The organism is Alkanindiges illinoisensis DSM 15370, assembly GCF_000619845.1.
In the GTDB taxonomy this organism is placed as follows: domain Bacteria; phylum Pseudomonadota; class Gammaproteobacteria; order Pseudomonadales; family Moraxellaceae; genus Alkanindiges; species Alkanindiges illinoisensis.
On record NZ_JHUX01000004.1, the window covers coordinates 57,672 to 115,342 of the forward strand.

The window sequence follows — 57,671 nt, forward strand, 5'->3', positions numbered from 1 at the left end:
TTACGACCCAGAATCGCCACCTTTTCACCCGCTTTGATATTCAGGTTTTTAATTGACAAAATTGGTTTGCTGTCATCATCTGTGTATTTAAAACTAACGTTGCTCAACTGGTAATTGCCCAGCAGCACAGCGCGATGAATCAGGCTGGCACGGTCTGGCTGGTCTACCGGACGCTTGATCAGTTCATCCAGACTCTGGCGCGCCACCTTGGCCTGTTGCCAGCGCGACATCACGCCGGAAATCTGCGCCAGCGGTGCCACCATACGCGATGACAGCAGCGAGCAGCCCACCAGCGCACCGGTTGTCATGTCGCCATCAATCACCAGAAAGCAGCCTGTTAGTACCACCAGCGCATACATGATGGTTTGCAGTTCCTGCGTCCAGGTCAGCAACAGGCCGCTAATAAAACGCTGGCGTTTGCTAATGTCAGCAGACACTTCATTCAGGTGATTCCACTGGTTTTGAAAACGCGGTTCCGCACGCAATAGCTTGATATCTTCAATGCCCTGTACCGCTTCCACCAGCATGGCATTACGGATTGATGATTCACGCATGCCCTCATTGGACAAACGGGCTAGCGGCTTTTGAATCAGTAGGCCGGGAATCAAAATCAGCGGAATTGCCAGCAAAATAATCAACACCAGTGGCCCGCCAATAATCCAGAAAATCACCAGGAACAAAAAGAAAAATGGCAGGTCAGCCAGCGCGCCAATAGTGGTGGACGTCACCAGTTCACGTACACTTTCAAGCTCGCGGATTTGCGAAATAAACGTTCCGGTTGACTTGGAACGCTCACTGTTACGAATGCGCAAGGCATGGCCAAACACGCGGTCAGACACACGCAAATCGGCCCGTTTGCCAATAATGTCCGACACATGAATGCGTGCCAAGCGCAAGCTAAATTCAAAAATTACGGCAATCAGCACGCCGCCTGCCAGCACCCACAAGGTTGGAATGGACTGCGCCGGTACAACCCGGTCATACACCTGCATGGAAAAAATAATGGCTGACAGCGCCAGCACATTGGCCACCAGCGAGGCCAGCATGATGTCGCCGTAGCGCTTCCAGTCCTTGAGGATAATGCCCCAGAACCAGTTTTTCTCATACGGCTTGATGTACTCATCCACGCGCGCATCAGCCACTGAGGTTTCCGGGCGCAGGATCAGTATACGGCGGGCCTGTGTCCTGATGTCACTGGTAGGCAGTGTCGTTGCCAAGCCATGATCGCCACTAAACTGCACACTGACATTGCCCTGACTGTCCACTTTTTCCAGAATACCCACCTGCCCGGTGCTAAATTCCACCACCACAGGCAAACGCCAAGCATCCAGAATGGCGTCATTAAACTGGTCAAAGCGCAGTTCAAGGCCAATTTGCCGCGCCATACTGTGCAGCAAGGCATCCAGTGACGTGGTTTTTTCCCAGTCCAGATTAATGCGGATATTTTCTTCCGAGCTTTCAATCCGGTAATGCCGTGCAATACCCAGCATAGCGGTTAGCCACGGGGCATAGCTGGGCTGCTGGTTTGCTTCGGCTTGGCTATTTGTTGCCGGGCTGGCAGCAGTTTGACTGTTCATGGGCTGACTCATGGTTGAATGTCCATGCCTTGTATGGTGGTATTGTTTAAGCCATAAACTGCTCTGGAACGTCCGGTAATGGCAATATAATTCACCACATTGTTCCAGATATCGTAGCGGGTATTTTCCCGGTCAGTGGCGGCCAGATGAATTTCCTGCTCGGAGTTCAGCAAATCCAGCGCGGTGCGTGTGCCCAGCTTGTATTGTTCCTGATACAGCTCACGGGTTTGAATAATGGCCTGCTCGCGGTCAGCCAGTACATTTAACCGTTGCTGTGCGCCCAGAATCTGCTCACGAAAACTGCGTGCCTGATCGGTCACATCCAGATAAGTGGCCTGAATTCTGGCCCGCGCTGCCTGTTCGGCATAACTGGCGGCCCGCTCTGATGCAGACAATGCGCCGCCTTGCGACAGGTTACTGTTCAAGGCAAACATTACTGAACTGTAAGTGCCGTCATCATCGGCATTACTGGGGTTGCGCCCATTGATGGCACGGCTGACTGAACCTTCTACAGCCAGTGTGGGATAACGCCGGGCATGGGCATTTTGCCGCTGGGCCTGTGCTTCGCGTCGTGCGGCTTCTGTAGCAATAATATCCGGCAAGGAATTAATCGGTGGATTGTCATAAAGCTGCGCCTGCTGCACCAAGACGCCTGGAATATCAGCAACCTGTTGTGGCAAGGCACCACCTACCAGTGTCCTTAATTTCTCACGCCACTGGTTAAGCGCAGTTTCCGTTTGTAGCAGCGTGGCCTGTGCGCCTTCATAACGTGCCTGTGCCTGCACCGGATCAGCCTGACTGCTAATACCTGCGCGTGCCCGCAGCCGGGTAATCTCCAGAATACGGGCAACCCCGCTCACCTGCTGTTCGGCAATTTTTTTGAGTTCCTGATAGCGCCGCACATTTACCACGGCTTCTGCGGTTTGCAGTGCAATATTATCAATTTGCTTGAGCACCACGGCTTTTTGCTGGTCTACACTGGCCTGTGCAGCATCCACATTACTGCGCACCTTGCCAAAGTCATACAACGTTTGCGTGGCATTCAGGCTTAAAAGCTGGCGGCCTGCCTCCGATGTTCCAATCCGGCCTGTGGTAACACCAGCCTGTACCTGTGGCCAGTAACCGCCCTTGGCGACATCAACTTGACTATATTCACTGGATAGTTGCGCCAGTGTCTGGGCAATGGCCGGATGCCGGTTGACTGCAATCTGAATGGCCCGGATTAAATCCAGATAGCTACTGTCTGCATTACTGCTACTTACAATGGCTGCATCAGGATTAGCCTGTATTTCAATAGTGGGCAATGTACCGGGGGTGGCTGCACTGCCGTTGTCAAACATAGGGGCACCATACGACTCCGGCTGTGATAGTGTCAGCTCGGACACACTAATGCGGTTGTCAGGCGGCGTATTTTGAAAAGCCGCCTGCAAATTACTCACCTTCTGAGTTAGCCGCTGCTTGACCGACAGTTTTTTAGTGGGTACTTCCTGCGCAAAGCCTTGGGCAGGTGCCAGCATCAACTGTGCCAGTACAATCGCTGCACCAAGACGGCTTAAAGCAGCGCCTGGCCTACCAGAATTGAGTAATGCTGTATGGCGTAAATCATTTTGCATTGAATGGTTAACACTTATTGGTATGTCATCAAAAATCATTGTCATTCATCTGGCCGCTTATTATACAGCCTGTCCATGAACCCAAGCATAATCCCTGTTTTTGCATTTGTCCTGTGTCACACCAGTTGATGGGATTTAACCCTCACCTGGCCTTGCGCATACTAAAGCCAAGTTCAAGTTCCAATCAATACCCAAACGTACCTGAATAACACATGGGTGTATTAATTGGGCCAGTCGCTGCAGGCAATAGCACATCATTAGGAGATTATACTGTAGCGGATGATGACCCTCGTGCAAAATTAGCTTGGCATCCTATAGATTAATCCGTAAAACTTTTGCTTTTTATCTTGGCAAAGGTTGTTATTTTGCTCAATTTTCACTAAAATTCGCGCTCCATTTTGTTTGGACTGTTTTAAGGTTCAAACCAACGATAATAGGTAGTGGTCAATGAAAACTCTCAGCGCCAAGCCTGCTGAAGTGCAACACGACTGGTATGTTGTTGACGCATCAGGCAAAACTCTCGGTCGTCTCGCGACTGAAATCGCTCGTCGCCTACGTGGCAAGCACAAGACATCTTTTACCCCTCACGTTGATACTGGCGACTATATTGTTGTCATCAACGCTGAGCGTGTACAAGTGACTGGTACTAAGTCCCAGAACAAAATGTACTATCGTCATAGCGAATTCCCAGGTGGTTTGAAAGAAACCAACTTTGAAAAGCTGATCAACCACAAGCCAGAAGAAGTGCTGCAACGTGCCGTTAAAGGCATGCTGCCAAAAGGTCCTCTGGGCTATGCCATGATCAAGAAAATGAAAGTATACGCTGGCAGTGAGCATCCACATACTGCTCAACAGCCACAGGTTTTGGACATCTAAGGAAGAAACGACATGGCAACTAATTATGGTACTGGTCGCCGTAAGACCGCAACCGCTCGTGTGTTCCTGTCCTCAGGTTCAGGTAAAATCACTATCAACAACCGTGATCTAGACACCTATTTTGGTCGCGAAACTGCCCGTATGGTGGTTCGTCAGCCATTAGAGCTGATCGACGCTGTTGGCAAATACGATATTTTCGTCACTGTTAAAGGTGGTGGTATCGGTGGTCAGGCTGGTGCAATTCGTCACGGTATTACCCGTGCGCTGATTGCAACTGACGAAACCCTGAAATCTGCACTGCGTCAGGCTGGTTTTGTTACCCGTGATGCGCGTGAAGTTGAGCGTAAAAAGCTCGGTCTGCGCAAAGCGCGCAAGCGTCCACAATTCTCCAAACGTTAATACGTTTGCCCTTTTGGGCGAGTTGTGCAAAAACCCCGGGAAACCGGGGTTTTTTATTGCCTGCTTTTTAATCCCGTTTTTCCAGCTTCATTAAATATCTTTAATGTTTAGCTTAGTGATCGCCAGGGCTTTGTTGTACATTAACCACCAAATTTACGCTACAAATCTGTCTTGTGATTCACTAAGGTTCAAGCTACAACCAAACCTTTGATTGCCCCACTTTACGCTGTTAATAATTTCAAGACGACTTGCCATGAACACATCCTCAAGCCTTGTTGCTGATTTTCAACCGCTGCCTGCTCCGCTGGTACAGCCGGTCTGGTGGCTGAGCAAACGCTGGTTTAAGCCACGTTTTTATGGGCTGGAGCATCTTGATCCCAAACGGCCAGCATTATATGTGGGCAATCACACCATTTATGGTTTTGATTCCCCGGCCTTTGTGCTAGGGATTTACCAGCATAAAAAAATCTGGCTGCGTGGTCTGGCTGATCATTTTCATTTTTATTTTCCGCTGTGGCGGGATGCACTGCAACAGTTTGGCGCCTTTGATGGCACACGGCAGGCAGTGGACAGGCTGATGCAGGCCCAGCAGCATATCCTAATTTATCCGGGTGGTTCGCGTGAAGTGCTCAAGCACAAGGGTGAGGCCTATCAGCTATTCTGGAAGCAGCGTCTGGGCTTTATTGAACTGGCCATCCAGCATGGCTATGACATTATTCCATTTGCTGCACTGGGTGGCGAGGAAACGCTGGACATTGTCTATGATGGCAATGACTTTAAACAATCATGGCTGGGCAAACTGGCACAAAAAAGTGGTTTTTCTGCAAGATTCTTGCGTCATGGCGAGTTTTTCTTTCCCATTGTTACCGGTTACAAACACATTCCCTTTTTACCCAAGCCCAAGGCACTGGCTTACCAGTTTATGCCACGCCTGACCACCCGGCATAAAGACATCAATGCCTCTGATGAAGAAAAAATGGCGCTGCGTGATTACATCCAACAGCAAATTGAAATTGGCCTGCAAATGCTGCGTCAACAGGATGATCCCAAGCCGACTGATGCCCAAGATTAACGGTGAAACCACCCCATCAATGAAGTTTTAGGCAATCTGGCAAAGGCGTTGTGCTGCCTGTTGCAAGGTGGCTTCAGTTTTGGCAAAACACAAGCGAATCAGGCGCTGGTCTTGAATGGGCTGTGCGTAAAACACCGAAATGGGGATGGTGGCAATGCCGTGCTCATGCACCAGCCACTGGCTCATGGCCACATCATTCAAATCATTGCGAACGGCTGAATAATCCAGCAACTGAAAATAGGTGCCCCGGCTGGGTAGCAATTTAAAGGCTGAAGGCCGGAGTAACTGGCAGAACAGGTCGCGCTTGGCCTGATAAAAACTGGCTAATTGATTAATATGCTCGGGATGCTGCTGCATAAACCTTGCCAATGCATGCTGGATTGGTGTAACCCCACAAAAATTCACATACTGGTGTACCTTTAAAAACGCCTGCATCAGTTCCGGTTGTGCCACCACATAGCCGGTTTTCCAGCCTGTGACATGAAAGGTTTTGCCAAACGAACCAATCATAAACGAGCGCGCAGCCAACTGCGGCAAGCCAAGCACACTGGCATGCGATTGTCCATCAAATACCAGATACTCATAGACCTCATCACTGAGCACCACAATATTGTACGGTTCGATGATGTCATACAGGGTTTTCAAATCCTGCAAGGTGATGACAGCCCCGCTGGGATTATGCGGAAAATTAATGATCACCAACCGTGTTTTGGCCGAAATCGTGTCTTTAAAACGGTTCCAATCAATGCAAAAATCAGTTTGCAATGGTACATGAATGCACACGCCACCTGCCAGTCGGGTGGCCGGATCATAACTGTCATAGCAGGGATCAAACACAATCACCTCATCACCTGCCTGCACCACCGCCTGAATCACACAAAAAATCGCAGCTGTTGCACCGGGGGTAATGGCAACTTCACTGGCAACATCCGCTAGCCAGCCATAGCGCTGTTGAATGGTAAGTGCCACTTGTTCGCGCAAGGAAGGCAATCCCTGCATCGGTGCATATTGCTGAAAGCCTTGACTGGCATAAGCTTTAAGCGCATCCAGCAGTTGCGACGGACTGTCAAAATCTGGAAAACCCTGCGACAGGTTCAATGCCCCGGTTTGCTGGGCCAGTTGCGTCATTTGGGTAAAAATCGAGGTGCCAATGGTCGGTAACTTATTGGGCAACTGAACGGGCATGACAAACTCCTGTACTACTCAAGCGAATGATTTTAAAAGCAGCTAAGCAATGTTTAATCCATCATACGCCATAGATACCAGGCTGCCACACTTTGATAAGGCGCCAGTTGTTCACCAATGGTGCGCAACTCCTTTTTGCTGGGGGCCTGTTCCAGTTTTTTAAGCCGCCGATAGCCCTGTTGCACTGCATAATCATCCACTGGCCACACATCCAGCCGCCCCAGATTAAAAATCAGTAGCATTTCAACCGTCCAGCGTCCAACCCCTTTTAGCTGGGTTAACTGCGCAATCAACTGTTCACTTTGCATTTGCTGGGCAGTACTAAAATCAGGAATTTCACCCTGCAACTGGGCCTGTGTAATGCCCAGAATACTGTCCAGCTTACGCGCTGAAAATCCGCAGGCATGAATCAGCTGTGGATCAGTCTGCACCAGTTGCATGGCGGTGGGAAACTTTCCCTCATAAAGCACTAGCAGCCGATTTAAAATGGCTTGTGCTGCCTTGCCATGTAGTTGCTGGTGTGCAATGGCCCGAATCAGGGCTTCATATGGCTGTTGCACCGGTTTTAGGTCAAGCTGGCATTCTCCCACTCTGGCAATGTGTTGTTGCCAGTCATCATCAAGGCTGGCCAGAAAGCTGCTGGCCTGTTTAAACACCTGTTTTTGATTTACGCTAATTCCAGAAGATTCTATCATCGTGTTGTAGCCTGCCTTTATTTAACCTGCACGCCGAAAAGTAAAGTTAATACGTCGTTCACCGAGTAGCGGATGACAGCCAGCCTTTAACGCTAAAATACCATGATAGCGCAAGCGGTCTACCCCGCCCCATACCACCACATCGCCATGCTGTAGCAAAATTTTTTGCGGTTTATCCTGCCGTTGCAACCCACCAAACAAAAACGTGGCAGCAATCCCTAGTGATACCGATACCACGGGCTGGCTTAGGTCTTTTTCATTTTTATCCTGATGCAGCGACATTTTTGCACCAATGGCATATTCATTGATCAGGCAGGCGTCCGGCTGAAAATCATTAAACCCGGCAAGGCTGGCAGCCTGTATTGCTAATGTTTTAAAGATAACCGGCATCGCTGGCCATGGTTTGCCGGTCAATGGATCAAGCGGTTGATAGCGATAGCCCTGCCGGTCCGTCACCCAGCCCAGTGTGCCACAATTGGTCATGGCAGCAGACATCCGGTAACCTCCCGGCGTAACCATCTGCCGAAATGGCGCGTGTGCCGTAATCTGGTCAATTGCCGTTATTAACTCATGCTGCATGGCGCTGGCAAACTGGCGCAGTACCACCGACTGCTCACCAATTTTTTCGATGCTGGTTTTTTCAGGCTCAGCTTTTTCTGTTTCATCAGGCAATCCTTCAAACAAATCCAGATTCATTGGTTGCTCCTACCAGTTTGACTCACCATCGCCAAGTTAGGACACTCTAGCGTGTGATTAAACATAACGCATTTAATGTCACAAAAATTAAAATGCTTAAGCCTGCAAAAATAAAACGATGTTATTACCGGGCAATCCATTTAATCGCGCTATAATCTCAAGTATCCTGAAATTTTATTGACATAGCCTTTTGGCAATATGAATAACGAGTTAGCTCCCCAGCAAGGTATTGTTCTCTATAGCCATCCCGATGATCATTATAGCCATCGCATCCGGCTGGCGCTGGCCGAAAAAAATGTGAAGTACCAACTGGTGCTGGTGGATGAATTTTCCGAAGATGTGGCCGACCTCAATCCCTATAATCAGTTGCCAACGCTGGTGGAACGTCAGGTGCGCCTGTATGAAAGCCATGTCATTTTAGAATATCTGGACGAGCGTTACCGGCAGGCCAAGCTGCTCCCCGACACGCCAAACCTGCGTGCTGAACAGCGCCAGTATGCATGGCGTATCGAACAGGACTGGATGAAACTGGCTGATATCCTGCTCCGCCATCCCGATACACTGGACGAAAAAGCCGCCCGCGAGGCGCGTCATAGCTTAAGCCAGTCACTGGTGAGCCTGTCGCCCCTGTTTTCTCACTTTCCATTTTTTATGAGTGAGCAATTTGGCTATAACGACTGTATATTAGCGCCACTGTTATGGCGTCTGCCACAAATGCAGATTCATTTACCAAGCGCCCATTGCAAGCCGCTGCTGGCCTATTGTAAAAGACTTTTTGAACGACCTGCTTTTATTGCCTCGCTGACTGAATCAGAACGCCATAAACAGCAAAATCCACTGTACAGGTAATGCCATGTCTACTGAAATGATCCCAACTCGTCCGTATTTGCTCCGGGCAATTTATGAATGGACCAATGACAACAAACTGACACCTTACCTGCTGGTCAATGCTGAACTGCCCAACGTGCATGTACCGCGCCAGCATGTACAGGATGGCCAGATTGTATTAAACATTGCACCGCATGCCGTACACCAGATGGTGATGGACAATGATGCAGTCAGCTTTAGCGCCCGTTTTGGCGGCGTTTCACAGCAATTGTATATTCCGATGGCTGCCGTACTGGGACTGTATGCACGCGAAAATGGACAAGGCCTATTTTTTGACCCGCAGGAATATGAAGGCTATCAAGCCAGTGCCGCAGATCAGTCCGTAGATGGTGGTCAAAATGAAACAGATCAGGCTGCTGACCAGAATGCTGCTACAGCTCCAGTCAAAAAACCCAGCTTGCGTATTTTGGATTAACAGGCGGTATTAACAGGTTTTTAGCTTAACCGAGGAACACCGAATGGCGTTTTCATTACTTGATCACTTGCAAAATAGTCGCCAGACTGAGATTCAGGCTCTTGTGCCAGCTATTGATGATAACGGCCAGCGTGAATTGCTAGCCATTGTGCTGGGTCAGCTTATTGTGCTTGACCGTAGCAACAGTCAGGCCTTGTATCAGGCCATTGCAGCACAAAAGCATGACATATTCTGGCAGGGCCTTGATGATCAGGCCATCAGCCAGCTTGCAGCAACTTCTGCCCTGCCTGTTAGCGAATTTAAAACCGTACTTGACCAGTTATATGGCTATGCCAGTAATGAAATTCATGCACTGGACAGCACTGCCAATCTGGAACAAGCCGGGGTGTCTGAACTGATTCAGGGACAGACGGAGTATCTGGCTGGTGCTGCGCCAGATCAGGTGTGGCACGTGTTAAACTTGACGGAACTACAGGGCCAGACTGCTGCTACAGAAACAGCCGTTGATCTTAACGCCAGTATTGCAAGCTTGAATAAACTCATGATGGATGCCAGCCAAATGAACACGCAAACGCCTGACCATGCACACCACAACGATCCTGCTGTAGCGCATGATCCGGATTTACATCACGACCAGCACGATCACGCTTATGGCCATGCAGCCATTGAGCTGCCTCCACAACGCCCAGCACCACGTTTCTTTTTAGTCCTGGAACCATTAATTGCATTGCTGATTCTGATTGCCCTGTGGGAAATTTATAACAACCTGACAGGCTACTAATCCGGCTTCATGCCTGTTACCCATTTGTATTAACAGGCATGGTTTTTATAAGTTTTGCTTTTATAAGAGTTAGCCACGCCGAGCTTTAGAAAAAGATAATATAAACTGGTTCATCAAGGCATAAAAAAACTGGCAGTAAGTCGGAAATAGCCTTACTGCCAGTAAAACTGGTTATTTCAAATCTTATTAATTAAATTTTAAAACTGACATGTAAAATTACAGCCACTCAACTTAAAAGACCGACCACCGCATCACTTTTCAGCAAATCCTGCAAACGTGCAGCATTTTCAAAATTGCCATGCTTGAACAAGGCACGTACCCGCTGCCCCTGTGCCTCAAAAATCAGGCATTCCAGTCCAAGCTCTTGTCCGTCAATATCAGTCAGGCACAAGCGCATATCACGCGGCTGTGACAACAGTTGCTGCGCCATTTCTACACTGCCTGCATCAATCAGCACACCGAAAAAGTTAATGTCTACCACATTAACTTGGGTTTCCAGCTCAGGTTGTACCCGGTGGCGCATCAGATAGCTGGACTGTTTAAGCTGTAGCCGTGCTTCTCCGCGGCGCTCCATGTTTTGCATTTGCTCACGGTTTAGCACCCGCACGCCTTCCACTTCGGCAATGTCTTTGCCTTGCAGGAACGTTGCAAACAGGTTCATGGTTTCCTTGCGGCGCTGCAATTGAGGTACATGATCGGCATTTTCAATCATGGCAAACTGCATGTCCTTGCATTGCAGGGCAAAGTTGGCATTTTCAAATGGCAGGGTAAAGCTGTCAAATTCACCACAAGCCACCATGGTTTTGCATTGTGGACTGGGCACGTGTTGCAGACGTAATAAGCGATTACAATTAATTTCGTAGCGCAGGCGTTCTGTGGTCGCAAAATCCGCCATTTGCCTAAAAAACAAGCGCTTGGCTGTGGGTGACATCCGGGTCTGGTCAAGGCGGGCATGGTTAATCAGGTACAAAATGACAGCCTGACCAAATTCTTCCATGCGGTCTTCACGCATCAGGTGCAGGGATTCTTCCAGCAACATGCGCCAGCTGGGACGGGTTTTTTGCATCACGCCCATCAGCACCAGCCGCTCAATTTTTTCAGGACGCTGGTCAGCAAAATGGGAAGCCACCACTGAACCCAGTGACATGCCCATAATGGAAACCTTGTTTAAGCCCACTTCATCCATCCAGCGGCCCAGCATGCCTGATAGCTCTGGCAATTCCAGAATACCTGCAGACGCACCTGTTTCCACATTGGTAATTTGCTGGTTACCGCCCATTGAGGGCAAGTCCACCAGAATGATAGGGCCACATTCCAGCAGTTGTTCTACACAGTATTTATAGGAATTAAAGTTTTGAAAGGCACCACCAATAATTACCACTGGCGGCAAATGCATGGTTTCTTCGAGGCCAAAGGCCACATATTCGATTTTCCAGCCATCAATCCAGTGTGCCCGGCTGGGTTCCTTAAAGCTGTTACGCGTATAGGTGTCAAAAAAACAATGAGGTTGAATTCGCTGGATCAAGCTATCATGCATATCCTGTTGCCCTAACGCCCACACGGCATTCATAACACACTCCTTGTAACCCCACGACATCCCTTGGTATAGCGTGGCTAATTTCAGTAATAAGCAGCATGAATTCCATTCACATAGCTACCTACATTTCTTTTATGACATCACTGTCAGCATTTCCAGTTATTCCTTTACTGGTCATTTCATTACAGACTTTCTGTGATTGCTAGATATACCATAAGTTGCTGGCTTGTGAACAGCATATTAACTACTAAAATAATATAATTCTGATGAACAAAAGATCTTGAACAGTGACACAATCCGCACAATTGCTTCAAATATACCGCTAAAAGTAGTTTGCTGCTAAACTAGCCCATTCAATCTTTATACCTTATTGGAAATATCAATGTCCGCATCACTCAATGATTATATGCAAACGTTAGGGCAACAAGCACGTGCTGCCGCACGGGTGCTATCAGGTGCGCCGACAGAAAAGAAAAATGCTGCACTATCCTGTATTTATGATGCACTTAAAACCGGACGTCAGCAAATTCTGGCAGCCAATGCAAAAGACATGCAGCGCGGTCAGGAACGTAATCTGGATGCTGCCTTGCTGGATCGGCTGGAACTCACTCCTGCACGTTTTGAAGGCATGTTACAGGGTCTACAGGATGTGATTACGCTGATTGACCCGGTGGGGGTGATTACCGATCTGGCTTACCGTCCGTCGGGTATCCAGATTGGCAAAATGCGGGTGCCACTGGGTGTGGTGGGAATGATTTATGAATCGCGTCCCAATGTCACACTGGAAGCAGCGTCTCTGGCGTTAAAGTCCGGTAATGCTATTATTTTGCGTGGTGGCTCTGAGGCCTTTGAATCCAATCAGGCCATTGCCAAATGCATTCAGAATGGCTTGCGGGCTGCCCATTTGCCTGAACATTGTGTACAAGTGATTGACACACCGGATCGGGCTGCTGTGGGCTTGCTGATTACCATGTCGCAATTTGTTGATGTGATTGTACCGCGCGGTGGCAAAAGCCTGATTGAGCGCATTACCAATGAAGCCAGTATTCCGGTAATCAAGCATCTGGACGGCAACTGCCATGTGTTTGTAGAGCGTCAGGCCGACCTGCAAAAAGCCCTGCCCATTTGCTTTAATGCCAAAACCCACCGTTATGGCGTGTGCAATGCAATGGAAACCCTGCTGCTGGATGAACCCATTGCTGAAGATTTCCTGCCGATGATTGCCGAGCTGTATCTGGAAAAAGGCGTAGAGCTGCGCGGCTGTGATGAAACCCGCCGGATTCTGGGTGAAACGGTGGTTGCCAAAGCCAGTGAAGAAGACTGGTATACCGAATATCTGGGGCCAGTACTGGCGATCAAGATTGTTGATGGCATCACTCAAGCCATTGACCATATTAACCAGTATGGCTCGCATCATACCGATGCCATTGTGACCGAAAACTACAGTATGGCGCGCCAGTTCCTGCGCGAAGTGGATTCCAGTTCGGTAATGGTTAATGCCTCTACTCGTTTTGCCGATGGTTTTGAATATGGTTTGGGTGCTGAAATTGGCATTTCTACCGACAAGATTCATGCACGCGGGCCTGTAGGATTGGAAGGTCTGACCTCACAAAAATGGATTGTGCTGGGTGATGGCCAGATTCGCCATTAATCTAACCGGAAAATCTTTTGGAAAATAAAAAAGGGTTGCAGATGCAGCCCTTTTTTTATGCCTGCTGAATGAATAACAAATTATCTTACGGTCACGGTCAGCGCATAATGATACACATCAGCCGCAGGCTGCTCACCAGCCTTGGTTTGCGGGTAACTGGTTTTAATTAAATACTGGCCCGGCTGTGCAAATTGAATCCGTACCTGCCCGTCTTTATCAGACATCACATCCGGTTTAGCTTCAGTGTCTTCATCATGATGCATGGTACCCGCCTTTTCAACATGCAAACCCGTATTTGCCGCAGGCTTGCCATTAAACAGCACCTGAAAATTTAAACCTTCGGATTGTTTAAGCTGGTTGGGATGCTGGCTGAATTTCAGCGCCAGACCTTTGTTATCAAGGGTCAGTGCTTGTTGGGTTGCTTCACCTTTTGTGACATAGCTCACCACTTGACCATGAGCCTTGCTGGTGAGCTTCTGATCAGTGGATTTGACTTCGCTGGTAATTAAATAGGGACGCTCACTGGCTGCAGGCGCCTTATCAGCAGGCATGTCATATACTGCCTTCCACAGTCCATTCTGCCGGGCATAGTTGGTGCTGTGTTCAGCCTGTGCAAAAACCTTGTAAGTGCCTGGCTGTTCCATGGGCAACTCAAGCACAGTCGCACTTTGCAGGCCAGATAGGGGGGTCAATTCCTGCTGTTTTCCCTGTGGATTGACACTGTAATACTGCGCCTTTAATGGAAATTCCGGAACAAACAAATCCTCGGTATACCCTGCATGCAGCAGCACCTGCTTGCCTTCCGGTAAATCACTTAATGGCAAAATATAGGCTTCATGCGCGTTGGCCACACCAGCCAACAGTAGTGCTGCACTCAGCAAACCTGTATACATTCCGGTTTTAATCATTGCGATTCCCCACTTAAAAAATTCTGAAAAACCTATCTTACAATAGTGTTTATAAAAATTATTCCTATATAAAAACAATTCTCAGTTTCATTTAAGATTCATTAAAGCTTACTGTTTAATACTTAAATGCTTAACCATTATTTGCTACTTTTGTCGTTTAGCACACTGTGCAACTTTGCTGTAGGGTTTGTTATGGCCTTGATGGGCTTTATATTTTGCTTTGGTCTGGAATTTATTCTGAGAATGATATGTCTGCTTGCATCCTGGTAATCAATTGCGGTTCTTCATCCATTAAATATGCCCTGATTGGCACTGGCGCTGAGCAGCGGATTGCCGGGCTGGCCGAAAATCTGGGTACGGCACAGGCCCGGATTAAAGGAACACAGGCGGATGGCAGTACGTTTAACTATCAGTTTAACGACAATAATGATGCACAGGCAAAACCAGCCAGCCATGCCGATGCGCTGCAATACATTCTTAACCAGTTGTCAAATCATCAGCCTGCTGCAATTGGACACCGGGTTGTCCATGGAGGTGAAAAATTTACGCAGGCCGTGCAGATTGATCCACAGGTGATGGCCAGCATCCGGCAAACTTCGGCGCTGGCCCCATTGCACAATCCGGCCAACCTGCTGGGTATTGAAGCCACGCTGGCGTTATTTCCCAGCTTGCCGCAAGTGGCCGTGTTTGATACGGCTTTTCATCAAAGCATGCCGCCGCAAGCCTATCGCTATGCCATTCCAGAAAATTTATATACAGACTACGGGGTGCGCCGTTATGGCTTTCATGGCACCAGTCATGCTTATGTGAGTGAGCGCGCCAGTATACTTGCCGGTATGCCAGATCAGGGCGGCTGGCTAACGGCTCACTTAGGCAACGGCTGTTCCACTTGCGCCATCTGGAATGGCCAAAGCATGGACACCAGCATGGGCCTGACTCCACTGGAAGGTGTGGTGATGGGCACCCGTAGTGGCGATGTTGATCCCGGCTTGCACCGTTTTCTGGCTGATAATCTGGGTTGGTCACTGCTTAAAATTGATGAGGTGCTAAACCGTAACAGTGGCTTGCTGGGCCTGTCCGGGCTGTCGAATGACATGCGCACGCTAGTGGATGCTGCCAAACAGGGCAATGAAAAAGCACAGCTTGCGGTGGATGTGTTTTGCTATCGGCTGGCCAAGTCACTGGCAGCCATGAGTTGTGCCTTGCCTGTCCTGCATGGCCTGATTTTTACCGGTGGCATTGGTGAAAATGCAGCAGATATCCGCGCTAAAACTATTGGTTTGCTACCACATTTTGGCTGCACGCTGGACGATGAAAAAAACCAGCGCATGTACGCGGGTGCAGAAGGTCGCATCGACGCCGGACAAGGCCCGCAAATCTGGGTAATTCCCACCGATGAAGAAGGCCGGATTGCTGCGGAGACCCGTCAGGTTTTAGGGCTGGTTGAATAAAGTCAAGCCATCGGATGAGTTTTATAGATTAGGTTAAAAGCATTAAAGGAAAGCAAAATGAAAACATTTTTACTGGTTCCTACCGGCATTGGCGTTGGTTTGACGTCAGCGTGTCTGGGGCTTATTCATGCACTGGATTGTCTGGGCATTAAATCGGGCTTTTTAAAACCATTTGTACAAACCGAACTGAATGGCAGTGGTGCGGATCGTTCCTCGGCACTGGTAGGCCGCACCTTTGGCCTTAATCCTCCGCTTGCCATTGGCCAGCATCAGGTAGAACGCATGCTGGGTGATAACCAGCTGGATGAACTGCTGGAAAAAGTGATTAGCCTGTACCATGATGCGGCACAGGGCAAGGATATGGTAGTAGTGGAAGGTGTGGTGCCTACCGGAGAAGCCAGTTATGCTGCCCAGTTAAATATTGGTCTGGCGCAGGCCCTTGATGCCAAAGTAATTCTGGTTACCACAGCAGACATGCAAAACCCGGAAGCATTGGCCGACCGCATTGATATGCATTTGCGGCCTTTTGGCGGCACTGTGTCACCACGTACCCTGGGCACCATTTTAATGCGGGTACAGGGCTTGCCCGCTGATAGCGCACAAATTCCACTGGCCACCGATAGCTCACTGCGCCTGACTCAGCCTTTACAACAGCTGATTGAACAGGTACAGCCATTCTCGCCACTGGTGGGCACCGAGCAGTTTCCGATTATTGGCTTGGTGCCGTTTAGTAATACCTTGAGTGTGCCACGCACGCTGGATGTGGCCGATGTCCTGAATGCCGAGTGGCTCAATATGGGCGACGCTGAACAGCGCCGGGTACAGCGCACCAGTTTGACGGCGCGTACCGTAAGCAATGCCTTGCCGGGCTTTAAGCCGGGTACATTAATTGTCACGCCTGGTGATCGTGATGACATTCTGGTGGCTGCGGCACTGTCCAGCATGAATGGTGTTCCGCTGGCTGGCGTACTGCTAACAGGTGGCTATATCCCTCATCCCGCCATTGTTGAGTTATGCCGCCCGGCCTTAAAAACTGGTCTGCCCGTACTGTCGGTTAGCATGGATTCTTTTGAAACCGTGAGCCGCTTAAGCCAGATGAGTAATGAAATCCCCAGTGATGACATTGAACGCGCCGAACAGGTCACCCGCTTTGTGTCCAGTCATATTGACCTGGACTGGCTCAAGGCACACAGTGCCCTCACTTATGCAACCCGGCTGTCGCCTTCCGCCTTCCGGCATGAGCTGGTGCAACGCGCGCTAAGCCATAAAAAACGGATTGTACTGCCTGAAGGCGCCGAACCCAGAACCGTACAGGCCGCAGCCATTTGCCAGTCACGCGGTATTGCTCACTGCATCTTGCTGGCCAAGCCTGAAGAAGTCGAAGCAGTCGCCAAGGCGCGTGCCATTACCCTGCCGCCTGATCTGGAAATCATTGATCCCAACCTGATTCACCACCAGTACATTAGTGCCATGGTTGAACGCCGTAAAGGCAAACTCACCGAGCCAATGGCCGAAGCCCAGTTGCAGGACACCGTCGTGTTGGGCACCATGATGCTGGCATTGGGCGAAGTGGATGGCCTAGTGTCAGGCGCTGTACATACCACGGCCAATACCGTGCGCCCGGCTTTCCAGCTGATTAAAACAGCACCCGATTACTCACTGGTTTCTTCGGTGTTTTTTATGCTGCTGCCGGATCAGGTGGTGGTGTATGGCGACTGTGCCATTAATCCAGACCCGAATGCTCAAGAGCTGGCTGAAATTGCCATTCAAAGTGCTGAATCTGCACTGGCATTTGGCATAGAACCACGCGTTGCCATGATTAGCTATTCCACCGGTGAATCCGGTTCAGGCACCGATGTTGACAAAGTTCGTGAAGCCACCCGCATTGCCCGCGAGCGCCGTCCAGACCTGCTGATTGATGGCCCGCTCCAGTATGATGCTGCGGCCATTGAAAGTGTAGGCCAGCAAAAAGCGCCCAATTCACCCGTTGCCGGACGTGCCACCGTGTTTATTTTCCCCGATTTAAATACTGGTAATACCACTTACAAGGCCGTACAGCGTAGTGCCAATGTGGTGAGCGTTGGCCCTATGCTGCAAGGCTTAAACAAGCCGGTCAATGACCTGTCTCGTGGGGCGCTGGTTGATGACATTGTTTACACCATTGCACTCACTGCGATTCAGGCCATTCAGCGCAATGTTCAGCCTGATTAATTAAGAGTTACAGCCAGCACTTATAGCGGCCAAAAGTAGGTTTGTCTAAAATTCTTACATTTTTTAACCGTCTTTATTAGCCATTTTTTAACCGTGAAATGGCTAATTTTTCATTAATTGATTAAAAATAAAACAATTACACCAAAATTGAAATTTTTTTAGATTTGCGCTATAGTAATAGTGCCTAATTGTATGGATTTAATTCCCTGTATGAATATTGAACCTTCTCGAGGTCAATCATCAACATCCGATAAAACCTTTACTACTACTGGTGTTATCGCAAACTCTGCACTTTCCGCCGCAAATCAAACCGATAAAAATGCACAAGAATGCCTTGAAATCGTACGTTTTGCCTTGAATGATGTCAAAGCCCAAAATATTGTTGAGCTTGACGTTACTGGTCTGACCAATATTTCTGATATGGTTGTGATTGCCAGTGGAACCTCAACCCGTCATGTGAAAGCGCTGGCTGACAATGTGGCTGAAGAAGCCAAAAAACAGGGATACCGCCCTGTTGGTGTTGAAGGTGAGCGTGATGCCGAATGGATTCTGATTGATTTAGGATTTGTTGTGGTACATGTGATGTTGCCAACAGCCCGCAAGTTTTATGATCTGGAAAGCCTGTGGCGTCCGGTTGAGAAATAACTGCTGGTATAGACATTTAGCTTCGCTAAAAAAGCTGACTGGTCTGGTGTGAGCCAGTAAAAAAGCAGGGATATGACCTGCTTTTTTGTTGTGTACCTATAACCATTTGCGGTAATAAGTCTAGTCTCTCTACAGCAACTGACGAATAGGCCATTCTGGATGATTTTCTTCCAGAAACTTGACCGCCATAGATAATTGCCGATCTGCCTTCACTGGCCCCACATACTCACATAGGGCGCTATAAATCAGGTTAATCACCTGCTGCATATCCTCAATGGTCAGCAAGCTGCTGGGTGGTGCTTCCATATCCGTCCCTGTCCACAGCCGTAAGGCATGAATGCTGTCACTCGCCATTTTCAGCTTGGGAATGGTATCCATCAGGTATAGTCGCAGGCTACGATCAATCTGGGCAGGTGCAGTTTTAAACAGGCGCTGGCTTAGCGCAGTAAAGCATTGCATTAAGGCCTGAGCGTGTTCATCCCCTTTAAACCGGGTGGGCATGTCCAGTGATTCAGCATGGCGCAATATCGGTTTTCCCGGCTTGGTTTTCTTGCTGGCAAGCTGGTTGTCCCGCTCCCGTGCTGACAGGGCCAGCAGGACGCTTTGCAACATTTGGGAACGCTGGGACTTTAAAGTGGCAGTGGTGCAAATTTCATTTAAAAACCGTTGCAGGACGAATGCCGGTTCATGGCTATAGTGCAGTTCCCAGAATTCCAGTATGTCCTGCAGGTAATCATCCGGCAAAAAAGGTTTTAATCCCTCTTCCACGGCTTGCCGCTTTTGCGCCACACTCAGGTGCGTCTTTGCATCAGAATTCATGGTTTTCACTCCTCCCTGTATGAGCACTAGCGACGGGTATTCAACTGATCAGGATCAAATACCGCAGCATCCTGAAATTCGGGATAGGCCAGTTCGGCATGTTCGGTATAATCCAGACCACGCTGTTCATGCTGTGGTGATACACGCAGGCCGCCCAGTAATTTGCTCAGAACAAAGTACACTACCAGCGCTGCACCAAACCCCCATATAAATCCTGAAAAAACACCAATGCACTGCACCAAAACCCGGTTCAGATTAAATAACTGTCCTTCAAAAAATAAACCCGCTGCAATGGTGCCCCATGCTCCGCAAAAACCATGCACACTCACGGCATCGACTACATCATCCAACCCTAGTCGCTCCAGCAACAAAGGCCCGTAAGTCACCACAATACCTGCGATAAGGCCGGTCAAAATGGCAAATATTGGTGACATGCTGGCACATCCAGCAGTAATCGCCACCAATCCTCCCAGACTGGCATTGATCGCACCAGTGAGCAAAATGGCTTTACCGCGTATTAAACTCAGCAACAGATAAGTTACAGTACCTGCACAGGCCGCCAGATGGGTATTTAGTGCAATCTTGCCAATGTTGCCCCCTGCTGCCACTGTTGAACCCGCATTAAAGGCAAACCACGCCAGCCACAGCATAAAACCACCTAGCGCAACTAGGCTCAGATTATGGCCCGGAATATGGCGGGCACGACCCTGACTATCAAATCGGCCCATTCGTGGCCCTAGCACGATAATGCCAGCCAGTGCCACCCAGCCGCCAATCGAATGCACCACAGTAGAGCCGGCAAAGTCAATAAATCCCATTGCCTTGAGCCAGCCGTCACCACCATGGGCACTGCCCCAGGCCCAGCTGCCAAATACCGGATAAATCAGACCACTCACCAGACAGGCACCAGCCAGATAAGCCACAAAGTGAATACGTTCTGCCATGGCACCGCTGGCAATGGTGGTGGCTGTTGCAGCAAACATCATTTGAAAGAACATGAACGTCCAATCCCAGTCGGCCATTTTTTCCGGGAAAAAATGACTTGCCCCAAACCAGCCAGTGCTGTTGGTGCCGAACATCAGGCCATAACCCACTGCCCAGAACACCAAGCCACCAAAACAGGCATCCAGATAGTTTTTCATAATGACATTCACGGCATTCTTGCTGCGGACCATGCCGCCTTCGACCAGTGCAAAGCCAGCCTGCATCATAAACACCAGCATGGCTGCCACCACCACCCAGACGCTGTCCACTGCCAGCTTGATTTCACCCAGATTATCGGGCGCGGCATAGGCAATGCCTGTACTCCCCAAGCCAGCCACCATGAAAAATATTGATACCCAACGCTGATTACACATGTTCATCCCCTTTGATGATTACAGGGGACAACGCAAACAGCATGCCAAGATATTAAGCAAAACTTAATTTTTACGCTGGCTTAAGCAATTTTCTTAAAATTAGCGATCAAAAACTCGCTATAAAAAAAGCTGCCCGATTGGACAGCTTTTTTTGAATCAATGACTTTTAAGATAATTAGCCAGTCTTAGTGACCGCCACCATTAATCGCTTTGGTCATGTCTTCCACAACTTTCTTGGCATCACCAAAGATCATCATGGTCTTGTCATTGTAGAACAGGTCATTGTCAAGACCAGCATAACCAGTTGCCATGGAACGCTTGATCACCATAATGGTGCGTGCCTTGTGGGCTTCCAGAATAGGCATGCCATAAATTGGTGAGCTTGGATCATCTTTCGCCGCAGGGTTAACCACGTCGTTTGCACCAATCACCAGCACCACATCAGTGGCCGGGAAATCGGAGTTGATTTCATCCATTTCCAGAATGTCTTCATAGGCAACGTCGGCTTCAGCCAGCAATACGTTCATGTGGCCCGGCATACGGCCAGCAACCGGATGGATTGCAAAGCGTACAGTCACGCCCTGCTCTTTGAGCAGATTAGCCAGTTCTTTAACCGCGTTTTGAGCACGGCCTTGCGCCATACCATAACCCGGTACAATGACCACGCTGTCTGCGTTTGACATCAGGAAGCCAGCATCGTCGGCAGAACCAGAACGGTAGTTACGCTGTTTAACTTCTCCAGCCTCTGCGCCACCTGCTGCACCAGCAGTTGCGATACCACCAAACAATACGTTGATGATAGAGCGGTTCATTGCCTTACACATGATGTAGGATAGAATGGCACCGGATGAACCCACCAGAGAACCTGCCACAATCAGCATGTTGTTTTCCAGGGTAAAACCAATACCTGCCGCCGCCCAGCCAGAAAATGAGTTCAGCAGGGATACCACCACGGGCATGTCACCGCCACCCACTGGTGCAATCCACACCCAGCCAAAGGCCAGTGCCAGCACTGTCATGGCCCAGAAGGCTTGCATGTTGCCAGTGCTAAAGAACACAAAGCCGCTAGCTAGCATGGCAATAAAGATAATGGCCTGAACCGGTTTAACCCAGCCACCTTTAATGGTTTTGGCCCACTTTTTAGCCGCCAGCTTGCCATAGGCAAATACAGACGCTGTAAAGGTGATCGCACCCACAAAACAGCCCACGAACAGTTCAAACAAATGAACCTTGCTCATGTGTGCATGCTCTACACCGGCAGTGGTTAATGCTGCTTCATTATTTGCAAACAGATCAATCAGCTGGTTGTTGTGCAAGATTGCAGCAATGGCAATCAGGACTGCTGCCAGACCAACCAGTGAGTGCATCAGCGCTACCGTTTCTGGCATCTGGGTCATCGGTACAGTACGCGCGCGGGCAATACCCACCACGGCACCCAGCACCATCGCACCCAGAATCATGGGTACAACCGGATGGTCAGCAACAAAGAATGTGGTGATTACAGCAATTGCCATGGCAACCATGCCATAACGGTTACCTGCAATTGCAGTCTTGGGACCAGACAGGCCACGCAATGTCAGAATAAAAAGGACCGCACCGATTAAATAAAACCAGTTGGCATATTCACGTATAAATTCCATCAATCCTGCCCCTTACTCTTTGGCCGCTTTTTTGGCTTTAGGCTTGAACATTTCCAGCATACGTGCTGTTACTGCAAAACCACCAAAAATGTTAATGCTGGCCAGGAATACTGCAACAGCGCCCAGCACACTAACCACGTTAACGCTCTGGAACGCCACGTTTCCATCTATGCCAATTGCCGGTAAGCCAACAGTTTGCAGCATGGCACCAACAATAATAATGGAGGACAGCGCATTGGTTACCGCCATTAAGGGTGTATGCAATGCTGGTGTAACACCCCACACCACGTAATAGCCCACAAAAATGGCCAGTACAAAAATCGTTATCGTTTCAACCATGATTGTGCTCCTTAACCACGTTTGAGCAGCACTTGGCCGCCATGGGTTACCAACAGGGCTTTTTGAATTTCATCGTCCTGGCTCAAAACCAGATTTTTTTCTTTATCAAATAAAGTTTCAACGAAATTCAACACGTTACGCGCATACAATGCAGACGCTTCAGTGGCCAGCGTGGCAGGAATGTTTGGGATACCCAGAATCTTGACACCATTGGCGGTTACAACGGTTTCACCAACCTGTGAGCCTTCCACGTTACCGCCCGTTTCAACTGCCATGTCCAGAATCACTGAACCGGGTTTCATCTTGGCAACGGTGGTCGCATTGATCAGGCGTGGGGCATTGCGGCCAGGAATCAGTGCTGTGGTAATCACGATATCCGCATTGGAAACGGCTTTGTCCACAATGGCAGCCTGATCCTTGATGTACTGCTCACCGGGCTGCCAGCCATAACCGCTTTTAGCAGCTTCGGCAGCACGGGCTTTTTCTTCATCGGACATTGGCACATCAAGCCATTTGCCGCCCAGCGACTCAACCTGCTCTTTGGCGGTTGGACGCAGGTCAGTCGCTTCTACAATAGCGCCCAGACGCTTGGCGGTTGCAATGGCCTGCAAGCCAGCAACACCAACACCCATAATCACAACACGGGCAGGTTTTACTGTACCGGCAGCGGTCATCAGCATCGGGAACATACGCTGATATTCGTTAGCCGCCAGCAGTACCGATTTGTAGCCTGCAAGGTTGGCTTGCGAAGACAGCACGTCCATATTCTGGGCGCGCGACAGGGTACGTGGCAGTAATTCAAGTGCAAAAGCAGAAACTTGCTGGGCCGCAAACGCATCCAGCTCTGGATTACGGTACGGATCGAAAGTCGCAACAATAATACTATTGGCTTCGAGCTGCTTAATTTCATCGCCAGAAGGCGCACGTACCTTAAGGATAATTTTACTGCCGGTATAGGCATTATCCGTCAGGGTTGCACCCACTTGTTCATAAGCACTGTCAATATAAGCGGCTCTAACGCCAGCACCGCGTTCAATCACAACGGTGTGCCCGCTTGCGGTCAATTTTTTAACCGTTTCAGGTGTTGCAGCAACGCGTGTTTCGCCTGCAACCGTTTCGGCTGGAATTCCGATCTGCATGAGAGGTCCTCAAGCTGGTTTTTTGTCTGCAAAAGCTCCTTTGTAAGAAGCTTCCCCCAGTAAATTTCCCGTAAAAGGTTTGCGATTGTACTCTAAATAATTAAAATTTGTACCTACTATTTCTTAGCTGAATACCAATAAATTCTATTTTTCTTCAATTTTGACATTTTTACATGTCCAGTTGATAGATTTGGCTAATCTTGACAACTGCCTATTTCAAAAACACACTATTGCCCTGTCCTGCCGCGCTGCATTTAACATGTCCCGCCTTAACTCCTCTGCTTCCGGTTCAACTGCCCTGTTTGGTTCTATTTGCGTGCTTTTATCAGCGGTATTATTTGCCATTAAAGCCATTTTAATTAAATACACTTATCAGTTATCACCTGATGCCGATGCAGTGACCGTGCTTGCCTTGCGCATGATGAGCGCGCTGCCATTTTTTCTGGCGATTGCCGTATTATCCAAAGCACCCATAAAATCAACCACATGGCGTGACTGGAGCTTGTTGCTGTTTGCTGGTTTTATTGGCTACTACCTGGCGAGTATTCTGGATTTTATGGGGCTGATGTATGTGAGCGCCTCACTGGAACGGATTATTTTATTTTTATACCCAACGCTGACGGTGCTGGCCAGTGCTGCAATTTACCGTCAAAAAATTAACGGGCACACGTGGCTGGCTATTTTGCTGAGTTATGGCGGCACGCTGGTGGTGGTTTTTGGTGAAGGCTGGCAGGCGCTGCATGCCAACAATATTTTGCTGGGCAGTTCACTGGTATTTGCCGGAGCCATTGCCTACGCCAGCTATCTGGTGATGACACCCACCTTAATCAAGCGCTTTGGCAGTTGGCGCTTTACCGGACTTGCCATGAGTGTGGCCTGTATTGCAGCAATTGGTCATTATTTACTGGTAACACCACAGCCTGCGCAGCACCTGTTGCAACTGCCTAACGGCGTGATCTGGTATGGCATGGCATTGGGTTTTTTTTCAACCGTGTTACCTGCTACATTATTAATGCAAGGTATTGCCCGGATTGGTTCAGCTCAAGCAGCACTGATTAGTGCAGGCGGGCCAATTTTAACCCTGTTGCTGGCTGTGGCATTTCTGGGTGAACATTTAAACCTGATCCAGTGGATTGGCTGTGCATTAAATATCACTGGCGTTTTAATGATTACACTAATGCCTAAAAAAACAGGGATGCCTAAAAAACCCGTACCTGCGCCCACTGCGCCTTCCATGGAAAACCTGACCTAGCACAGAAGCGGCATGCGACCAGTTACAGCTTTTTAGGACAGAATCCTGTAAAATAAGGCGCTCTTCAATTGTCCTTTTGCGCCAATGACCGCCTCTACTGCACCAATTTCCACAAGTCTTGTTCAGCCGCATCAGCGTATTTCTGTCGCGCCGATGATGGATTGGACCACAAAAGATTACCGCTATTTTGCACGGCTGTTTAATCCGCATGTCTGGCTCTATAGTGAAATGGTGACTACCGGCGCTATTTTATATGGCGACAAGGCACGTCATCTGGATTTTAATGCCGCCGAACAACCCCTAGTTTTACAACTGGGCGGTTCTAACCCTCAGGACCTAGCCACTTGTAGTAAAATTGCCGAAGACTGGGGCTATGCAGAAGTGAACCTCAATGTGGGCTGCCCCAGTGACAGGGTGCAGAACAATAAAATTGGGGCCTGCCTGATGGCTGAGCCAGAACTGGTTGCGGACTGTATTGCCGCGATGCAACAGGCCGTTGAGATTCCTGTGACCGTAAAGCACCGGATCGGGATTGATGACAGGCAATCCTATGAAGAAATGCTGCATTTTGTCGATACCGTGGCACAAACCGGCTGCACCCACTTTATTGTGCACGCACGCATTGCCCTGCTTAATGGTTTATCGCCAAAGGAAAATCGGGAAATTCCGCCATTGCGCTATGATGACGTGTATCGGCTCAAGCAGGAACGTCCAAATTTAACCATTGAAATCAACGGCGGCATTCAAACGCTGGAAGCCACAACCGCACATTTGGCGCCGGTTGATGGCGTGATGATCGGCCGGGCGGCTTATCATGATCCTTATCTGCTGGCGCAGTGCATGCAACTATGGCAACAAACACCACCTGACCGTTTTGCCATCATGCAGCAATTTTTGCCTTATATGGAACAGCGGCTTCAACAGGGTGCTTCATTAAGCATGCTGACCCGTCACATTCTGGGCTTATTTCAGAATATTCCCGGTGCACGTAAATGGCGGCAGAGCTTAAGTGGCAATAATGCCAAAACAATTGCTGATATCGAACGCGCATTAACTTATATGCAGGAACGTATTGATACAGCGACCCACTGTTTTGTGGCAGATTAAATCTTGTATTTCAAACTTTTGCCATTTGTTCAAATTTAATGCAGCAATACGACTATAGGCTGGACAAAATCATAAAAATCGCTACACTAGCTGACTGTTCGGGGCGTAGCGCAGCCTGGTAGCGCACTTGCATGGGGTGCAAGGGGTCGAAGGTTCAAATCCTTCCGTTCCGACCAATATAATCAATAAGTTAGATCAAAAATAAGAAAAACAGAAAAAGCAAAACGGTTAAATTTTAATCATTCACCTACACATTCACCTACACTTTTGATAAGGCTTAACTGCTATTAATAAAATTTCTTTAATTAATTGCTATATTCAAATTTTACTTAAACCAGCTCAACTTTAAACAGCCTGTCAAACTCAGCATTGTTTTGTTCTTTGCGTCTGGCTTGTGGGGTCTCTAGTCCTAACAGTTTGGCTTTACTCATCGTTGCGCTAATTGCTGCGTTACACTGGCCATTCGCCAATGCCTGTACTCTCGTGGTTTCTAATTCTGTCAGTATGTCATGTAGCGTTATTTGTATTTCCTGGCTGGCCTGTTGCTGCCTTGCCTCAATGCTGCTTTTGATCTGGGGCTGCCTTAATAGTCGGCTGGCCTGCTGCTGGGCTGTTCTTGCGCTATAGCCTGCACTGATGGCGGCTTGCGTACCATTGCTGGATATAAGGTACTCGTCAATAAAGCGTTGCTGTATCGCGCTTATGCGGCTCATGGCTGGCCTGCCCCTAGCAATTGAAAGCTGATCTGATTATAGCCTGTTTTGCTTTGTTGTTATTTTCAGCTATTCACGCCATGCGGCAAGGTTTTTCGGATATCAAAACGTGTTTAAACAGGTAAAGCCCTGTTCAGGTTTTAACGGTCTGGCTCTAGGTTCGCACCCAAGTTCGCACCAAAACCGCTATTTTTTGAGTTCACAAAAAAGGCAATGTTCAGGTTCAAAACCCGATAAAACGGCTTTTTAAAAGACTACCCCATGAAAGGCGGGTTTTTGAGTTTTGGGAGTCCATAAAAAGGACGGGATAGCGGGAATCACACGGCTATTTTCGGACGCCTTTACGCGCGCGTACTGCTCCGAAAATTCACGCCCTTAGTAAATTGCAGGGTGTACGTGCGGGGCAGTTGAATTTTTAGACATCGTAGAACCTGATAAAACCTATTGTTTAACCCTCTACCCTCAGCTTTAAGACAAGCTAGATCAAACGGCTGTTAACTTTTGCAAAAGGGATTTTTTTTATACATGGGTTGGCCAGTGGTCTAGGATAAACAAGCCGCTATACATTGAATATGCCCCCCCTCAATAACCCCTATACCTATGGTAGATTCTAAGAAGGTGTACAGATATTGGACGCAATGACTGTTTAAAAATAGCGTATTGAGTTCAATCATTGAACGCAATACTGCCTGTTTTGGTCACTATATAAACAATGCGTCCAGTTATTGAACGCATCGGATAAAAAAAATGGACGCATGATCTATTTTTACAGTGTGCTATCAGGCGACTGCTGGCCGCCAGTGCAACCATTTTGCAGATGGGGCTTGAGTTGCTTTTACTTTACCGTCACACCCATCCACTGCCCATAAGGTAATAGCGTAAAGATTAGGCCTATTCTTGTCGGTTTCGCAAAAATTGACAGTCCGTGTTTGTTCAATCAAGCCGCGTGCCAATAGCTCATCAATGGCTTTTTTGAGCGTAGACTTTGAATTAATGCCCCATGCCTGAGCCTGGGTAAAGGTTGCACTCAAATCACCATTATTCACTGTAGTACCGCCCTTAAAGCGAACCTGTGACAAGATCAGCATAAATACCTTGTTTGCCATTGGCGACAGGGTGCGGAAACTCTCACTGTTCACAAGGCACGCAGGCAAAGGGTAAAAAATACCATTAACCCGCCGTTTGCTGTGCTTACTGCTTAGCTTGCTCATTATGCCCCCATAGGGTGTAGCAGGTAGCAGCATAAAACTACGCTGCTACCTTCCTACTGCCCATGATTTTACTCATTCATTAGGGCATCATTTGCCGCGCCAGTATTAAAACCACGCCAAAAGTATCGCGCTACTCTAGGGTGTGGCCTGCCATTAAGGTCAAAGGCTTCACCATACACAGTAGTAAAGCAGTGTCCTTTGTCCTTTAGGCCTTTAATGCGTGCGGCTAGATGACAGACATTAAGCAGGGCATCAGCTTCAAAACGGTTCAAGCCTGAGCCTGAGCTTTGCAGCATTTCAAGAACACGCTGTTCTTGGGCTTCACGCGATAACGATGAATTAGGCTTGACTGCCTGAGTTATCGTGCTACATTGACGTCGTTCAAGGCCTGCTTGCACTGGTAAATCTTGAGCGGCCTGTGTGTGGCTGTCACCACGCAAAGGCCACTGATTCGGCTGCTTATATGCAGCCGTTTCTTTGTGCCCAAAATTATCTACTCGCTCATTCATGGCCTGCCCCCTGTGTGTTGGCATCATTCCTAGTGATGCCGTCTAGAATCTTTTGCAGTGTGCCTAGATGGATGACAAAGGCATTACTCCCATTTGCCAGTAGTCGGGTAATTTGTTTAGCCTCATTAATTGCAGCGCATGGGGTCATATCGACAAATACAACAGGCTCATCATTCATAACCGCATCAGCATAGCTTTCATGTTCCAGCACTGGCCGATACTCAACCACTAAAAACTCGTGAAACTGGCTCATGGGCTAACCCCCTGTAATGCAGGCATGACAGTTGAATAGCGCGCTTGCTGTGCGCTACAAGTCGTTAAAAAGGCAAAGCACAACATGCCTAGACAAATGGACTGTAAAACCTGAATTAAAAAATTATTCATGGTCTGCCCCCGCATCTGTCGTAGCAAGGGACTGCAAAAATGAATCAATATCACTTTGCAGCCATGCAGTGACGTTGGCCGATAATTTATAAGGCTTGGGATATTTGCCTGACTTTACACCGCGCCACCAGCTTGAACGGCTGACAGGATAACGGCTTAGAATTTCAGGTAGGCGCACAAAACGGACGTTTGCGCCTGTAGGGAGTGTATTGTGTTGCATGGTGAGCTATGCCCTTGTGTTATACGGTATGAACCGCGTTAAGGGCATCATGCAGGATTGATTTTAATTATTGTTCCAAGTTAAAAAGTTTCATTCCAATTTGGAATTAGCTTTTCTTATTTGGAATTAGCCTTTCTTTTTTCTTTTTCGCTCAGGATATAGATGTGAAACAATGGTTTCATCTTTTTCAGGCATTGGTAAACCAGCAGCATAAGAACGTAATGCACCAGCAGCCTTAAAAGGCTCATCCAGATCAAGCTCAGCCATCATCCGTAGAGCTTTCAAAGTGTAGCTGCGTTCTTTACTAAAGCGCTCCTTTGTATTTGTCACCTCAGATTCACTAGATGTTTTACTTGCCAACTGGCTCTCCAGCTCTGCTATACGCTGCTTTAATGCGTGATTTTCAGCCTGCAATTGTTCTGATTGGCGCTGGTTGTGTGCATCATCTGGCTTGCTTATGGTAGGGCTACCTATTGTGTCTGATTTTTCTTTTAAAAGGACTTTGGGGTTTAATAAATTCAGAACATCTTCTACTGGAAAAACCATATCTATAGCTTTGAAAGGAAGACCATGTGTATGGCTGGTTATATATCTAAAATAATTTTCTTCGGGAAATATTTTCTTATTTTCTTCATACCCAATATTATAAGTCTGGTCATAGTTATCAAATAAAGCAAAAGATTTTGACAGAAAATTGTTCTCGTCAAAGTCCTCACGAGATATTGAGAGTTCAAAAATAGTATGGACGAAAGCATGTGTAATATTTATTGATGAAGCTTCATTAAGCTCATCACCAAAAAGGAATGGTTGGAAAATCTCCCTCAAATAAGGAGTTATATATCCACTGAAACACAAATCCCCTTTTCCATTACCAAAACGATTTTGCCAAGCTAAAGCACCTTTATATAAAAAACATGGAAGTAAATTGCCCTTTAAAATTAAGGAAATAAGGTCTGTAGCATTTAGCTTTAATTCAGTTTCTTTATTTAATAATAGTAAGGTCTCTGAAAGGTTCAAATACTTTTTAACATCCACATGCGTGTTTATGCCTGTGGATGTGTCCTTATAAGGTAAATTACTATTATTTTTTAACTCATCCTTGCCTTCTGGTAAATCTAAAGCTTTGATAATTGGGTGATTAAAAAAATTTTCCTTTGTCCAAAACAGTTTATTAATTTGAATGATGGGATAAATAGGTATCAAATTAGCTTTTAAATACCTAATTCTGTCTCTAATATTCCCTCCTATGCTCGCAAGCTCAAGGTAGTTGAAGGCTTTAACACCCATATCAACAGTAATTTCGTCAGCAGGAACAACCTCATTTAATCGATTTTTGTAATATAAAGGAATTTTATGAAATTTTTGGGTAGTTAAATAAACTCCTAGATATGATTCATTATCGGACATGGCATCTAATAAAATCTCTACAGCGTCCCAAACAAATATATATTTATTATCAATTATTTTCATAAAGCACCCTAATGCTAACTCCTAAACCTTATAAAACTTGATACTTAAAAACAGATTGTTAGGTAAATAAGCGTTTAGGGAATACTTACTTGTCGGCTGGCCTGCCTATACCTAACAAGATAAATATAGCATGTGATCTAGTTGTTGATTAACCTAATTTATTAAATGGAATAATCTCGCCTTGCATGGCATTAGGGTCTGACAAATAGGCCAGCCGTGCGCCTAGCAGTTCAAACGCGCGTTTTTGCTCTATGGCTGCGTCCCACTGGTTATAGGTCAGGTTTAACATGTCATCATCAGTATGGTTTAAGCACTTGCGCCTGATCTCGTTACTCACGCGCTGGCTGGCCATTACATTTGAAGCAGTACGGCGTAGATCATGCGCTGTCCAGTGGCCGCCTTCCATTACCAATGACGTGTTATCACTGGCACGGCCATTAATAGGGTTAGTGTTTTGGCGGTCTGTAAACTGCTTGTTGAGACTTTTAACATCCACATGGCTTGAGCGGTCACGGTTTGGAAATAACCACACGGCATCATCCACAAACTGAAAAAGCTGGTTAAAACAGTTCACCGTAAAATCTGACAAGTAAATTAAATGTTCCTTGCCGTTTTTGGCATTTTCTTTTGGGATTTTCCACATTCGCGCCTGTAGGTCGATATGCTTACGCTGGGCTTTTAGTAGCTCACCTACTCGCGCTGCTGTAGCCAGTAAGATCAAAGCAGCAAGTTTAGCTTTTGGTGTCAGTGAACAATTGGGTAAAGCCGTTTGTAAAAAATGGATTAATTCATGGTCTTTAAAATGCCGTGTCTTAATATTGGCCTTGCCACTAAAGGCAATCTTCTTTAAGTGGCTGGTTGGGTCATTTTCAAGTAAGCCTATCCCAATGCCATAGCCGTACATTTGCCGGATATAGCCAAGTAAACGGCCAGCCATGACTGGTGAACCACGTTCAACCACATTTTGGGTTACTTGTGCTATTTGCTGGCGTGTCACTTCATCAGCGTAGAGCTTGCCAAGAATCGGCAACATATCGTTTTTAAATAAATCATCGACAAACTTTCCGCCATCTTTGTGCTTGCTAATTACCGCTTTAAACCAACGGTCATAAAGCTGTTGCATGGTCAGGCGGTTATTCAATAGCTGTTGCTCACGTTCACTTTGCTGGCGTGCAAGTTCGGCTTGCTGTAACTGTTCTAATCTCAGGCGCTCACGTTCGGCTAATGGGTCAAGTGTTGTTTCAGCGTTTCGCCTTTCCATGTTTAAACGGCTGGCTTCAGCACGTGCCGCAACCAGTGACATATCAGGATAGTAGCCAAGCGGTAGCCATCGGGTTTTATTGTCGATCTTATAACGAAAGTAGAATCGTTTTACGCCTGTTGGTGTCACTTCAAGCACCAAGCCCTCACCATCGGACAAGGTGGTTTTCTTTTCTACCTGAATTTTCTTTATTTTTAATTCAGTCAATTTGCCCATTTTTTAATGCCTTTGCGTCGCCTGTTGCAGATATTGCAAGGGGTTGATAGGCCAGAACTCACCTACACATTCACCTACACTTTTGCATAGGTTTTAATGACATTCTATAGGACGGCATGAAATAAGCAATTAAGTTAAAAACATTAAAAACAATCACTTAGTAATTTAATGAAACTGCATGATACTGTATAAAGTCATCATTATCATTTATGGGGTGCAAGGGGTCGAAGGTTCAAATCCTTCCGTTCCGACCAATAAAATCAATGATTTAAGCCATAATAACAAACTGCTATTGCAAATTTTGCAAAATAGTTGCAAAATCAAATTTGTGTTTATCCCCTCAACTTATTAATCTTTTTTCTTTAAATGTTAAATAAGCATTCATCGTATTACATTGCATCAGTAATTCACCTAGATCTAAAAACCATAGCAGCTTCTCCGTTGGTATGATCAATCGCGCTGATCTCTTTGCTTTAATTTATTCAATTGAATTATTTATATTTATTCTTTCCTATAGTTAAAAACAATAAACCAGTCACATTAGTGATTAATCTGCATAAACTTCTTGTATAGCTCTGCTTATTAGCGATGGTTTTATTGATAAATCTGCCATTTTTTTCTCATTTTCTTATTTCTCTATAAACAGTTCACAGTCGTTTTGTCTTTTACCAGATGAACTGATCCTGAACTGATACTGGCAAGCAGCCGGATCAGGTATATCTTTAAAACAAGTTTAAAAAGGAATTCAGGCACATGAATACTCAACAATTCAAATATCTGCTACTGGCATTTTCCTTGGGCACTGCAAACGCAACCTTTGCCGCGCAATATGTACGTTATAATGTAAATAGCGTACAGGGCCAGGCCAATTTAAAAGCCATGGAAATGGCATTCTGGAAAATGAGGCAAATGGGCTGTGCCGATCCGCGCAGCTGGTATTATCAGGGTGCCATTCATCAGGTGCCGCAAAACCTTAAAACCAATCCCGATTGTCCCGACTTTGTGATCAAAAATAATCAGCCACCCGTATTAAAAACAGCATGGAGCAATTGCCCCCATGCGTCAGCCCATAGTCCGCAACGGGAAGCCAGTGACCTAAATTTTTTACTGTGGCACCGCTTATATACCGCACGGCTGGAAGCAGTGGTACGCCAGCTCTCAGGCAAAACCGACTTTACTATTCCTTACTTTGATTACCAGACTATTCAAACCTTGCGCCTGCCACCGCTATTACGCAACAGTCTGGTTCCTGCGCAAAATGTGCTATCCGGCAATATGGTGATTCCGGCCCACCAAAGTGCACTTTACACCTCTGCCCGGCGCCCAAGCATGAATGCCGGCCAGACCATTGATTCAGGTGAAGCGGCAACCCTGAATCAGGCTATTGCTGCACTGGACAATAACAGCCTGTTTATTACATTTAGCAATGCTATCAACCAGTCACCGCATGGCGAAATGCATGACTATCTGGGTGGCGATGGACAGGGAGTTGATAACCCGATTTTGCAAACCAGTGGCAAGGATTCGTCCGGACTCATGGCCAATGTCAGCAGTGCTGGTTTTGATCCGGTGTTCTGGTTGCATCATGCCGCCATTGACCGGTTATGGACCAAGTGGGATGCCAAAAATAAAAATAATCCCTATGCCCGTCCTAGCCTGCAAACACTCCAGCAACAACAATGGCCATTTGTGTTCTTTGATGCTAGCGGACAAGCGGTGCGTTATCGCACTGCGCAGGAAGTTTACCGAGCCGTGTATATGCCGGATTACCGCTACGACGACATGCCGCCACAAGTGCTGGAACAGGCAGAAAACCCATCGAACAAATCACAAGCCAACAATCGTCCTTTGCTCAAAAAAGTGGTGCTGGAAAAATCTTTAGCCAGTCCTTTAACTAGCCAACACCAGATTATTAGTATTACTACAGCAGCACAAAATTCACCCTTGCAGTTCCTGCATAAGCTTAAGCAGCGGCTCATGTCCAGTTCAGTCAAGGCATGGACGCTGGAGCTTGAGCTACAGATAAAAGGCAATCCGGTAAATAACTATCAGGTGTTTTTGATTCAAAACAACCAGCGCCATTTTATCGGGGTGATCAACTTTTTTGGACTTGAGCACCAAGCCCATGCGCACGCAATGCCAAGTTCCCCTGAGGAAATGACTGCCCATAGCATGATGGAAGAAAAAAACTTTGAAGTCAGCCCATTCTTTCAACATGACCAGCCATTTAGTCTGGAAATCAGTCCGGTTGATGGCAACAGTGATCAGGATGCCATCACGATCAGCAAGCTTCAGGTATCCGCTTATCAGACCCGTTAAGCAATGCACAAAACCGGTTAAACCCCGTTTAGCCCATTAAACCGTTTATAAAACTTGAGGATGAGAAGCTGCAAAACGCGGGATTGATTAGCTTTTCATCGCTTTAAAAAAGGAACACATCATGGCAATTTTTAAACATGTGGCAGTTATTGGCGGTGGTATTTCTGGCTTGTCCAGCCTGTATTACCTGATTCAGCGCGTACACAGTGCCGGGCAATGCCTGATCCTGACCCTGTATGAATCCAAGAACGCACTGGGCGGCAATGCAGAAACCGTTACGGTAGATCTGGGCATGCGGGTTAATCCTGAAGACCCGTCGCAGCATCGCTACCAGCGCTGGGCAGACCTTGGCGTCAATGACATGAACCTCAGTGCCTACCCGGAAACCGAAAAGCTAATGAAGGCAGTGGGCTATCTGGAGCACTTAAAACCGCTGCAAAATAGTGAGTGCTACTGGGCTGCTGATGGCAGCGTCGAACTCACCGATGACAATGATTTAACCTTTGGGGTGAGTGACCCGGACTTTAACCTGAACTACGTGGATAGCGGCAAGTTTGCCCAACTCATCAAGGTGATTCATCAGGCCGGACTGGATAAGGTTAAGGATGAACACCTGCCTACCAGCTATACGGTTGCCCAGTTTTTTGAGGATTGCATGAACCAGCCGCAAGCCATGCTGACTCTGGCAGCAGCTGAAGTTGGCATTACCATTAACTGGAATGATCCCGAGCTAAAAACCCGGATTAGAAATATTCGTGACCGGATTTATTATCCCCGCATCTCGGCCATGTATTTTACCGATGACCGTGGCCCGGGTCTGATGCCACTGGCTGCACCATTCAATTATTACAGGATTCAGGAAGGTGGCGCGCAAAAGCCCAACCGCCGTTATTTTGATGGGGGCGCACAAAAATGGCTGGAAATGCTGTCCAGCTATATTCAAAAAAACATGGCTTCTGCACAGGTTCGGGTGATTATCCGCCGCAATACGCCTGTGTCGATGGTGCATTTGTCGGCCAATAAAGTAATTGTTGAAACCTCGCAGGGCGCGGTTGAACACGATATGTGCATTATGGCCACCCATGCTGATGATGCACTCAAGGTCCTGAATTTTGCCCCTGACCTTAACAGCGAAGGGCAACAGCTTACCGCCCTGATGCGACAAGTACGCTACACCAAAAGTTTTGCCGTGTGCCATACCGATGCAGGCTGCATGCCGCAAAATAAAAATATCTGGCGCACCTATAATGTGCCGATGCGCAAGCCCAGTGATTCGCAGGCTTATAACATTCACTACGTAGTGAACCTGCACCAGAATGACCACAATGTGCCCGCCTATGACCATGCCGGTCTGCCGCAATATTTTGTCTCACTGGTGGAAGATTTAAGCCGTATTCCCGCAGAATCTATGCTGAACCGGGTGAATTATGTGCATCAGTTATCGGCACAAATCCGTCAGGTGCTGCCCAAGGCCACTGTGCAGCGCATGCAGGATGCTGCCCTGCAATCCGGCTACACCAGTCAGATGCAGCATATTCCCGAAGATTTGAATGGCAAAGCATGGACCATGTTTAAGCATAATGTGCTGGATGCCAACTGCATGCAGGCCCAGCGTGACTTGCAGGCCTATCAGACAAAACAGGCAGCGTCAATTGCCGCTGGTAGTTTGCCGCGCTGTCGCCTGTTTTTTAGTGGCGGCTGGACCAATGGTGCTGGCTTGCATGAACAATGTCTGCTACAGGCCCAGCAAGTGAGCCAATGGCTTATGCCTTCCAGTGTGCAGCGCAAAGCGGGCTAAAGGCAGACTAGCAGCTGGAATTATGGGGTCTGAGTTTGTTGCTGGTAAACCTGTAGCAAGTGCGGGGTCACACCCGCCAGCCCTAGTTGCATGCTATTGGAAAAACAACGGCGCCATGCGTGTTGCTGGAATAAATCATTTGGTGCTTCCAGCCAGTTCGCATGCAGCTCAATTAATTCAATAAAATGCAGGCTCCATGGACAAGGCTGGTCAGCGGTATAGTCACGCAACTTCCCGGCATAGTTTCTGGCTTCAACCGGATTGTTACGCATCAGGTAATACTCAGCCACCGCCACATAAAACCGGTAATAGTTATGCCCCACACAGCCCTTGTCCAGAATGGGCTGTGCAATCTGTAAATCCTGCTGAACCACCGCATTGTTCATGGCATTGTCTTCAGTGAGCAATGCCTTGGTTGCCAGTATCCACGGCCCAATAAAGGCATGACACTGATGCTGTTCAATCAGTTGCCAGGCCTGCGTAATATAAGTTCTGGCATCCTGTGGCTGACCATTAACCCAAGCCAGCCGTGCCAGACTTTCCAGCAAAAATGCTTCAAACCGGAAAGCACCCATTGCCCGTGCCAGTTCCAGCCCCTGATTAACCTGGATTTGCGCCTGTTCATACTGGCATAACGAAATGAATATCCAGCCAGCGGTTAATCGTGACACCACTTCAGCACGCCGGTTACCCACCCGTTTGCTTAGCTCGGCAGCAGTTACCGCATCTTGCAGCGCTGCCCGGGTTTCATTGGCATAAATCCTCAAAGTGGCCAGCATAAACAGGTTGGCCGTTTCAATCTCCAATAACTGATGCTTACGCGCCAGCACAATACTGCGTTCCAGATATTCCCGCGCAGTTTGCATATGACCTTGTGCATAGCTGGCATCACCCAGTCCGCCATAGGAACGCACCCGGATTTCCTGCAAGTTGGTCATTTCAGCATAATGAATGGCCTGATTATGAAAAGTTTTACAATCGCTGATATTGCCTAAAAAAAAGCTTAGGTTCGCCTTGATGTTAAATAACTGCGCCAGCACTTCAGTATCCTGCTGCGCCAGTGCCTCCGGCATCACCTGCTCCAGCAAGGCCAGCTCTGCCTGCCGTGCTTCCAGAATATTCAAGGTGCGAATCAGGCCAATAGCCGCGGTTAGTTTTTTCTTCGCGCTTGGCGCCAGGTGCATCGCCTGCTCGTAATAATGACGCGCCTGATGGGTTTGCCCCAGTTTATTGGCAATGCTGGCGGCCAGATAATGTACCCGGTAACGTGTCTCATCATCAAAATGCAGGGGTTCTATGCTGAGACATTGCTCAATGAGCTGATGCGCTTCCGGATAGTCCAGCCGGTCATAATAGGCTTGAATGGCCAGTAGATACTGCATCACAGCGCGTGGATCATTGGCCTTTTGAAAATGAAAGGCACTGCTGGCGGCATCGCGCTGCTGATAATACTGCGCCCAGTCCAGATGCAGGTTCAGGCGCTGTGCATCATCCATGGCCTCATAAATCGACATGGCAATCAGGTTATGTACAAACACATAATCCTCACCCAGCGCACGCATCAGGTAATGCTTAACCAGTGCCTCAAAGCTGTAGGCTTCAATATTTAGCACTGCCAGAATTTGCGACACCGACACCTGCCGCCCGGCAACCGAAGCATAGCGTAACACCCGCCGATCCAGCGCTGATACATAATCCAGTTTGCCCTGAATCAGGTGCGCCAGCGTGGCCGGCAGGTGATCCATTTGTCTGGCCCGCAACAACTGGGTTAAAAAGAGCGGGTTGCCATTGGCATGCTGAATACAGCGTTCACGATAAACCGGATCTACATCCGGAAACTGGGCAGCCAGTTGCAGGGCATCGGCAGGACGCAGCGGGGATAAATCCAGCAGGGTAAAACTTAAATCAACAATGCTTTGGCGCAGTGATTGTTCCAGCGGATCCTGTTCATGGCGTGAGCTGAGCAGCCAGATAATGGGTGCATCCTGGGTTTGTATAAGCAATTGGCCCAGCGCTGCAAGGTCAAGCTGATCGGCCCAGTGCACATCTTCAATCACCAATAGCAATGGCTGCTTGAGGCTAAGCTGCATCAGCACCGAAGCCACTGCTTCCAGCCTGAGGGTTTCCCGTGCCGGTGTGGACAATGCAGTGTATAAAGGGTTTTCGCTGGCCAGTGGCACCTTCATCAATAGCAACAGTGCAATACGCTGTAATTCTGATAAATGCAGTGGGGCTAATAACTCATTGATGCATTCAGCCTGATGGCGATGCAGTAATGGCACTTCCAGCGTGTTCAATACTAGTTGCGCCAGCAGGCTTTCCTGAAACTCATGCTGACTGTCTGACAGCCAGGCCTGATAGCAGCGCAACTGATGCTGCTGCGCAATGCCAACAAATTCTTCAATCAGGCGTGATTTTCCCACCCCGGCAACACCACGGATATACAGCACTGTGGTTAACTGGTCCTGCAAAACTTCCTGCATGGCCATTTGCATGAGCAGCAATTCACGCTCACGGCCATACAGGCTAAGCTGGTCAATGCGCTGATGACACTGGTTACAGGTGCTGCTGATATCCAGGTGCTGAAAGACAGGACAATGGCGGCAATGATCTGTTAAATCCAGCAAGCGTAAATAGCGTGAATTCTTATTTTCAACATCAGGACTAATGAGGTCAGTATCGTCAAAATAGGCATGATGTTGCAGTTCAGCATGCAAACCATGGGCAACCCATAGCTCCGGGCCTGACTCAGCCTGTGGCAGTTTAGCGGCAGCATACAGACTTGCTAAGGTCAGCCCCTGAAAGTCTACGCCCCGAAAGCCTATGCCCCAAAACCTTAGGCTATTGTTGGCAGGATGCCATTGCGCACTGTGCAGCAATAATCGGCTACGCTGATCCAGCGCAGTTAGACTGCCCCGCACTGCCCATGCATAACGCAAGCTGTCAAATAAATCATGCTGGCTGGCCTGCTGGCTGCCAAACAGCAAATGTAATGTGTGCCCGTCTTCCACCACATGACAAGACAGGTTGGGTGCTGTAAAGCGCTGCTGCAAGGTGGCGCGAATTTCCGGGCTACTGCCTGCTGAAAACTGGATGGTCAAACAAATAATATTTCGGCTATCGTTTGCCAGTAGGGACTGTGCGGCAAGGGAAGCAGCCATTGCTTCTGGTCTAGTGATGCCCTCTAGCACATTCACGGTTTCATGAATTAACTCTTCCACGGCAATATCGTACAGCCTGGCAAACTGCTTGGCGGTTCTGTACAGCACGGCCTTACCTGCTTCCGCCCGTTTAATCGAAGCAACGGATAAATAGATTTTTAATTCAAAACTATGCAGCGCCAGTGCTTCCTGGCTTAGGCCCAGATGCTTGCGCTTTTCCTTAAGCCGGGCAATATTTAACTTAATCCGCCCATCATTGGGCTGGTGTAGCACGGTGTCATTTTCATGGCCATTTAACATGACGGCTCTCTATATGGTACGGCCTAAGCCTTTATCTGGCAGTTATTTATATCAACCATAGGTTTGGCATTATGCTAGCAACTCAGGCGGCCATATCCTATAGCTTTGCCTTACATCTTTCTGACTTTTTGCATCATGCCTGGCCCTGATTCCAAGCACAATCCATTCCTTCTTTCATGCATCCAGACATGGCTCATCCATTGCTGATCCCTGCTTAATACCGCCACCTTTTGTGTGTTTATAGATTCAAAACTCCGGTAGCCACAGATGATCCTGAACTGATACTGGCACGCCTGCTCATTCGGATTATAGTCAGTTTCATCATCATTCCACCCAATAATGATGACCAACGGCTAAATAATAGATGTAAAAAATATTTAGTAAAAATAATGCATTACATCATTGCACTCAAGGATACAAATCATGTCAAACAAAGGTTCTTTCATTGCACTCAATCAGGTTCTCACTACCAATGATTATCTGGTGTCCAGCAACCACGCATTTTTTGCCATCATGCAGGGCGATGGCAACCTATGCGTTTACCGGGGCTCCGCACTCGATGCCAACAAGGGTTTTTTGTGGGGCGCACTGGGTCAAAGTCAGCCCAATGGCGATTACTTTAGCATCATGCAGGGCGATGGAAATTTATGCGTGTATAAAGGCACTTGCCCAAGTGATAACAAGGGCTTTGTCTGGGGCGCACTGAACCAGAGCCAGCCCAATCAGGCTTATTTTGCTGTGCTACAGGATGACGGCAACCTGTGCGTATACAAGGGCACCAACCCCAGTGACAATCAGGGCGGCGTCTGGTGCGCCAGTGCGATTGATCCGGTAGTGGATATTGAAATTTCCAGTATTAATTATGATGTGGCAGCAGCAAAAATCATTAAATCCACCCCGGCTGACCTGTATCGCCAGAGCGTCACTAATAATACCGCACAGTCGCAAACCAGCAGCATTAGTGGTTCTGAATCAGTTTCAGAAACCTCGGGCTGGTCAGATTCACTGGCGGTAAAAGTTGGAGTGAGCACCACCTTTAAAACCGGCATTCCTTTTCTGGCAGAAGGCAAAATTACGGTTTCACTGGATGTAACCAATACTTATACCTGGAATGGCTCCACCACGCGCACCAAAACCTGGTCGTTTAATACCCCAGTCACCGTACCTGCCAATTCTACCTATGTGGCGCTGATTGCTGCCACGGTCAGTACCATTAGTGTGCCGTACACCCTGACAGGCATTCTGATCCTAAAGTCAGGGGCACGAGTGCCGGGTATTGTTAACGGTATGTATACCGGTTCAAACTCGCATGACCTGACGGTGACCTACATTACGCAGAATGCCGTAACCCTGAAAATTGAATCGGTGACCCAGCCGGTAGAACATGCCAGACTGGTGGCTTAACCCTTTTGCCCATTGGCTTGCAGCTTCTGCTTTTTTTGTTTTTGCCTCATTAAGCTACTGTTAAAGTGGCTTTTTTATTAGACTATTGAATTTAAATATTTTTTAACTTACCAATCAATATTTTATATAAAAAATCCAGCAGGACTTTATGGTTTATTGAAATAAATATATTGAGCCTGGCTTTTCAAAAAATGCGGGGTGAAGCTGCCCAGTCTGCTTAAGACAGATAAATCATCAGGCAAATCACAATAATGGGAATCACCACAAACAGGGTAAAAAACCCTGAGGAATAAATGGGGCCATAGCGCGCGCTGGTAGGCACCGGGCGGGTAAAATGGGCGGTCGTGTCTGCAATCGGGGCTTCTTGTCCGGTGAGCAGCAACTGGATAAATTCATGGTTTAAGGCGATGCCAGATTCATCACTTAACAGGTACGGGTTAAATTTCTGGCCGTAATGATTAGTAAAGAAATGCCGGATTCGGCTGTCTTCAAGAATATACTTCATTTGCCAGCGGCTAAAGGCTGGCGCATCAATTGGCTCACAGGTTAGCTGCACAATATTGGTATGCCGTGAGTCTTTGGAAATTTTATGATAAAGCTTGAAGACCTGCTGGCGCTCACCTTCCAGACACTGAAAAAAATAGTTATTGTCATAAAACAGCACACCATGAATATGGCGTTTGGTATTAAAGTGACGCGCCTGATGCAAAATATCAATCAGGTCGCCCTGCACGCCTGCTGAGCTGCCGGTGGCCATGCTGGCATAGGTAAGCCTGACGAGATCTGCCATGTCTATCCCAGTACAAAAAGCATAGTATTTAGTTATAACGCATTCATTAGCTTCAGTAAATATCAATATGTATCAGGTAAGTTCTGTTAAATAGTTCAACTGCTACTTCTTTTCAGTTAAATGTAAATATCAGGTTGCAAAGGCATAAACATTTCCTGCTTTTGCCATCACCTGAATTTGCTAATATCCCCATCAAGGCTGTTATACGATTCACTGGAAACGGAACTCCCATCATGCAATCTTTCCTGTCACGCCGCTCCGTGGTTCTGGCTCTGCTGTCTGCCCCGTTACTGCCGGGCTGTGCAAATCTGTATTCTGGTTCTTCTACCGCTAACCGCAAAAGCTCTCCTTTAATGGACGACCCTGCTCAAGCGCAGCAGCCTTTATTGTCGCCAACAGCAGTGCAGCAATCGGTTAAGCAGCAAGTTAATGTATTTCTGGCCCAACTGGAAAAACAGGCACAGGGCAGGCTTGGGCTATCGGCCATAAATACCGCCAACCAGATGCGCATTGATTATCGGGCCAGCGAGCGCTTTCCCTTGTGCAGCACGTTTAAACTGGTGGCGGTGGCTGCCATTTTGCAGCAAAGCATGCATAACGCCAGCCTGTTGCAGCAGCATATTGATTTTACCCTGCAGCAGGTTCAAGACTCCGGTTATGCACCCATTACAGCGCAGCATGTGGATCGTGGCATGACGGTAAGTGAACTTTGTGCAGCCTGTATCAGCTATAGCGATAACGCAGCCGCCAACCTGTTGCTGCAAATTCTGGGTGGGCCAGCCGCCCTCACCCGGTTTACCCGTCATATCGGCGATCATATCTTCCGGCTGGATCGCTGGGAACCCGCGCTTAACACTGCCCTGCCTCACGATGAGCGTGATACTTCTACTCCCACGGCCATGACAAACACGCTGCAACGCCTGCTACTGGGCAATGTACTGGCACCAACCCAGCGTGAGTTGTTATTGTACTGGTTAAAAAACAATACCACGGGCAATGCCCGTATCCGGGCTGGTGTTCCCAATGGCTGGATCGTGGGTGATAAAACCGGAACCGGCGCTTATGGCACCAGTAATGATATTGGCATCGTGTGGCCAACACAGCAGGCGCCTATCATTCTGGCCATTTACTTTACTTGTCCGGACAAAACCGCCAAGCCCAATGATGCCATTATTGCTTCAGCCAGCCGGATTGTTTGTCAGGCCTTGCGCTAAATCATCCAAGCTAAACTCATCCAGCTTATTTATAGGATACCCGGTGGTAGACTAGGTAGATCACAGACTTTGCGGTATGCACTCAAATACTGGATCAGCAGGAATTAAAAAAACCGCCCGAAGGCGGTGAGGAATTAGTGTAGCTGGTGTTTGGCTGGCTTATTACTGCAAAAGCTTTATCAACAGCATTTAACTCTTAAACATTTAACACTGAATTTTATCTATTAGAATAGTTTTGCCAAAAGCCGCTTAACGTTTAAATCAACCAAAGACAAATTAAATCCACAATTCAATCAGCACATTGCATCAGCAGCAACAGTATCAATGAATGGTATTCGCATTGGAATCGGTATCATTATGATGCTTTAAAAACCAGTACCAGTAAGCGCGCTGTTCTTTGGGCAAGCGCTGAATCAATTTTGGATTGCTTAAATACAATTCCTTGTTTTGCTGGCAAATTACCGTGATATTTCTTTGAGAAGGGGTAACGGCAGCTTTGCCGGCTTCGTCAATTGTTTTCATGATTCTAACCTGTTCTCATCTACGAAATCATGGATTGATTATAACAGCTACATTCACTTTGTAATGAAAGAATATGCAATACAGTGTTGGGTTTTTGCAGGAAACTCTCCATTGTTATGCATTATCCGATAAATGGCTATTTTTTAACCACAACTATCTTTAGCTTTTATCCTTTGCGATTTTAACTGGCTGCTTTAGTGAGCATTACGGGTATCTACCGTGGTAATGACCGACATGCCGGGGCGTAACTGCTCAAGGCGTTGCTGATTGGGATCAATGGCAATACGCACAGCAATACGTTGCACCACCTTGGTAAAGTTACCTGAAGCATTGTCTGACTTGAGCACGCTGAACTCTGAGCCTGTGGCTGGCGCAATCTTGTCCACATGACCGGTAAACTTTTGATGACCCAGGGCATCTACCTTAAAACTCACTGGCTGGCCGACCTGCATGCGTTCAATCTGGGTTTCCTTATAATTGGCCACCAGCCATAACTGGTCTGGAATCAGATATAACAATTGCGAGCCTGCTGCCACATATTGACCGAGCCGGGTATTTACTTCGCCCAGTTGTCCGTCACGTGGTGCAATAATGTCGGTATGCTGCTGGTCAATCAGGGTTTTTTCAAGCTGGGCCTGTGCTGCCCGGATTTGTGCTTCCATGCCGGAACGTCCCACCTGGGTTGATTTCAGGCTTCCCTGTGCCACTTGCAGATTGGCCTGCGCCTGTTTCAGGTTAGCCAGATTATTTTTCACTTCGGCACGGGCACGGTCACGCTCGGCCAGCGATACAGCCCCCTCACCCACCAGCTGGTTAATTCGCGCAAAGTTGGTCTGGGCCAGCTCATACTGGCTTTGTGCCTGGGCGACACGTGCCTGGGCAGCATTGATATCTGCCTGGCGCTGGGCAATGGTTTGCTCGACATTGGCAAGGCTATTGCGGGTTTGCTCGACATTGGCCTGTGCCTGTGCCACGTTTTGTGCATAAGTGGTGGCATCAATGGTCATCAGTACCTGGCCCTTTTTAACCTCGTCAAAATCCTTGACGCGCACACTGGTCACATAGCCATTTACCTGTGAAGACAAGATGGTGGTTTGCCCACGAATATAGCTATTGTTGGTGGTTTGCATTGCACTATTAAACGGCCACAGTTTCCACGACCATAAAATAATACCCACGCCAATCAGCAGCACCACGGCCATAATGGCTACCGTGGTTTTTTTGGGCTTGATGATTTTGGGCGGCTTTTGCTGTTCGGGCTGCGCGGCTTCCTGCTCCTCACTCAACTGCGGCTGCGCCGAAGAAGGCTGATTGGGATTGGCAGCATCCGTGGGAACTTCAATATTTTCCAGCGGGTCTTCAGGGTTAGTGGCTGCATTATTTTCAGGTAAATTTGTAGCGTGATTTGGCTGTTGAGAGCTAGATGGCGGCGTATTGGGCTGGCTCATGGCATCATCCTTGGTTTGGCGTTGCAGTGGCAATCATGGCAGGCGCTGCGGCTTCAGCTTCCCGGCGCGCTAGCCGTCTGGCGCGCCAGATGTTAAAAATACCCCAGAAGAAAAAAATCACGGCAATCATCCCATTAAGTACAATCACATCACTAAACGCACGCACCTGTGCTTCACGGCTGGCAATACGTGAAAACGTTGCTACCCCTTCAGCCTGGCGCAATACCGGATCGGTAAGCGTGGAGGTGTAAGCCTGTTGCTGTAGCTGCAATCGTCTGGCCACTTCAGGATTGGTGGGATTAACGTGCTCCACAATCTGTGCCGAATAGTCATGCTCACGATAACGCTGATAAGTCCCAAAGAATGCCGAACCCAGCAGGCCACCGAAGCTCTGGGTTAGTGCAAACAACAGCACAAAGGTCACCATGTAGTTGGTACCATGCTTGAGTGCCTGCATCACACCAACCAGCAAAATTGGTCCCATAAACATACCGGTTGCCATCGCAGCACAAAACTGGCTCACAAACAGATTATGTGGCCGTACATCGCTGCTAATGTGGTAATCAATGGCGCAGGCCACAATAATCAGTGCTTCGGCGGCAATCAGTTGAAGTAGCAAAGCATCAGGTTTAAAAGTCATGGCTGCTACTACAGTGCCCGTAATAATACCCACAAAAATTACCGTGTAATACGACACCAGTTGGTCTGGCCCCATGCCCAGCGTGCGCAATACATTAATGGCTGCATAATTTTGCTCAGACAATAAAAACCGCAGCGCCAGTGCCCCCAGTGCAAAACGCAATGCAAACCCTGAAGCCAGCCAGCGGGTATAAATCAGTGGACTGGCGCGATGATGCTCAAAGAAAAACGCCAGTACCAGCAAGACAAAACCTGCGACCAGTGCATAGGCCAGCCACGGGGTATCAAACCACCACTGCAATGTTCCCTGTGCCAGCACGGCGCAAATCAGTGCCACAGCAGGCGCAACCAGTATAAACGTGACAAAATCCAGCCCTTCAAACACCCGGATACGGATACCCGGTGGCAGCTTGACCGTGACGACCATGGCCAGACAGCACAATGCCAGACCCAGCTCAAAGGTATATAAAACCGTCCAGTCCCCAATACTGGTCAGAAACGGCGAAATGATCCAGGCCAGCGGTACACCCAGTTGCTGAAAACCCAGCCCCATGTATAGGCCTTTGGCCTTGTTGGCCTGACCAAAGGCCTGCATGATGTAATACATGCCCAGCGAGCTTAAGGGCGCTGCCGTAAAACCACTCACTGCGCGTACCGCCAGTGCCATGGGATAGCTTTGCACAAACACATGCAGGCTCATCACCACCACAAAAACACCCAGCCCAATTTCGGCAAAAGGCCGGATGCCAAACTGCTGACGGGTTTTAAACAGAATCAGGTTGGACGTGACATTACACATCACATAAATGGCAGCCAGCCAGGCACCTTCTACCGGGGTTAGCCCATATTCCCCCTGTAATGCAGGTAAATTGGCCGAAATAAAGCCATTACTCAGCCCAGCCGTTAGCGCAATAAAGACACCAATAAAAAAATACACTAGCCGCATACGCCGCGAATGTTTGGGCATGGAAGGCGAACCCGGCAAGGTGGGTCGCTCTTCGGGTGTCCAGTCTGGAATAGGCTCCAGATACGGAGAAGGTGGATTTGCCATGAACCGGCCTGAATCTTAAAAAAAGAATTTCATAAGGAAAATAAGAATTTTCCGGCAATGGCCTGTAAGCGAAATAGATACTTAACAAGAAATGACAGGCCAACACAATAAACAGTTGTTTATTTATCAGCTATTAAGCCAAATTCAGGCCTATTTATTTAGTGAGAAAGCGTATTAAAGACAATGAATTTTATTGCATATTGTAAGTTCTTGTTGGAACTACCCTAGCTGTTAGCAATTGCCAGGCTAGCGCATAGTAATTCCCTGAATGGGCGCAAAGTTGCCAAAACTGGTAAACAGGTACATGCCCACTAAAATCAAAAGCGCAATCACAATAATAAATACCGCATACTTATAATTCAGTACATGGCCACGTACGGCTTCACGGCCCAGCACTTCTTCCCGCTCACCCGGCGTGCTTTCATTATGGCTGGCCAGAATATTCAAGAATGGTCCAATCAAATCCTCATCCAGCACATAGGGATTGAATTTTTCCCAGTTATTGCTTTCAAAAAACTCAATAATGGCGGGTTCCTGCAATACATACTTCATGTTCCAGCCAATAAAGCGCATCTTATTGACCGGCTGATAGGACAGCAGTACCACTTCCTTATGCCGTGGGTCTTTTAGCAATTTTTCATACAGTATGTCGATGTCGAGCTTTCTGCCCTCAATACACTGAAAAAAATAATTGTTGCCATAAAAAAGTACTCCGCAAATGCCATGATTAGAATTATGAATTTGTGCTTCATTTAAAATGGATACCAGATCCTGCCGGATGGTGGCAGGCTTGGATGTCGTGCTACTGGCATAGGTCAGACGAATATAGTTACTCATTGTAATTACTCCTTGCTATTATTATCGGTACTGAATATTAATGAGCGAATATCTAGCTCAAGCAAATAAGACGTTTAGCATACGCCTAATCCGCCTATCACACTAATTATTATTAAACATCACTTAATTTAAAAATTAATTTAGCTAACCAATATTACCTAATTTAAGGTTAAACTAACTATCGATTTATTTAAGTGATTAAAAATAATCAGCTTTAATTAAAAAGTGCTGAAATATTATATTGCAAATTTAACTGTTATTTAATGAATTTTAATTTAACCCAGATGAGTTAAGCTCAGTTTAATAGTTTTATACTTATAAGCTACTTTTATAAGATGGTAAACGAAAATAGCCGACCATACCTATACCTGAACAAGGATAAGAGTTCAGTTTGCAGAATTTAAAACAAAAAACCGCCTAAGTAGGCGGTAAAAAGCACATCAAGCGTCAGCATTGCAAACTGTAAAATTGAAAAAAATTATGCAGCATCCGCTCTATGGTTTTTCAAGAACCAGTACCAATAGGCGCGCTCTTGCTTGGGCAAGCGTTGTACCTGTTTGGGGTTCTGCGCATAAAATGTTTTGGTTCTATCACAAATGACTGAAATGTTAAGTCCGGTTTCGGATTCAGCCGATTTGATCGTTTGAGAGAGTGCTTCCATGAGCTTCGTACCGTGGTCAACTTTTAGACAAATTCTATACAATAAATTAGCACTAATTGTGAATTTGATCACATTTAATACGACTAAAGTTGTAAACAAATAATTAATCACAAGCCAAAACACTGTAATGATGGGCAAAATATGTATTTTGCTCACTTACTGGCAGTCACGTTTCCTACGCTTTAACATTCCATCCTTGCATGATTAAAGATCAGTAACAACTTGGCTTAAATATAGCAGTAGCCGTATAAAACAAGTAGTTCTCATTACCAAACTTTTCAAATAACGCATCACAACTGTAATGGCGGCAGTATTGCGTAACGGGATTTCATTACAAAACCAACTTATTTTTTAGTGATTTAAGTCACAATATTTTTTCTTATCCCTCTGCTATTGCCAACTTATGTTTTTTACCTTGAGTTTATGTCCGGATTGTGGTGCTGCGTTACCTCGACAGGCCAGGGTATGTCAGGTTTGCGGTTGCACCGATATTAAGGACTGGTCCAAATTTTTTATGATCACCAATGTGGTTCTGCTGGGCATTGCCTTTTTGTTGATGCTAGTGTTTAGTTTCTAAGCGACGATCCAGTTCAAGCTCGGCTCGGGAAGTTTTTTTGCTGCGCTTATAAAAATACATTTGCTGATCGGCTTGCGAAATAGCCTGCTGCAAGCCAAAGGAAGGATGACGCAAGGCAAACCCAATGGATGCACTAACCTGCGCCTCTGTTAAGGCCTGACCAATGCGCTCAAACAGGCTTTCAGCTCCGGCATGATCCACCTCTATACTTAAAATCGAAAATTCATCGCCACCCAGCCGCGCCACCACATCACTCTTGCGCGCCACCTGACGCAGGGCTTCAGCCGCACGCTGAATCAATTGGTCACCTGCTGCATGGCCCTGGGTGTCGTTGACTTCTTTTAGTCCATCCAGATCAATCACATAGACTGCCGACAAATTCCCATAACGCTGGCTACGCTCTTCTTCCAAAGCAATAAAATGCTCCCAGCCGCCACGGTTATACAGCTGGGTGAGTTCATCTGTCATGGCCTTGGCTTGCAGACGCTCAATCTGGCGCGCTTGCTCGGTTTGCTTGAGTTCAATTTGCAAAATATGGTTCAGCAAGGCAGCCATAAATTCAATCAGGTCTTTTTCCTGGACTAAACTGTCTGCTTTTGGATTGGGGTCAATTGCACATAAAGTACCAAACAGTTCACCATCGCTCTTAACCAGAGGCTGGCCGATATAAGCCTGAATATTCACCTGCTTGGCAATCGGCGCTGCCGCGTATAGCTCTATGTCATTGGAACGCGGGGCAATACAGGGGGCATTGCCTTTCACCATGTGTGAACAAAAGGAATCCGCCCAGCGAAAGACCTGACCGGGTTTGACGCCATAGCCATGATCTTCAGTTTGCAGGACAATCCAGTCCTCACCTTCGGTACGGGTGATCATCCACAAATCAAATCCCAGCCGTTGGTGCAAAAATTTCAGGATGGCCTGGCCTGCACTTTCAAAGCTGTTGAAATTCCACGGTGTCATGCTGTAAACCCTATTGTTGCTCTGGCTAGCTTACCTGATAAATAATTCAGTCATAAGGCTGTCTGTAGGTCAATCATCATGTTTTTTAATACTTTTATAGTAAAAAACTGTTTTCTTGCACTTTCAACGCCTTAAACCAGCCTGGAACTCATACTTGCGCCGTGTCGTAAAATTGCTGCCAGAGTTTTTGTCCCACCTGATCCAGTTGTTGCACATCCTGGACAAATTGGTGGCGGGCAGCTTCATCAATAAATGGTAGCGGCAACAGCGGATCTGCGGTGAGCAAGGGAATAGCTTCACGGCCCAGCAATAGTGACTCACGTGCAGCCTGCTCTACATCACACTCATGGGCTTGTGCCAGCCATGCCTGAATTTTCTGGCTAATACTGGCATAGGTGTGATTAAGGGTTTCGCCATGCCATAAGCTGGCAACTTTCTGGCTGCTGGCCGTATCCAGATGGCTCACCCGGAATATATTGGCGTCCGGCTCCAGGCCATTTAAGATTAAGCGCTTAAAAGTTTCATCAAAGCTTTCTGCCAGATTATCAGGCCGGATAAACAGGCCGGTTTGCAGCTCACGAAAACCATGCTGACGCAATGCCCTTTCACGACGCTTTAATGCGGTACGGTCTACCCGGCCCAGTGCACCAGTAAACACAGCCAGATAATCGTGATTCCATGGTTTGGTGGCCTGAATACCCTGCTTGCGCTGAAGCATGTCAGTGGCCCATGCCTGCCACTGCTGGGTAAACTGGTACTTGCCTCGCCCTGCTGATTCAATCATGCCATCACTGGACAAACGGGTAACGGCAACCCGGATGCTGTTTTCGCTAAAGTTAAACAGGTTGGCTGCCAGTAACAATTGCCGGATGGTGATTGGCGCGCCATCTGATCCCATTATTAAATCAATGATTAAATGACGGGCATTCATTTTTGCAGAAGTCATGGCAACCTGTATAATAAAAAGCGCATGATTAATATTACATAAAATTATATTAAATGCAAATTAATGAAATATTAATCTATAGGTTTTAAAAATTTCTGTTCCTGTTTTAATCTGTTGACCAGTGCGTTGCTGACCTGAAAAATTCAGATTTAGAGAAAATTTAGGGAATGGCAATGGACTGGTCATGTATTCTTTCCAGCGCATCCACCCTGACCAGTTCCTGTGGATTAAAGGTCTTCTGGCGCATCAGGGCAATTAACTGCTGCTGGCCTTCCTGACTTAATGACCTGTTATTTAAGATCTGGTCACGCTGGCTCAGGTAATCCGTCATGCGCCTGTTCCACTGCTCGGTTTCACGATCCAATGCTTCCAGTCGGTCAGCAGCTTCTGGCTATAAATACGGGTTAAGAAGAAGGAGTCGCTCTAAAAAACCAGTAGGTGTTACTAAAAAATTACGCTTTTAATCGTTCAAGTTTTTTAGGAAATATAAAAATAAAAAATTTTATTAAAATAAGGGCTTGCTAACTACAAAGCGCTGTTTTATGACACATGAGTGTTGCCTCCAACAGCGGCCAAATGCCATTAAAAACCAGATGATCATCACGTGCATTGGAAAGCATGCCATCCAGCATATTCATCAATAAACTACCAAGCACCTCAGGCTGCTTGACCTGAAACTCAACCAGCTGCTGCTTGATTAAATTAAATTGCCATTTTTTATGCTGGTCAATAATATCAAAAATACTGCCATCTTCTGGCAGGAACGTGCTGGCTGCCTTATGAAACAGGCTGCCGTTAAATTGATCAGCCTGCACAAACTCATAATGCCACTTATAAATGGCCTGTAATTTTTTTAAAGGGTCTGAGGTATTGCTCTTCATCAGATGGCTATTGAGTGAATTCTGGATCGTTAGGCTTTCCAGCTTCAGGCATTCCTCAATCAAACGGATTTTAGTAGGAAAATACTTATAAAACGTCATTTTGGCTGTATTTGACTCTGCAACGATTCTATCAACCCCGACATTGCTAAAGCCTTCACGATGAAAAAGCGACAACGCCGTTTTTAAAACATGTGTTCTTTTTACTGTCATACCAAACTTAAGATAAACCTGAAAATAGTCAAAAAAATGCCCAGTAATAACCGTAGCATTTGCCAATACAGATTTTGCCGGTATAAAAATCCAGCAGTTTACCTGTGCGCTAAAAGTTGTCTGGCAAAAGCTGCCTAATAAAAAATGCCTAATAAAAACTTGCCTGAGAGATGCCGAGGCAATCAAAAAACAGGCTTAGAAGAGTCTTATATTGGGCAATGCCCTATTGGCCAAACGTTAAGCATTACCCATTTGAATAGGTTTTTTGCAACCTGGCGCCCAGTATTACCCTTTAGTCAAATGCAACTTTATTCAACCCGCTACAGTGGAGTAAGCTTGACAAAACTGCCAGCAAATATGAACAGTCATTAATGACAATCTTATGGCGGATCGCGACATAAGGACAAAGCCATGGAAATAGGTATTGTTGTTTATCCTGCTGCACACCTGCCCTCGGTATGGGGACTGACTGACCTGCTAAAATATGCCAGTAACTTTGTGGTGGCGCGACAGTTCCCGGATTTAAGAATTAGTCACTGGAAAGAACAGGATGGCCAGATCATCAAAATCTTTGACACCCATCCTGATGCTGACAATACAGTGAATCTGGTGGTGATCCCGCCCAGTTTTGAGCCTCCTATTTCCAAGCAGGACGCCCAGGCTTATTCAGCATGGCTTAACCGGCTTTATGACAATGGTGCCATTCTGTGTGCCATTTGTTCAGGCATTTTTACCCTGTTGGAAACCGGGCTTCTGGACGGTCGGACCGTGACTGCGCACTGGATGCACAGTGAAGCTATTCAGCAAAACTATCCTACCGTGACGCTGGATAACAGAAAGCTGATTGTGGATGACAATGAAATCATCACCCTGGCAGGGCTTTTATCATGGATGGATCTGGGGCTAAAGATTGTTGAAAAAGCCTACGATGGCGCAACCATGCGCGAATTTGCAAAATACCTGCTGGTTGACCCGCCGTCACGTGAGCAATCCTACTATCATGCATTTTCACCAAAATTTGATCATGGCGATGTGACCATTGTTAAAGTCCAGCACTGGTTGCAGGGCAATTATCAAAAGAAAATTACGCTTGAAGTGCTGGCCCAGCATATTGCGCTGGAAAAAAGAACCCTGTTACGGCGCTTTAAAAAAGCCACCGGCATGACCGTAATTGAATATTGCCAGAACCTGCGAATTCAAAAGGCACAAGAGTTGCTGGAAACCACCAGTTTGAGTTTTGAAGCCATTTCCTGGCAGGTGGGCTATCAGGACAGCTCATCGTTTAACAAGATTTTTACCAAAGTCATTGGGCTTACCTCAAAAGAGTACCGCAAGCGCTTTAAAAGTTAATCTGCTGTGATTAGCCAGACCCTGATTGACCTTAATAGCCGCTAGCCTAACCCATTATGGCTTGACTCGGCGTGAATCGTGGATTAGATATAATCAAGGCCAACCCCTACCGCATGGCTGTTATGATGGCTGTTGCGGGTGCACACTCCATAAACGATGCAATACGATTTTGTGGTTTAGGTCAGAAGTAAAAAAATTCTGCTGATTGCTTCAATATCCCCAAATTTTATTCAATGAATACAAGAAAGGACTCTATCGTGACCTCAATGACCCCCCAGGTACATTTTGCCACTGAACCCGAACTGGATCAGGCTATTTTGGAACTGAAATCCGGTGCAGCCAAATGGGCAAGCCTTGATCTTCAGCAGCGGATTGAGCTGCTTAAAGCCACCCATGCCAGTATTGCAACGGTGGATGAAGCATGGGCACTTGCTGCCATTGCTGCCAAGGGAACGCCCGCAGGCCCGCTTGAAGGTGAAGAGTGGATGTCTGGCCCCTATGCCACGCTGGCGGGTTTTGCAGCCACAATTGAAAGTCTGGAAAAAATGGCTCACGGCCAGTCATCCCTAAACGGCATTAAGGCAGGAAGCGCGCCGGGCAACCGGGTAAAATTCCAGATGCTGCCAAGCAACCTGTATGAATACAACCTGTTTCATGGCTTCCGTGCCGAGTTATGGATGGAACCGGGCATTTCCGAAGCCGAAGCACGGGCCAGTGCCGGACTGGGGGCAAAGCGGCCGGGTGAAAATGGTGGAGTTGGACTGGTGCTTGGTGCAGGCAATATCAGTGCGATTGCCCCGCTGGATGCCCTGTATGAGCTGGTTGCCTATAACCGCGTAAGTATCATCAAGCTCAATCCCACGTTTGGTACGCTCATCACTATTTATCAACAGGCATTTGCGCCATTGATTGAGGCTGGGTTACTCAGGCTGGTTAATGGTGGAGCCGAAGTAGGCACTTATTTAACCAGTCACCCAGATATTGCGCATGTGCATATTACCGGAAGTGGTGTTACCCATGACATGATTGTCTGGGGGTCTACCTACGATAAAACCGGTACGCCAAAGCTGACCAAGCCAATTACCAGTGAACTGGGCGGGGTTTCCCCAATTATTGTCATTCCCGGCAACTGGTCGAAGGAAGACCTAAGATTTCAGGCCGAACACGTTGCAACCCAGCGCCTGCATAACGGTGGGCATAACTGCATTGCTGGCCAGGCTCTGATTTTAAGTCAGGACTGGCCACAGCGCGCTGAATTTCTGGCAGAGCTGCGTGCGGTGCTGCGTGAAGTTCCTGCCAGAACCGCATGGTATCCGGGTTCAGACAAAAAAATTAGCCTTGCTACTGCAACTTACCCGCAAGCCGAAACCATCAATGGCAGAATACTGATTGAGGTGAATCAACATACGGCGCAGGATTTATTCAATACCGAGTATTTTGCCCCAGTACTCGGCCACACCAGCCTGCCCGGCACAGGCCTTAGCTTTTTCCGTGCGGCCATTGAGTTTGCCAATACGCAGCTTGATGGTAGCTTGGGAGCCAGCATTATTGTTGCACCCGCTGACCATAAAAGTATGGGCAAAGCGTTTGATGAAGCCTTGGTTGAACTGCGTTATGGCACCATTGGCGTTAATGTCTGGAGTGCCATTGGCTTTCTGTTGCCTACGCTGGCCTGGGGGGCGTTTAAAGGCAATAGCCTTGACCGTGTGGGTAGTGGCATTGGCGTGGTGCATAATTCTCATCTGGTGGAACGCCCCGAGCGCAATGTCATCTGGGGGCCATTTAGACCGTTTCCCCGCTCGGTTTTTCATGGTGAATTTGCACTTTCCCCCAAACCGGCCTGGTTTATTACCGCGCGTTCTGCCGCCTCTACTGCCAAAAAACTGACCGCATTTACCGCCAAACCCAGCTGGCTTAAAATGCCTGCAATCTTTCTGGCTGCCTTTCGCGCCTGATCCCGAACTGCTCAATCAACCCTAAAGTAAGACGACAAAGGCGCTAACTTTAGGGTTGATTTTAAATTTCCTGCCATAATTTTTAATCTCATATTTATTTGTTTTTAATAATTTTTTACCAAAATTAAATCTTTGTAATTCGTTTACAAAAAATAGCTATCCCAAAAAATCACTATCAATATCCAAAATAAATATTTCTCATTATTTTTAAAAAAAAGCACTATCTGGCCAAGTTGTTATAACAAGTTACTGCTTGCCAGGAAGCATGTATGAACCAGCCGATTGCCCGTAGCGCCAGCAAACCCCTGTACAACCAGATTCGTGATGAATTGCTGCAAAAAATCACCAATGGCACTTATCCGGCCAACAGCCAGATTCCTTCCGAAAATGAACTGGGCGAACTGTTTCAGGTAAGCCGCATTACGGTACGCCAGGCACTAACCCAGCTCCAGCAGGAAGGGTTTATTTTCAAGGTGCATGGCAAGGGATCTTTTGTGAGCAAGCCCAAGGCTTTCCAGAATGTGACCCATTTGCAAGGCTTTGCTGAGGCCCTGAGCACGCTTGGTCATGAAGTTATTAACGATGTCCGGCAGTTTGAATTTGTGACTGCGCCTATTCATGTGGCAGCAAAACTGCAATTGCCTGTAGGTAGTACGGTTACCGTGATCAAGCGGATACGCCGGGTTAACCAGCAGCCGGTTTCCTTTGAAATCACTTATTTGCCGGAAAGTCTGGGACGTGAACTGCAACAGGTGAATCTGGTCACCACCGATATTTTTCTGGCGCTGGAAGACGTATGCCAAATCTCACTGGGCCATGCCGATTTGACGATTGATGCCGTGCTGGCCGATGCGGAATTGGGTGACCTGTTACAGGTTGACAGCCATGCGCCCATATTACGGGTTGAGCGCCTGACCCATAACTCGGCGGGTCAGCCCATTGATTTTGAATACCTGTATTTCTCGGGTGATGCCTTCCAGTACCGCTTACGGATTGATCGGCAAGCGCCCGGCAGCACACACTAATTTGTTGATTACTGTTTTCTCGATATTTGTTTTCTTGTTTTACGGTTAGGGGTAACACCATGCAAACACAGTTACTGGAATATGATCTGGTGGTTATTGGCGGTGGTACAGCCGGGCCGATGGCTGCCATCAAGGCCAAAGCGGCCAATCCTGCCTTGCGCGTGCTGCTGATTGATAAAGCCAACGTCAAGCGTAGTGGCGCCATTTCCATGGGCATGGATGGCTTGAATAATGCCATTATTCCGGGGCATGCCACGCCGGAGCAATACACCAAGGAAATTACCATTGCCAATGATGGCATTGTCAATCAGGCCACCGTGTATGCCTATGCCAAGCACAGTTTTGAAACCATTCAACAACTGGACAAGTGGGGCGTCAAGTTTGAAAAGGACGAAACCGGTGATTATGCAGTCAAAAAAGTGCATCACATGGGCGCCTATGTGCTGCCTATGCCTGAAGGCCATGACATCAAAAAAGTGCTGTACCGCCAGCTTAAACGCGCACAGGTCAAGATCAGCAACCGGATTATCACCACGCGCCTACTGACAGATGTTGATGGTGCCATTAATGGCGTGATGGGTTTTGACTGCCGCTCCGGTGATTTTTATGTGATCAAGACCAAAGCAGCTATTTTGTGTTGCGGCGCTGCTGGACGGCTGGGTTTACCCTCATCCGGCTACCTGATGGGCACCTATGAAAACCCCACCAATGCCGGCGATGGTTATGCCATGGCTTATCACGCGGGTGCTGAACTTTCCAACCTTGAATGCTTCCAGATTAACCCACTGATTAAGGACTATAACGGCCCGGCCTGTGCTTATGTGACTGGGCCGCTGGGTGGTTTTACTGCCAACAGCAAAGGCGAACGCTTTATTGAGTGCGACTACTGGAGCGGGCAAATGATGTGGGAGTTTTATCAGGAACTGCAAAGTGGCAATGGCCCGGTGTTCCTGAAACTGGATCATCTGGCTGAAGAAACCATTCAAACCATTGAAGAAATCCTGCATACCAACGAACGTCCCAGCCGTGGCCGTTTCCATGAAGGCCGCAACATCGATTACCGTGAAGACATGGTGGAAATGCACATTTCCGAAATTGGTTTTTGCAGCGGCCATAGTGCCTCTGGCGTCTGGGTCAATGAAAAAGCTGAAACCACGGTGAAGGGTTTATATAGCGCTGGTGACATGGCTGCCGTACCGCACAACTATATGCTGGGTGCATTTACTTATGGCTGGTTTGCCGGGGTGAATGCTGCTGAATATATCGCCAGCCGCGATGCAAATGGCCAGTTTGGCGAGCTGGATCAGGCCCAGATTGAGGCTGAGCAACAGCGGGTGTTTGCGCCGCTTGTGCGTAGCCAGCAGGGTGAACCAGGACTGGCG

General features: G+C 47.5%; 50 protein-coding genes, 1 tRNA gene and 1 pseudogene (2 of these 52 cut by a window edge). 21 read left to right on the forward strand and 31 right to left on the reverse strand.

Translation table 11 applies throughout. The features are described 5' to 3' along the window. Window positions 1–1,577, reverse strand: partial view of a type I secretion system permease/ATPase gene (locus Q337_RS17285; RefSeq protein ID WP_084494804.1) — the 5' portion only. 595 nt of this gene lie to the left of the window's left edge; 1,577 of the gene's 2,172 nt are visible here — the first part of the coding sequence; its start codon is at window positions 1,575–1,577; the stop codon falls past the left edge of the window. 8 nt (window positions 1,578–1,585) lie between these two features. Then, window positions 1,586–3,190 (reverse strand): TolC family outer membrane protein, encoded by a 1,605-nt coding sequence (locus Q337_RS0109090; protein ID WP_169733756.1) that lies wholly within the window; start codon window positions 3,188–3,190, stop codon window positions 1,586–1,588. A 447-nt stretch (window positions 3,191–3,637) separates the two neighbouring features. Here Q337_RS0109090 and rplM point away from each other — a divergent pair, with 447 nt between their 5' ends. The 3 genes from rplM to Q337_RS0109105 all read left to right on the forward strand — a co-directional run bounded on the left by rplM (window position 3,638) and on the right by Q337_RS0109105 (window position 5,537). Beyond that, window positions 3,638–4,066 carry a 50S ribosomal protein L13 gene (gene rplM, locus Q337_RS0109095; RefSeq protein WP_026471334.1) on the forward strand — a complete coding sequence of 143 codons (429 nt, stop codon included), beginning with the start codon at window positions 3,638–3,640 and terminating at the stop codon, window positions 4,064–4,066. 12 nt (window positions 4,067–4,078) lie between these two features. Beyond that, complete coding sequence (gene rpsI / locus Q337_RS0109100; protein ID WP_026471335.1) at window positions 4,079–4,465, forward strand: 30S ribosomal protein S9; 387 nt, start codon at window positions 4,079–4,081, stop codon at window positions 4,463–4,465. Window positions 4,466–4,718: 253 nt separating this feature from the next. Next, the gene (locus Q337_RS0109105) at window positions 4,719–5,537 is read left to right on the forward strand and encodes a lysophospholipid acyltransferase family protein (RefSeq protein ID WP_051526749.1); all 819 of its coding nucleotides are present in this window, start codon (window positions 4,719–4,721) and stop codon (window positions 5,535–5,537) included. Window positions 5,538–5,564: 27 nt separating this feature from the next. Here Q337_RS0109105 and Q337_RS0109110 read toward each other — a convergent pair whose 3' ends face one another. From Q337_RS0109110 to alkB, 3 genes are read right to left on the reverse strand one after another with little or no spacing between them, the layout of a single operon-like run. Continuing rightward, window positions 5,565–6,722 carry a methionine aminotransferase gene (locus Q337_RS0109110; protein ID WP_026471337.1) on the reverse strand — a complete coding sequence of 386 codons (1,158 nt, stop codon included), beginning with the start codon at window positions 6,720–6,722 and terminating at the stop codon, window positions 5,565–5,567. Window positions 6,723–6,775: 53 nt separating this feature from the next. After that, window positions 6,776–7,417 carry a DNA-3-methyladenine glycosylase family protein gene (locus Q337_RS0109115; protein ID WP_034279842.1) on the reverse strand — a complete coding sequence of 214 codons (642 nt, stop codon included), beginning with the start codon at window positions 7,415–7,417 and terminating at the stop codon, window positions 6,776–6,778. Between the two features lie 21 nt (window positions 7,418–7,438). Continuing rightward, a complete protein-coding gene (gene alkB / locus Q337_RS0109120) occupies window positions 7,439–8,113 on the reverse strand; it encodes a DNA oxidative demethylase AlkB (RefSeq protein ID WP_034279845.1) in 675 nt (224 codons plus the stop codon). A gap of 198 nt (window positions 8,114–8,311) precedes the next feature. On the opposite strand from alkB, the gene Q337_RS0109125 reads away from it, so the two are divergent. The 3 genes from Q337_RS0109125 to Q337_RS0109135 are packed head-to-tail and all read left to right on the forward strand — an operon-like array spanning window position 8,312 to window position 10,197. Further along, a complete protein-coding gene (locus tag Q337_RS0109125) occupies window positions 8,312–8,962 on the forward strand; it encodes a glutathione S-transferase N-terminal domain-containing protein (RefSeq protein ID WP_026471340.1) in 651 nt (216 codons plus the stop codon). Between the two features lie 16 nt (window positions 8,963–8,978). After that, complete coding sequence (locus tag Q337_RS0109130; protein ID WP_322835828.1) at window positions 8,979–9,416, forward strand: ClpXP protease specificity-enhancing factor; 438 nt, start codon at window positions 8,979–8,981, stop codon at window positions 9,414–9,416. A gap of 43 nt (window positions 9,417–9,459) precedes the next feature. Further along, a complete protein-coding gene (locus Q337_RS0109135; RefSeq protein WP_026471342.1) occupies window positions 9,460–10,197 on the forward strand; it encodes a hypothetical protein in 738 nt (245 codons plus the stop codon). 226 nt (window positions 10,198–10,423) lie between these two features. Here the strand turns inward: Q337_RS0109135 and Q337_RS0109140 are convergent, their stop codons facing one another. After that, on the reverse strand, window positions 10,424–11,734 hold the full coding sequence (locus tag Q337_RS0109140; protein ID WP_051526810.1) for an alpha/beta fold hydrolase: 1,311 nt from the start codon (window positions 11,732–11,734) through the stop codon (window positions 10,424–10,426). A 382-nt stretch (window positions 11,735–12,116) separates the two neighbouring features. On the opposite strand from Q337_RS0109140, the gene Q337_RS0109145 reads away from it, so the two are divergent. Continuing rightward, on the forward strand, window positions 12,117–13,385 hold the full coding sequence (locus Q337_RS0109145) for a glutamate-5-semialdehyde dehydrogenase (RefSeq protein ID WP_026471344.1): 1,269 nt from the start codon (window positions 12,117–12,119) through the stop codon (window positions 13,383–13,385). 80 nt (window positions 13,386–13,465) lie between these two features. Here the strand turns inward: Q337_RS0109145 and Q337_RS0109150 are convergent, their stop codons facing one another. Next, window positions 13,466–14,293 (reverse strand): DUF4198 domain-containing protein, encoded by an 828-nt coding sequence (locus tag Q337_RS0109150; RefSeq protein WP_026471345.1) that lies wholly within the window; start codon window positions 14,291–14,293, stop codon window positions 13,466–13,468. Between the two features lie 248 nt (window positions 14,294–14,541). Between Q337_RS0109150 and Q337_RS0109155 the strand changes: the two genes are divergently transcribed. From Q337_RS0109155 to rsfS, 3 genes are all read left to right on the forward strand, one after another. Continuing rightward, window positions 14,542–15,744, forward strand: a complete 1,203-nt coding sequence (locus tag Q337_RS0109155) for an acetate/propionate family kinase (RefSeq protein WP_026471346.1) — start codon at window positions 14,542–14,544, stop codon at window positions 15,742–15,744. 57 nt (window positions 15,745–15,801) lie between these two features. After that, window positions 15,802–17,955 carry a phosphate acetyltransferase gene (pta, locus tag Q337_RS0109160; RefSeq protein ID WP_026471347.1) on the forward strand — a complete coding sequence of 718 codons (2,154 nt, stop codon included), beginning with the start codon at window positions 15,802–15,804 and terminating at the stop codon, window positions 17,953–17,955. 210 nt (window positions 17,956–18,165) lie between these two features. Beyond that, complete coding sequence (gene rsfS / locus Q337_RS0109165) at window positions 18,166–18,600, forward strand: ribosome silencing factor (protein WP_026471348.1); 435 nt, start codon at window positions 18,166–18,168, stop codon at window positions 18,598–18,600. 129 nt (window positions 18,601–18,729) lie between these two features. Here rsfS and Q337_RS18375 read toward each other — a convergent pair whose 3' ends face one another. From Q337_RS18375 to Q337_RS0109190, 5 genes are all read right to left on the reverse strand, one after another. Beyond that, window positions 18,730–19,419 carry a hypothetical protein gene (locus tag Q337_RS18375; RefSeq protein WP_026471349.1) on the reverse strand — a complete coding sequence of 230 codons (690 nt, stop codon included), beginning with the start codon at window positions 19,417–19,419 and terminating at the stop codon, window positions 18,730–18,732. 26 nt (window positions 19,420–19,445) lie between these two features. Continuing rightward, the gene (locus Q337_RS0109175) at window positions 19,446–20,744 is read right to left on the reverse strand and encodes an ammonium transporter (RefSeq protein ID WP_156935777.1); all 1,299 of its coding nucleotides are present in this window, start codon (window positions 20,742–20,744) and stop codon (window positions 19,446–19,448) included. 218 nt (window positions 20,745–20,962) lie between these two features. Further along, on the reverse strand, window positions 20,963–22,417 hold the full coding sequence (locus Q337_RS0109180) for an NAD(P)(+) transhydrogenase (Re/Si-specific) subunit beta (RefSeq protein WP_026471351.1): 1,455 nt from the start codon (window positions 22,415–22,417) through the stop codon (window positions 20,963–20,965). 12 nt (window positions 22,418–22,429) lie between these two features. Next, window positions 22,430–22,756 carry a proton-translocating transhydrogenase family protein gene (locus Q337_RS0109185; protein ID WP_026471352.1) on the reverse strand — a complete coding sequence of 109 codons (327 nt, stop codon included), beginning with the start codon at window positions 22,754–22,756 and terminating at the stop codon, window positions 22,430–22,432. A gap of 11 nt (window positions 22,757–22,767) precedes the next feature. Next, a complete protein-coding gene (locus Q337_RS0109190) occupies window positions 22,768–23,895 on the reverse strand; it encodes a Re/Si-specific NAD(P)(+) transhydrogenase subunit alpha (RefSeq protein ID WP_026471353.1) in 1,128 nt (375 codons plus the stop codon). A gap of 259 nt (window positions 23,896–24,154) precedes the next feature. On the opposite strand from Q337_RS0109190, the gene Q337_RS17295 reads away from it, so the two are divergent. The 3 genes from Q337_RS17295 to Q337_RS0109205 all read left to right on the forward strand — a co-directional run bounded on the left by Q337_RS17295 (window position 24,155) and on the right by Q337_RS0109205 (window position 26,430). Next, window positions 24,155–25,147, forward strand: coding sequence for a DMT family transporter (locus tag Q337_RS17295; RefSeq protein ID WP_084494787.1), 993 nt, complete (start codon window positions 24,155–24,157; stop codon window positions 25,145–25,147). 84 nt (window positions 25,148–25,231) lie between these two features. Then, window positions 25,232–26,254, forward strand: a complete 1,023-nt coding sequence (gene dusA / locus Q337_RS17300; RefSeq protein WP_051526750.1) for a tRNA dihydrouridine(20/20a) synthase DusA — start codon at window positions 25,232–25,234, stop codon at window positions 26,252–26,254. 99 nt (window positions 26,255–26,353) lie between these two features. Continuing rightward, a tRNA-Pro gene (locus Q337_RS0109205) sits at window positions 26,354–26,430 on the forward strand. A 153-nt stretch (window positions 26,431–26,583) separates the two neighbouring features. On the opposite strand, the gene Q337_RS18380 is transcribed toward Q337_RS0109205, so the two are convergent. From Q337_RS18380 to Q337_RS0109245, 8 genes are all read right to left on the reverse strand, one after another. Further along, the gene (locus Q337_RS18380; RefSeq protein WP_051526751.1) at window positions 26,584–26,967 is read right to left on the reverse strand and encodes a terminase small subunit; all 384 of its coding nucleotides are present in this window, start codon (window positions 26,965–26,967) and stop codon (window positions 26,584–26,586) included. Window positions 26,968–27,746: 779 nt separating this feature from the next. Then, window positions 27,747–28,178 carry a replication initiation protein gene (locus tag Q337_RS17310; protein ID WP_051526752.1) on the reverse strand — a complete coding sequence of 144 codons (432 nt, stop codon included), beginning with the start codon at window positions 28,176–28,178 and terminating at the stop codon, window positions 27,747–27,749. A gap of 68 nt (window positions 28,179–28,246) precedes the next feature. Next, complete coding sequence (locus Q337_RS0109220; RefSeq protein WP_026471354.1) at window positions 28,247–28,687, reverse strand: helix-turn-helix domain-containing protein; 441 nt, start codon at window positions 28,685–28,687, stop codon at window positions 28,247–28,249. Continuing rightward, on the reverse strand, window positions 28,680–28,940 hold the full coding sequence (locus Q337_RS0109225; protein WP_026471355.1) for a hypothetical protein: 261 nt from the start codon (window positions 28,938–28,940) through the stop codon (window positions 28,680–28,682). The genes Q337_RS0109220 and Q337_RS0109225 overlap by 8 nt, the downstream gene beginning before the upstream one ends. Next, on the reverse strand, window positions 28,937–29,071 hold the full coding sequence (locus Q337_RS19305; RefSeq protein WP_265596968.1) for a hypothetical protein: 135 nt from the start codon (window positions 29,069–29,071) through the stop codon (window positions 28,937–28,939). Before Q337_RS19305 ends, Q337_RS0109225 begins: the two co-directional genes overlap by 4 nt. Next, window positions 29,064–29,291 carry a helix-turn-helix transcriptional regulator gene (locus Q337_RS0109235; protein WP_026471356.1) on the reverse strand — a complete coding sequence of 76 codons (228 nt, stop codon included), beginning with the start codon at window positions 29,289–29,291 and terminating at the stop codon, window positions 29,064–29,066. Before Q337_RS0109235 ends, Q337_RS19305 begins: the two co-directional genes overlap by 8 nt. Window positions 29,292–29,417: 126 nt before the next feature. Then, window positions 29,418–30,761, reverse strand: coding sequence for a hypothetical protein (locus Q337_RS0109240; RefSeq protein WP_026471357.1), 1,344 nt, complete (start codon window positions 30,759–30,761; stop codon window positions 29,418–29,420). 148 nt (window positions 30,762–30,909) lie between these two features. Further along, complete coding sequence (locus Q337_RS0109245; protein ID WP_026471358.1) at window positions 30,910–32,238, reverse strand: tyrosine-type recombinase/integrase; 1,329 nt, start codon at window positions 32,236–32,238, stop codon at window positions 30,910–30,912. Between the two features lie 753 nt (window positions 32,239–32,991). Between Q337_RS0109245 and Q337_RS0109255 the strand changes: the two genes are divergently transcribed. Further along, the gene (locus Q337_RS0109255) at window positions 32,992–34,557 is read left to right on the forward strand and encodes a tyrosinase family protein (protein ID WP_026471359.1); all 1,566 of its coding nucleotides are present in this window, start codon (window positions 32,992–32,994) and stop codon (window positions 34,555–34,557) included. Window positions 34,558–34,678: 121 nt separating this feature from the next. Continuing rightward, the gene (locus Q337_RS17315; protein ID WP_051526753.1) at window positions 34,679–36,355 is read left to right on the forward strand and encodes an FAD-dependent oxidoreductase; all 1,677 of its coding nucleotides are present in this window, start codon (window positions 34,679–34,681) and stop codon (window positions 36,353–36,355) included. 20 nt (window positions 36,356–36,375) lie between these two features. On the opposite strand, the gene Q337_RS0109265 is transcribed toward Q337_RS17315, so the two are convergent. Continuing rightward, entirely contained in the window at window positions 36,376–39,816 is a 3,441-nt protein-coding gene (locus Q337_RS0109265; RefSeq protein ID WP_026471360.1) for an AAA family ATPase, read from the reverse strand. 423 nt (window positions 39,817–40,239) lie between these two features. Between Q337_RS0109265 and Q337_RS0109275 the strand changes: the two genes are divergently transcribed. Then, the gene (locus Q337_RS0109275) at window positions 40,240–41,220 is read left to right on the forward strand and encodes an ETX/MTX2 family pore-forming toxin (protein WP_026471362.1); all 981 of its coding nucleotides are present in this window, start codon (window positions 40,240–40,242) and stop codon (window positions 41,218–41,220) included. Between the two features lie 217 nt (window positions 41,221–41,437). Here Q337_RS0109275 and Q337_RS18385 read toward each other — a convergent pair whose 3' ends face one another. Next, complete coding sequence (locus tag Q337_RS18385; RefSeq protein ID WP_051526754.1) at window positions 41,438–42,010, reverse strand: BLUF domain-containing protein; 573 nt, start codon at window positions 42,008–42,010, stop codon at window positions 41,438–41,440. A gap of 233 nt (window positions 42,011–42,243) precedes the next feature. Here Q337_RS18385 and bla point away from each other — a divergent pair, with 233 nt between their 5' ends. Next, on the forward strand, window positions 42,244–43,224 hold the full coding sequence (gene bla / locus Q337_RS0109285) for a class A beta-lactamase (protein ID WP_026471363.1): 981 nt from the start codon (window positions 42,244–42,246) through the stop codon (window positions 43,222–43,224). A gap of 321 nt (window positions 43,225–43,545) precedes the next feature. On the opposite strand, the gene Q337_RS0109290 is transcribed toward bla, so the two are convergent. The 9 genes and pseudogenes from Q337_RS0109290 to Q337_RS17335 all read right to left on the reverse strand — a co-directional run bounded on the left by Q337_RS0109290 (window position 43,546) and on the right by Q337_RS17335 (window position 51,959). Next, complete coding sequence (locus Q337_RS0109290; RefSeq protein WP_026471364.1) at window positions 43,546–43,746, reverse strand: hypothetical protein; 201 nt, start codon at window positions 43,744–43,746, stop codon at window positions 43,546–43,548. A 194-nt stretch (window positions 43,747–43,940) separates the two neighbouring features. Continuing rightward, a complete protein-coding gene (locus tag Q337_RS0109295) occupies window positions 43,941–45,194 on the reverse strand; it encodes an HlyD family secretion protein (protein WP_084494806.1) in 1,254 nt (417 codons plus the stop codon). A 4-nt stretch (window positions 45,195–45,198) separates the two neighbouring features. Then, entirely contained in the window at window positions 45,199–46,884 is a 1,686-nt protein-coding gene (locus Q337_RS17325) for an MFS transporter (RefSeq protein WP_051526755.1), read from the reverse strand. 246 nt (window positions 46,885–47,130) lie between these two features. Further along, complete coding sequence (locus Q337_RS17330) at window positions 47,131–47,721, reverse strand: BLUF domain-containing protein (protein ID WP_051526756.1); 591 nt, start codon at window positions 47,719–47,721, stop codon at window positions 47,131–47,133. A 478-nt stretch (window positions 47,722–48,199) separates the two neighbouring features. Continuing rightward, on the reverse strand, window positions 48,200–48,382 hold the full coding sequence (locus Q337_RS18830) for a hypothetical protein (protein WP_156935761.1): 183 nt from the start codon (window positions 48,380–48,382) through the stop codon (window positions 48,200–48,202). 559 nt (window positions 48,383–48,941) lie between these two features. After that, window positions 48,942–49,922 carry a sensor domain-containing diguanylate cyclase gene (locus Q337_RS0109325; protein WP_026471367.1) on the reverse strand — a complete coding sequence of 327 codons (981 nt, stop codon included), beginning with the start codon at window positions 49,920–49,922 and terminating at the stop codon, window positions 48,942–48,944. A gap of 148 nt (window positions 49,923–50,070) precedes the next feature. Further along, window positions 50,071–50,868, reverse strand: a complete 798-nt coding sequence (locus Q337_RS0109330) for a PaaX family transcriptional regulator C-terminal domain-containing protein (protein ID WP_026471368.1) — start codon at window positions 50,866–50,868, stop codon at window positions 50,071–50,073. A gap of 160 nt (window positions 50,869–51,028) precedes the next feature. Next, a pseudogene (locus tag Q337_RS18635) lies at window positions 51,029–51,247 on the reverse strand (lipase secretion chaperone); the annotation flags it as partial. A gap of 142 nt (window positions 51,248–51,389) precedes the next feature. Then, on the reverse strand, window positions 51,390–51,959 hold the full coding sequence (locus Q337_RS17335) for a TetR/AcrR family transcriptional regulator (protein WP_156935762.1): 570 nt from the start codon (window positions 51,957–51,959) through the stop codon (window positions 51,390–51,392). Between the two features lie 411 nt (window positions 51,960–52,370). Between Q337_RS17335 and Q337_RS0109345 the strand changes: the two genes are divergently transcribed. The 4 genes from Q337_RS0109345 to Q337_RS0109360 all read left to right on the forward strand — a co-directional run. Beyond that, window positions 52,371–53,309: a GlxA family transcriptional regulator gene (locus Q337_RS0109345; RefSeq protein WP_026471369.1), complete on the forward strand. Its 939-nt coding sequence runs from the start codon at window positions 52,371–52,373 to the stop codon at window positions 53,307–53,309. Window positions 53,310–53,575: 266 nt separating this feature from the next. Next, window positions 53,576–55,264: an aldehyde dehydrogenase family protein gene (locus tag Q337_RS0109350; RefSeq protein WP_026471370.1), complete on the forward strand. Its 1,689-nt coding sequence runs from the start codon at window positions 53,576–53,578 to the stop codon at window positions 55,262–55,264. 269 nt (window positions 55,265–55,533) lie between these two features. Next, entirely contained in the window at window positions 55,534–56,289 is a 756-nt protein-coding gene (locus tag Q337_RS0109355; protein WP_026471371.1) for a GntR family transcriptional regulator, read from the forward strand. A gap of 59 nt (window positions 56,290–56,348) precedes the next feature. Beyond that, window positions 56,349–57,671: the 5' portion of a fumarate reductase/succinate dehydrogenase flavoprotein subunit gene (locus Q337_RS0109360; RefSeq protein ID WP_026471372.1), read on the forward strand. 456 nt of this gene lie beyond the right edge of the window; only the first 1,323 of its 1,779 coding nucleotides appear in the window; the start codon lies at window positions 56,349–56,351; its stop codon lies beyond the right edge, outside the window.

Coding starts and splice junctions, on each gene's coding strand:
- Q337_RS0109090 (WP_169733756.1), bottom strand. CDS start 3,190: ATGCAAAATGATTTACGCCATACAGCATTACTCAATTCTGGTAGGCCA.
- rplM (WP_026471334.1), top strand. CDS start 3,638: ATGAAAACTCTCAGCGCCAAGCCTGCTGAAGTGCAACACGACTGGTAT.
- rpsI (WP_026471335.1), top strand. CDS start 4,079: ATGGCAACTAATTATGGTACTGGTCGCCGTAAGACCGCAACCGCTCGT.
- Q337_RS0109105 (WP_051526749.1), top strand. CDS start 4,719: ATGAACACATCCTCAAGCCTTGTTGCTGATTTTCAACCGCTGCCTGCT.
- Q337_RS0109110 (WP_026471337.1), bottom strand. CDS start 6,722: ATGCCCGTTCAGTTGCCCAATAAGTTACCGACCATTGGCACCTCGATT.
- Q337_RS0109115 (WP_034279842.1), bottom strand. CDS start 7,417: ATGATAGAATCTTCTGGAATTAGCGTAAATCAAAAACAGGTGTTTAAA.
- alkB (WP_034279845.1), bottom strand. CDS start 8,113: ATGAATCTGGATTTGTTTGAAGGATTGCCTGATGAAACAGAAAAAGCT.
- Q337_RS0109125 (WP_026471340.1), top strand. CDS start 8,312: ATGAATAACGAGTTAGCTCCCCAGCAAGGTATTGTTCTCTATAGCCAT.
- Q337_RS0109130 (WP_322835828.1), top strand. CDS start 8,979: ATGATCCCAACTCGTCCGTATTTGCTCCGGGCAATTTATGAATGGACC.
- Q337_RS0109135 (WP_026471342.1), top strand. CDS start 9,460: ATGGCGTTTTCATTACTTGATCACTTGCAAAATAGTCGCCAGACTGAG.
- Q337_RS0109140 (WP_051526810.1), bottom strand. CDS start 11,734: ATGCATGATAGCTTGATCCAGCGAATTCAACCTCATTGTTTTTTTGAC.
- Q337_RS0109145 (WP_026471344.1), top strand. CDS start 12,117: ATGTCCGCATCACTCAATGATTATATGCAAACGTTAGGGCAACAAGCA.
- Q337_RS0109150 (WP_026471345.1), bottom strand. CDS start 14,293: ATGATTAAAACCGGAATGTATACAGGTTTGCTGAGTGCAGCACTACTG.
- Q337_RS0109155 (WP_026471346.1), top strand. CDS start 14,542: ATGTCTGCTTGCATCCTGGTAATCAATTGCGGTTCTTCATCCATTAAA.
- pta (WP_026471347.1), top strand. CDS start 15,802: ATGAAAACATTTTTACTGGTTCCTACCGGCATTGGCGTTGGTTTGACG.
- rsfS (WP_026471348.1), top strand. CDS start 18,166: ATGAATATTGAACCTTCTCGAGGTCAATCATCAACATCCGATAAAACC.
- Q337_RS18375 (WP_026471349.1), bottom strand. CDS start 19,419: ATGAATTCTGATGCAAAGACGCACCTGAGTGTGGCGCAAAAGCGGCAA.
- Q337_RS0109175 (WP_156935777.1), bottom strand. CDS start 20,744: ATGGTGGCTGGCTTGGGGAGTACAGGCATTGCCTATGCCGCGCCCGAT.
- Q337_RS0109180 (WP_026471351.1), bottom strand. CDS start 22,417: ATGGAATTTATACGTGAATATGCCAACTGGTTTTATTTAATCGGTGCG.
- Q337_RS0109185 (WP_026471352.1), bottom strand. CDS start 22,756: ATGGTTGAAACGATAACGATTTTTGTACTGGCCATTTTTGTGGGCTAT.
- Q337_RS0109190 (WP_026471353.1), bottom strand. CDS start 23,895: ATGCAGATCGGAATTCCAGCCGAAACGGTTGCAGGCGAAACACGCGTT.
- Q337_RS17295 (WP_084494787.1), top strand. CDS start 24,155: ATGTCCCGCCTTAACTCCTCTGCTTCCGGTTCAACTGCCCTGTTTGGT.
- dusA (WP_051526750.1), top strand. CDS start 25,232: ATGACCGCCTCTACTGCACCAATTTCCACAAGTCTTGTTCAGCCGCAT.
- Q337_RS18380 (WP_051526751.1), bottom strand. CDS start 26,967: ATGAGCCGCATAAGCGCGATACAGCAACGCTTTATTGACGAGTACCTT.
- Q337_RS17310 (WP_051526752.1), bottom strand. CDS start 28,178: ATGAGCAAGCTAAGCAGTAAGCACAGCAAACGGCGGGTTAATGGTATT.
- Q337_RS0109220 (WP_026471354.1), bottom strand. CDS start 28,687: ATGAATGAGCGAGTAGATAATTTTGGGCACAAAGAAACGGCTGCATAT.
- Q337_RS0109225 (WP_026471355.1), bottom strand. CDS start 28,940: ATGAGCCAGTTTCACGAGTTTTTAGTGGTTGAGTATCGGCCAGTGCTG.
- Q337_RS19305 (WP_265596968.1), bottom strand. CDS start 29,071: ATGAATAATTTTTTAATTCAGGTTTTACAGTCCATTTGTCTAGGCATG.
- Q337_RS0109235 (WP_026471356.1), bottom strand. CDS start 29,291: ATGCAACACAATACACTCCCTACAGGCGCAAACGTCCGTTTTGTGCGC.
- Q337_RS0109240 (WP_026471357.1), bottom strand. CDS start 30,761: ATGAAAATAATTGATAATAAATATATATTTGTTTGGGACGCTGTAGAG.
- Q337_RS0109245 (WP_026471358.1), bottom strand. CDS start 32,238: ATGGGCAAATTGACTGAATTAAAAATAAAGAAAATTCAGGTAGAAAAG.
- Q337_RS0109255 (WP_026471359.1), top strand. CDS start 32,992: ATGAATACTCAACAATTCAAATATCTGCTACTGGCATTTTCCTTGGGC.
- Q337_RS17315 (WP_051526753.1), top strand. CDS start 34,679: ATGGCAATTTTTAAACATGTGGCAGTTATTGGCGGTGGTATTTCTGGC.
- Q337_RS0109265 (WP_026471360.1), bottom strand. CDS start 39,816: ATGTTAAATGGCCATGAAAATGACACCGTGCTACACCAGCCCAATGAT.
- Q337_RS0109275 (WP_026471362.1), top strand. CDS start 40,240: ATGTCAAACAAAGGTTCTTTCATTGCACTCAATCAGGTTCTCACTACC.
- Q337_RS18385 (WP_051526754.1), bottom strand. CDS start 42,010: ATGGCAGATCTCGTCAGGCTTACCTATGCCAGCATGGCCACCGGCAGC.
- bla (WP_026471363.1), top strand. CDS start 42,244: ATGCAATCTTTCCTGTCACGCCGCTCCGTGGTTCTGGCTCTGCTGTCT.
- Q337_RS0109290 (WP_026471364.1), bottom strand. CDS start 43,746: ATGAAAACAATTGACGAAGCCGGCAAAGCTGCCGTTACCCCTTCTCAA.
- Q337_RS0109295 (WP_084494806.1), bottom strand. CDS start 45,194: ATGAGCCAGCCCAATACGCCGCCATCTAGCTCTCAACAGCCAAATCAC.
- Q337_RS17325 (WP_051526755.1), bottom strand. CDS start 46,884: ATGGCAAATCCACCTTCTCCGTATCTGGAGCCTATTCCAGACTGGACA.
- Q337_RS17330 (WP_051526756.1), bottom strand. CDS start 47,721: ATGAGTAACTATATTCGTCTGACCTATGCCAGTAGCACGACATCCAAG.
- Q337_RS18830 (WP_156935761.1), bottom strand. CDS start 48,382: ATGGAAGCACTCTCTCAAACGATCAAATCGGCTGAATCCGAAACCGGA.
- Q337_RS0109325 (WP_026471367.1), bottom strand. CDS start 49,922: ATGACACCGTGGAATTTCAACAGCTTTGAAAGTGCAGGCCAGGCCATC.
- Q337_RS0109330 (WP_026471368.1), bottom strand. CDS start 50,868: ATGACTTCTGCAAAAATGAATGCCCGTCATTTAATCATTGATTTAATA.
- Q337_RS17335 (WP_156935762.1), bottom strand. CDS start 51,959: ATGACAGTAAAAAGAACACATGTTTTAAAAACGGCGTTGTCGCTTTTT.
- Q337_RS0109345 (WP_026471369.1), top strand. CDS start 52,371: ATGGAAATAGGTATTGTTGTTTATCCTGCTGCACACCTGCCCTCGGTA.
- Q337_RS0109350 (WP_026471370.1), top strand. CDS start 53,576: ATGACCCCCCAGGTACATTTTGCCACTGAACCCGAACTGGATCAGGCT.
- Q337_RS0109355 (WP_026471371.1), top strand. CDS start 55,534: ATGAACCAGCCGATTGCCCGTAGCGCCAGCAAACCCCTGTACAACCAG.